General features: G+C 62.9%; 56 protein-coding genes and 1 riboswitch (1 of these 57 running past the window's edge). Of the genes, 32 read left to right on the top strand and 24 right to left on the bottom strand.

The window, feature by feature from the left end; genetic code table 11:
- Nucleotides 1-914, bottom strand: partial view of a helicase-associated domain-containing protein gene (locus AC1DVN_RS00280; protein ID WP_020908802.1) — the 5' end (the start) only. The gene continues 1,411 nt to the left of window position 1, outside the view; 914 of the gene's 2,325 nt are visible here — the first part of the coding sequence; it begins with the start codon at nt 912-914; the stop codon falls past the left edge of the window.
- Between the two features lie 60 nt (nt 915-974).
- On the opposite strand from AC1DVN_RS00280, the gene AC1DVN_RS00275 reads away from it, so the two are divergent.
- On the top strand, nt 975-1,163 hold the full coding sequence (locus AC1DVN_RS00275) for a hypothetical protein (RefSeq protein WP_019744939.1): 189 nt from the start codon (nt 975-977) through the stop codon (nt 1,161-1,163).
- A gap of 83 nt (nt 1,164-1,246) precedes the next feature.
- Here AC1DVN_RS00275 and AC1DVN_RS00270 read toward each other — a convergent pair whose 3' ends face one another.
- Complete coding sequence (locus AC1DVN_RS00270; RefSeq protein WP_019744938.1) at nt 1,247-1,810, bottom strand: transglycosylase family protein; 564 nt, start codon at nt 1,808-1,810, stop codon at nt 1,247-1,249.
- 8 nt (nt 1,811-1,818) lie between these two features.
- A riboswitch (cyclic di-AMP (ydaO/yuaA leader) is annotated at nt 1,819-2,028 on the bottom strand.
- 394 nt (nt 2,029-2,422) lie between these two features.
- On the opposite strand from AC1DVN_RS00270, the gene AC1DVN_RS00265 reads away from it, so the two are divergent.
- Nucleotides 2,423-3,820, top strand: coding sequence for a YncE family protein (locus tag AC1DVN_RS00265; protein WP_279217685.1), 1,398 nt, complete (start codon nt 2,423-2,425; stop codon nt 3,818-3,820).
- A gap of 121 nt (nt 3,821-3,941) precedes the next feature.
- Here AC1DVN_RS00265 and AC1DVN_RS00260 read toward each other — a convergent pair whose 3' ends face one another.
- Both AC1DVN_RS00260 and AC1DVN_RS00255 read right to left on the bottom strand, forming a co-directional pair.
- Nucleotides 3,942-4,331: a YccF domain-containing protein gene (locus AC1DVN_RS00260; protein ID WP_003939919.1), complete on the bottom strand. Its 390-nt coding sequence runs from the start codon at nt 4,329-4,331 to the stop codon at nt 3,942-3,944.
- A gap of 33 nt (nt 4,332-4,364) precedes the next feature.
- A complete protein-coding gene (locus tag AC1DVN_RS00255) occupies nt 4,365-4,592 on the bottom strand; it encodes a hypothetical protein (protein ID WP_003940194.1) in 228 nt (75 codons plus the stop codon).
- Nucleotides 4,593-4,807: 215 nt separating this feature from the next.
- Between AC1DVN_RS00255 and AC1DVN_RS00250 the strand changes: the two genes are divergently transcribed.
- The gene (locus AC1DVN_RS00250; protein WP_007733502.1) at nt 4,808-5,221 is read left to right on the top strand and encodes a cold-shock protein; all 414 of its coding nucleotides are present in this window, start codon (nt 4,808-4,810) and stop codon (nt 5,219-5,221) included.
- Between the two features lie 88 nt (nt 5,222-5,309).
- On the opposite strand, the gene AC1DVN_RS00245 is transcribed toward AC1DVN_RS00250, so the two are convergent.
- From AC1DVN_RS00245 to AC1DVN_RS00235, 3 genes are all read right to left on the bottom strand, one after another.
- Nucleotides 5,310-5,777 carry a DUF2771 domain-containing protein gene (locus tag AC1DVN_RS00245; RefSeq protein WP_225989529.1) on the bottom strand — a complete coding sequence of 156 codons (468 nt, stop codon included), beginning with the start codon at nt 5,775-5,777 and terminating at the stop codon, nt 5,310-5,312.
- A gap of 26 nt (nt 5,778-5,803) precedes the next feature.
- Nucleotides 5,804-7,498 carry an MFS transporter gene (locus tag AC1DVN_RS00240; protein WP_477993076.1) on the bottom strand — a complete coding sequence of 565 codons (1,695 nt, stop codon included), beginning with the start codon at nt 7,496-7,498 and terminating at the stop codon, nt 5,804-5,806.
- Between the two features lie 69 nt (nt 7,499-7,567).
- Complete coding sequence (locus tag AC1DVN_RS00235; protein ID WP_153211771.1) at nt 7,568-8,398, bottom strand: glutaminyl-peptide cyclotransferase; 831 nt, start codon at nt 8,396-8,398, stop codon at nt 7,568-7,570.
- 38 nt (nt 8,399-8,436) lie between these two features.
- On the opposite strand from AC1DVN_RS00235, the gene AC1DVN_RS00230 reads away from it, so the two are divergent.
- The 3 genes from AC1DVN_RS00230 to AC1DVN_RS00220 all read left to right on the top strand — a co-directional run bounded on the left by AC1DVN_RS00230 (nt 8,437) and on the right by AC1DVN_RS00220 (nt 12,557).
- Nucleotides 8,437-9,258: a DUF3027 domain-containing protein gene (locus tag AC1DVN_RS00230; protein ID WP_019744932.1), complete on the top strand. Its 822-nt coding sequence runs from the start codon at nt 8,437-8,439 to the stop codon at nt 9,256-9,258.
- A 68-nt stretch (nt 9,259-9,326) separates the two neighbouring features.
- Nucleotides 9,327-11,999 (top strand): sacsin N-terminal ATP-binding-like domain-containing protein, encoded by a 2,673-nt coding sequence (locus AC1DVN_RS00225; protein WP_477993074.1) that lies wholly within the window; start codon nt 9,327-9,329, stop codon nt 11,997-11,999.
- Nucleotides 12,000-12,005: 6 nt separating this feature from the next.
- On the top strand, nt 12,006-12,557 hold the full coding sequence (locus tag AC1DVN_RS00220) for a phosphatase PAP2 family protein (protein ID WP_020908797.1): 552 nt from the start codon (nt 12,006-12,008) through the stop codon (nt 12,555-12,557).
- On the opposite strand, the gene AC1DVN_RS00215 is transcribed toward AC1DVN_RS00220, so the two are convergent.
- Nucleotides 12,547-13,587 (bottom strand): iron-siderophore ABC transporter substrate-binding protein, encoded by a 1,041-nt coding sequence (locus AC1DVN_RS00215; protein WP_052740959.1) that lies wholly within the window; start codon nt 13,585-13,587, stop codon nt 12,547-12,549. The genes AC1DVN_RS00220 and AC1DVN_RS00215 overlap by 11 nt on opposite strands.
- Before the next feature lie 90 nt (nt 13,588-13,677).
- On the bottom strand, nt 13,678-13,935 hold the full coding sequence (locus tag AC1DVN_RS00210) for a DUF2530 domain-containing protein (RefSeq protein ID WP_019744928.1): 258 nt from the start codon (nt 13,933-13,935) through the stop codon (nt 13,678-13,680).
- A gap of 102 nt (nt 13,936-14,037) precedes the next feature.
- Between AC1DVN_RS00210 and AC1DVN_RS00205 the strand changes: the two genes are divergently transcribed.
- The 3 genes from AC1DVN_RS00205 (at nt 14,038) to AC1DVN_RS00195 (ending at nt 17,425) form a co-directional block, all read left to right on the top strand.
- Nucleotides 14,038-15,492, top strand: a complete 1,455-nt coding sequence (locus AC1DVN_RS00205; protein ID WP_020970489.1) for an NCS2 family permease — start codon at nt 14,038-14,040, stop codon at nt 15,490-15,492.
- 65 nt (nt 15,493-15,557) lie between these two features.
- Nucleotides 15,558-15,989, top strand: a complete 432-nt coding sequence (locus AC1DVN_RS00200; protein WP_019744926.1) for a MarR family winged helix-turn-helix transcriptional regulator — start codon at nt 15,558-15,560, stop codon at nt 15,987-15,989.
- A 128-nt stretch (nt 15,990-16,117) separates the two neighbouring features.
- The gene (locus AC1DVN_RS00195; RefSeq protein ID WP_007733487.1) at nt 16,118-17,425 is read left to right on the top strand and encodes an MFS transporter; all 1,308 of its coding nucleotides are present in this window, start codon (nt 16,118-16,120) and stop codon (nt 17,423-17,425) included.
- Here AC1DVN_RS00195 and AC1DVN_RS00190 read toward each other — a convergent pair.
- The gene (locus AC1DVN_RS00190; protein ID WP_019744924.1) at nt 17,409-17,957 is read right to left on the bottom strand and encodes a hypothetical protein; all 549 of its coding nucleotides are present in this window, start codon (nt 17,955-17,957) and stop codon (nt 17,409-17,411) included. The genes AC1DVN_RS00195 and AC1DVN_RS00190 overlap by 17 nt on opposite strands.
- A 70-nt stretch (nt 17,958-18,027) precedes the next feature.
- Between AC1DVN_RS00190 and AC1DVN_RS00185 the strand changes: the two genes are divergently transcribed.
- Genes AC1DVN_RS00185 through AC1DVN_RS00175 form a run of 3 tightly spaced genes read left to right on the top strand, consistent with a single transcriptional unit; the run spans nt 18,028 to nt 19,730 of the window.
- A complete protein-coding gene (locus tag AC1DVN_RS00185; RefSeq protein WP_029256019.1) occupies nt 18,028-18,618 on the top strand; it encodes a TetR/AcrR family transcriptional regulator in 591 nt (196 codons plus the stop codon).
- A gap of 48 nt (nt 18,619-18,666) precedes the next feature.
- Nucleotides 18,667-19,473, top strand: coding sequence for a TrmH family RNA methyltransferase (locus tag AC1DVN_RS00180; RefSeq protein ID WP_046379064.1), 807 nt, complete (start codon nt 18,667-18,669; stop codon nt 19,471-19,473).
- Nucleotides 19,470-19,730: a DUF2537 domain-containing protein gene (locus AC1DVN_RS00175; RefSeq protein ID WP_019744921.1), complete on the top strand. Its 261-nt coding sequence runs from the start codon at nt 19,470-19,472 to the stop codon at nt 19,728-19,730. Before AC1DVN_RS00180 ends, AC1DVN_RS00175 begins: the two co-directional genes overlap by 4 nt.
- A gap of 20 nt (nt 19,731-19,750) precedes the next feature.
- On the opposite strand, the gene AC1DVN_RS00170 is transcribed toward AC1DVN_RS00175, so the two are convergent.
- From AC1DVN_RS00170 to AC1DVN_RS00155, 4 genes are all read right to left on the bottom strand, one after another.
- Nucleotides 19,751-20,536 (bottom strand): DUF6928 family protein, encoded by a 786-nt coding sequence (locus tag AC1DVN_RS00170; protein WP_046379063.1) that lies wholly within the window; start codon nt 20,534-20,536, stop codon nt 19,751-19,753.
- 52 nt (nt 20,537-20,588) lie between these two features.
- Nucleotides 20,589-21,530 carry a septation protein SepH gene (gene sepH / locus AC1DVN_RS00165; protein WP_019744919.1) on the bottom strand — a complete coding sequence of 314 codons (942 nt, stop codon included), beginning with the start codon at nt 21,528-21,530 and terminating at the stop codon, nt 20,589-20,591.
- A 138-nt stretch (nt 21,531-21,668) separates the two neighbouring features.
- Complete coding sequence (serC, locus tag AC1DVN_RS00160; protein WP_029536908.1) at nt 21,669-22,790, bottom strand: phosphoserine transaminase; 1,122 nt, start codon at nt 22,788-22,790, stop codon at nt 21,669-21,671.
- Between the two features lie 63 nt (nt 22,791-22,853).
- The gene (locus tag AC1DVN_RS00155) at nt 22,854-23,981 is read right to left on the bottom strand and encodes a citrate synthase 2 (RefSeq protein WP_003940025.1); all 1,128 of its coding nucleotides are present in this window, start codon (nt 23,979-23,981) and stop codon (nt 22,854-22,856) included.
- Nucleotides 23,982-24,226: 245 nt separating this feature from the next.
- Between AC1DVN_RS00155 and pdxH the strand changes: the two genes are divergently transcribed.
- The 5 genes from pdxH (at nt 24,227) to AC1DVN_RS00130 (ending at nt 29,312) form a co-directional block, all read left to right on the top strand.
- On the top strand, nt 24,227-24,940 hold the full coding sequence (gene pdxH, locus AC1DVN_RS00150) for a pyridoxamine 5'-phosphate oxidase (protein ID WP_042952686.1): 714 nt from the start codon (nt 24,227-24,229) through the stop codon (nt 24,938-24,940).
- Nucleotides 24,937-26,202 (top strand): MFS transporter, encoded by a 1,266-nt coding sequence (locus tag AC1DVN_RS00145; RefSeq protein WP_046379062.1) that lies wholly within the window; start codon nt 24,937-24,939, stop codon nt 26,200-26,202. The genes pdxH and AC1DVN_RS00145 overlap by 4 nt, the downstream gene beginning before the upstream one ends.
- 41 nt (nt 26,203-26,243) lie before the next feature.
- Entirely contained in the window at nt 26,244-27,191 is a 948-nt protein-coding gene (locus AC1DVN_RS00140) for an aldose 1-epimerase family protein (RefSeq protein WP_046379061.1), read from the top strand.
- 358 nt (nt 27,192-27,549) lie between these two features.
- Nucleotides 27,550-28,848 carry a citrate synthase gene (locus tag AC1DVN_RS00135; RefSeq protein WP_003940509.1) on the top strand — a complete coding sequence of 433 codons (1,299 nt, stop codon included), beginning with the start codon at nt 27,550-27,552 and terminating at the stop codon, nt 28,846-28,848.
- A 101-nt stretch (nt 28,849-28,949) separates the two neighbouring features.
- The gene (locus AC1DVN_RS00130) at nt 28,950-29,312 is read left to right on the top strand and encodes an FKBP-type peptidyl-prolyl cis-trans isomerase (RefSeq protein ID WP_019744913.1); all 363 of its coding nucleotides are present in this window, start codon (nt 28,950-28,952) and stop codon (nt 29,310-29,312) included.
- Between the two features lie 92 nt (nt 29,313-29,404).
- Here the strand turns inward: AC1DVN_RS00130 and AC1DVN_RS00125 are convergent, their stop codons facing one another.
- Together AC1DVN_RS00125 and AC1DVN_RS00120 are read right to left on the bottom strand one after the other, a co-directional pair.
- Complete coding sequence (locus tag AC1DVN_RS00125; protein ID WP_046379060.1) at nt 29,405-30,166, bottom strand: ABC transporter permease; 762 nt, start codon at nt 30,164-30,166, stop codon at nt 29,405-29,407.
- Nucleotides 30,163-31,116 carry an ATP-binding cassette domain-containing protein gene (locus AC1DVN_RS00120; RefSeq protein WP_046379059.1) on the bottom strand — a complete coding sequence of 318 codons (954 nt, stop codon included), beginning with the start codon at nt 31,114-31,116 and terminating at the stop codon, nt 30,163-30,165. The genes AC1DVN_RS00125 and AC1DVN_RS00120 overlap by 4 nt, the downstream gene beginning before the upstream one ends.
- Before the next feature lie 93 nt (nt 31,117-31,209).
- On the opposite strand from AC1DVN_RS00120, the gene AC1DVN_RS00115 reads away from it, so the two are divergent.
- Nucleotides 31,210-32,013, top strand: a complete 804-nt coding sequence (locus AC1DVN_RS00115) for a TetR/AcrR family transcriptional regulator (protein WP_021345270.1) — start codon at nt 31,210-31,212, stop codon at nt 32,011-32,013.
- Here AC1DVN_RS00115 and AC1DVN_RS00110 read toward each other — a convergent pair.
- Nucleotides 31,948-32,931 (bottom strand): sugar-binding transcriptional regulator, encoded by a 984-nt coding sequence (locus tag AC1DVN_RS00110; protein ID WP_007733475.1) that lies wholly within the window; start codon nt 32,929-32,931, stop codon nt 31,948-31,950. The genes AC1DVN_RS00115 and AC1DVN_RS00110 overlap by 66 nt on opposite strands.
- Nucleotides 32,932-33,170: 239 nt before the next feature.
- On the opposite strand from AC1DVN_RS00110, the gene AC1DVN_RS00105 reads away from it, so the two are divergent.
- The 3 genes from AC1DVN_RS00105 (at nt 33,171) to AC1DVN_RS00095 (ending at nt 37,339) form a co-directional block, all read left to right on the top strand.
- Nucleotides 33,171-34,001, top strand: coding sequence for an MIP/aquaporin family protein (locus AC1DVN_RS00105; RefSeq protein ID WP_021345269.1), 831 nt, complete (start codon nt 33,171-33,173; stop codon nt 33,999-34,001).
- Nucleotides 34,002-34,066: 65 nt separating this feature from the next.
- Nucleotides 34,067-35,575: a glycerol kinase GlpK gene (glpK, locus tag AC1DVN_RS00100; RefSeq protein ID WP_020970480.1), complete on the top strand. Its 1,509-nt coding sequence runs from the start codon at nt 34,067-34,069 to the stop codon at nt 35,573-35,575.
- A 48-nt stretch (nt 35,576-35,623) separates the two neighbouring features.
- Entirely contained in the window at nt 35,624-37,339 is a 1,716-nt protein-coding gene (locus AC1DVN_RS00095) for a glycerol-3-phosphate dehydrogenase/oxidase (RefSeq protein WP_046379057.1), read from the top strand.
- A 64-nt stretch (nt 37,340-37,403) separates the two neighbouring features.
- Here AC1DVN_RS00095 and AC1DVN_RS00090 read toward each other — a convergent pair whose 3' ends face one another.
- From AC1DVN_RS00090 to AC1DVN_RS00075, 4 genes are read right to left on the bottom strand one after another with little or no spacing between them, the layout of a single operon-like run.
- On the bottom strand, nt 37,404-38,681 hold the full coding sequence (locus AC1DVN_RS00090) for a sensor histidine kinase (RefSeq protein WP_020970479.1): 1,278 nt from the start codon (nt 38,679-38,681) through the stop codon (nt 37,404-37,406).
- Complete coding sequence (locus tag AC1DVN_RS00085; RefSeq protein ID WP_029256009.1) at nt 38,678-39,355, bottom strand: response regulator transcription factor; 678 nt, start codon at nt 39,353-39,355, stop codon at nt 38,678-38,680. The genes AC1DVN_RS00090 and AC1DVN_RS00085 overlap by 4 nt, the downstream gene beginning before the upstream one ends.
- Nucleotides 39,356-39,367: 12 nt before the next feature.
- Nucleotides 39,368-39,931: a hypothetical protein gene (locus AC1DVN_RS00080; protein WP_046379056.1), complete on the bottom strand. Its 564-nt coding sequence runs from the start codon at nt 39,929-39,931 to the stop codon at nt 39,368-39,370.
- Nucleotides 39,924-40,580: a hypothetical protein gene (locus AC1DVN_RS00075; protein WP_020970476.1), complete on the bottom strand. Its 657-nt coding sequence runs from the start codon at nt 40,578-40,580 to the stop codon at nt 39,924-39,926. The genes AC1DVN_RS00080 and AC1DVN_RS00075 overlap by 8 nt, the downstream gene beginning before the upstream one ends.
- 255 nt (nt 40,581-40,835) lie before the next feature.
- Between AC1DVN_RS00075 and AC1DVN_RS00070 the strand changes: the two genes are divergently transcribed.
- From AC1DVN_RS00070 to AC1DVN_RS00040, 7 genes are all read left to right on the top strand, one after another.
- On the top strand, nt 40,836-41,402 hold the full coding sequence (locus AC1DVN_RS00070; RefSeq protein ID WP_021332226.1) for a hypothetical protein: 567 nt from the start codon (nt 40,836-40,838) through the stop codon (nt 41,400-41,402).
- 63 nt (nt 41,403-41,465) lie between these two features.
- Nucleotides 41,466-41,927: a hypothetical protein gene (locus AC1DVN_RS00065; protein WP_021332227.1), complete on the top strand. Its 462-nt coding sequence runs from the start codon at nt 41,466-41,468 to the stop codon at nt 41,925-41,927.
- Nucleotides 41,928-42,163: 236 nt separating this feature from the next.
- Nucleotides 42,164-43,087: a thiamine pyrophosphate-dependent dehydrogenase E1 component subunit alpha gene (locus AC1DVN_RS00060; RefSeq protein ID WP_044479496.1), complete on the top strand. Its 924-nt coding sequence runs from the start codon at nt 42,164-42,166 to the stop codon at nt 43,085-43,087.
- 10 nt (nt 43,088-43,097) lie between these two features.
- The gene (locus tag AC1DVN_RS00055) at nt 43,098-44,147 is read left to right on the top strand and encodes an alpha-ketoacid dehydrogenase subunit beta (protein WP_020970473.1); all 1,050 of its coding nucleotides are present in this window, start codon (nt 43,098-43,100) and stop codon (nt 44,145-44,147) included.
- A gap of 2 nt (nt 44,148-44,149) precedes the next feature.
- A complete protein-coding gene (locus AC1DVN_RS00050; protein WP_477993066.1) occupies nt 44,150-45,667 on the top strand; it encodes a 2-oxo acid dehydrogenase subunit E2 in 1,518 nt (505 codons plus the stop codon).
- 6 nt (nt 45,668-45,673) lie between these two features.
- The gene (gene lpdA / locus AC1DVN_RS00045; protein ID WP_477993064.1) at nt 45,674-47,047 is read left to right on the top strand and encodes a dihydrolipoyl dehydrogenase; all 1,374 of its coding nucleotides are present in this window, start codon (nt 45,674-45,676) and stop codon (nt 47,045-47,047) included.
- 9 nt (nt 47,048-47,056) lie between these two features.
- Nucleotides 47,057-48,295 carry a helix-turn-helix domain-containing protein gene (locus AC1DVN_RS00040; RefSeq protein ID WP_477993063.1) on the top strand — a complete coding sequence of 413 codons (1,239 nt, stop codon included), beginning with the start codon at nt 47,057-47,059 and terminating at the stop codon, nt 48,293-48,295.
- Between the two features lie 10 nt (nt 48,296-48,305).
- Here AC1DVN_RS00040 and AC1DVN_RS00035 read toward each other — a convergent pair whose 3' ends face one another.
- Nucleotides 48,306-49,517, bottom strand: a complete 1,212-nt coding sequence (locus AC1DVN_RS00035) for a low temperature requirement protein A (protein ID WP_477993061.1) — start codon at nt 49,515-49,517, stop codon at nt 48,306-48,308.
- A 122-nt stretch (nt 49,518-49,639) separates the two neighbouring features.
- Here AC1DVN_RS00035 and AC1DVN_RS00030 point away from each other — a divergent pair, with 122 nt between their 5' ends.
- Nucleotides 49,640-49,783, top strand: coding sequence for a flavin reductase family protein (locus AC1DVN_RS00030; RefSeq protein WP_060938168.1), 144 nt, complete (start codon nt 49,640-49,642; stop codon nt 49,781-49,783).
- A 21-nt stretch (nt 49,784-49,804) separates the two neighbouring features.
- Complete coding sequence (locus AC1DVN_RS00025; protein WP_020970468.1) at nt 49,805-50,095, top strand: hypothetical protein; 291 nt, start codon at nt 49,805-49,807, stop codon at nt 50,093-50,095.
- Nucleotides 50,096-50,099: 4 nt separating this feature from the next.
- Here the strand turns inward: AC1DVN_RS00025 and AC1DVN_RS00020 are convergent, their stop codons facing one another.
- Complete coding sequence (locus AC1DVN_RS00020) at nt 50,100-52,517, bottom strand: lysylphosphatidylglycerol synthase transmembrane domain-containing protein (protein ID WP_019744892.1); 2,418 nt, start codon at nt 52,515-52,517, stop codon at nt 50,100-50,102.
- A 211-nt stretch (nt 52,518-52,728) separates the two neighbouring features.
- On the opposite strand from AC1DVN_RS00020, the gene ppk2 reads away from it, so the two are divergent.
- The gene (gene ppk2, locus AC1DVN_RS00015; protein WP_020970466.1) at nt 52,729-53,694 is read left to right on the top strand and encodes a polyphosphate kinase 2; all 966 of its coding nucleotides are present in this window, start codon (nt 52,729-52,731) and stop codon (nt 53,692-53,694) included.
- A gap of 13 nt (nt 53,695-53,707) precedes the next feature.
- Here the strand turns inward: ppk2 and mgrA are convergent, their stop codons facing one another.
- Nucleotides 53,708-54,739 carry an L-glyceraldehyde 3-phosphate reductase gene (mgrA, locus tag AC1DVN_RS00010; protein WP_070796082.1) on the bottom strand — a complete coding sequence of 344 codons (1,032 nt, stop codon included), beginning with the start codon at nt 54,737-54,739 and terminating at the stop codon, nt 53,708-53,710.
- 98 nt (nt 54,740-54,837) lie between these two features.
- On the opposite strand from mgrA, the gene AC1DVN_RS00005 reads away from it, so the two are divergent.
- Nucleotides 54,838-56,804: SulP family inorganic anion transporter (locus tag AC1DVN_RS00005; RefSeq protein WP_477993059.1), on the top strand; the 1,967-nt coding region annotated here is incomplete at its 3' end.

Here is a 56,804-nt window from a genome sequence, read left to right as displayed (position 1 = left end):
TCGTCGAGATCGGCCGTCTTGGCCACGCGTCGTAGTTCTCGAACACCGAGTCCACCTGCTCGCAGTGCTGGGGCCGGTGCTGCGCCCAGAACAGCGATCACGCTCTCGCATTGGCGTACCAACTCGAGCGCCTCGCCGGCCGCTGCGGCGTTCACGTCCGCGGGTTTGAGTTTGTCGCCCCCGATGACGGGTGCGGTCAGCGTCGTCGGATCGAAAACCGGCTCGCCGCGGATGACCTGACGAACCGTCGCCGGAAGCTCGACGGTCTGCTCGTCGAGCCACCGCAGCAGGCCGGCCGCCAGCAGTCGCTGAACCGGGCGCTCAGGCGGCGTTCCGGGGGCGGCGTCGCGGGTGCGACCGATCGGGCTGGAGTTGGCGAGAGTCTCGAGGAGATCCCGCTCGCGGGTGTCCAGAGCGTCGAGGGCTGCCGAGATCTCGGTCTCGGTCATCGCCTCGGCAGGTTCGAGGGCTCGCCCCACACGCCACGGAATCATCCCGATGACTGCCGGGACGACGCTGATGGGATCGACACCCCAGACGAGGGCGGACTCACGCATCTTCGACAGTGACTTGTCGACGGCCTTCTTGGTGACCTTGCCCTTGCCGGTCAGGGCGCGTTCGGCGATTGCACTGTTGAGCTCCGCCCGCGTCATCGGAGTTTCCTCGGCGCCGGCCAGTGCCAACAATTCGAGAAGACCGAAATCCAGGGTGTCGAGTTCGTCCGCCGCTCGGCTGACCGACGCGCGTTGCTGCGCCCGACCACTGAGAACCACCATCGTGCTCGGCGGCGGTACGGCCAGATCGGGGCGCAGACGCAGCAACTCCGTCAACTCGGCGTCACTGCGCGCCGAGAGCCAATCGGTCAGACTTTCGGCTGCGGAACTGCCCGCCGGGGTGCCACGTGTTTCGGTCATCAGGTATCAGATTAGAGACCTGGTCTGTACGGCGTAACGGCGTCCTGTCAAAATGACTTCGTGGCCAACAATTCGAAGCAACACTATGTAGATCCAGGATGGCCGGAAACTGCAGACGGAGATCACGCAGTGACCGAATTGTCATCGACCCGCGCAGGTGGACTTTCACCCTTCGGCGAGGACACCACCTTTCCGGTTCCGGTGGAGTCACTTCCTTACGTACACCCGCACACCGTCATCAACCGATAACAACTCGACACGAAGAAGGCCCGCMCCGATTCGGTGCGGGCCTTCTTGATGTTCGAGCGTCCGAGCGGACAGTCTTACCGGTGTTACTTGAGGAACGTCTTCGCGGTGTCGGCGACTGCGAGGATCTGCGGGTCGACCGGGATGCCGTTGGCCTTGGCGAACGCGATTGCCTGATCGATGGCGTCAGCGACCGGGTGTGCAACGGTCTGAGCGACCTGCTGTGCCGGAGCCGGAGCTGCCTGAGGAGCCGTGGTGGCCGGAGCGGAACGCTCGGTGGCGCCGCTGCTCAGTCCGAGGCTGGAGGAGCAGGACGGCCATGCGCCCCAACCCTGGTTTGCGAGAACACGCTCGGCAACAACGATCTGCTGCTCGCGGGTGGCCTGGTTTGCGGTGGCTGCGTACTGTCCGCCGCCGTGTGCGTTCCACGTGCTGGGGGAGAACTGCAGTCCGCCCTGGTAACCGTTGCCGGTGTTGATGGCCCAGTTTCCGCCGGCCTCACACTGGGCGAGACGATCCCAGTCGGAGTCGGGGGCAGCGCTTGCGGTTCCGGTGGCTGCAATTCCTGCTACGCCCATGATGGCGCCGGTGACGGCGACCTTGGCGACAGTGCGACCGGTGGTGGTGGGCTTGCGATGGCGTCCGCTCATGATGGTCGAAATCCTCTCCACACGCGCCTGCGAGGTCAGCTGTCGGGTTCGGGCTGAGAGGTCGCCCGGCCTCGCCTTTCCTGGCTGGAAAGGGTCTGGCTTCACCCCAAGATTCGGTCTTGCGATCGAACCGGTGTCCACTGGAGAACTTTTCTGTTCTCACAGAGGACTTTGGGTCCCCCGTCCTCGTCCCTGGAATGCTCTGTCGGAAGTCCGGTACCCGCGGGACAAGGCTTGGCGCGGCGGGCCGGAGGTGGCCGAGTTTCCCGGCCGAAAACGACGGTAACGGCTCGAGTCTCTCGTGTCACCATTTGATAACGCGGCGTGGCGAAGGACGTACAACGCGTCACACAAAGCGCAGGAGACTCTTCCCAGGTAGGTGGGGGTGCCTGAGTGAATGTCCGGTTGTGTCCGTTCCGTTATCCATCCGTAATGTGAGCAAGGTCACACGTTATGTGGAAATGGAATTCCGGCCGAGTGAGAGGTGTGCCGATCCAGGTCGAAGATGTGTCCTGTGTCTCAACATCGAGATTGAAACTTAGGTTAGGTTTGCCTGACTTGACCCGAATGGGCAGGGTTCGCAGAGTCTTCCAAAGAAGTAGGGCACCCCTCATGAAACTGCAATACCGTCGGCGTGCGGTCACCGCGTCACTCGCCGTCGCCGCTGCTGCTGTCGGCCTGGCCGTCACTGCTCCCGCTGCACACGCCTCACCCGAGGATCCGACACACGGTGTTGTCGGAAGCTATTCCGCAACCCAGCCCGGTGACATCGTCGTCGACTCGGCAACCCACCGCGGATACATCACGCAGTACGGCGGACCGACCAGCTCGTTGTCCGTCGTCGACACGAAGACCGGCAAGTCCGTCGGCACCATCGACGGTGTCGTCGGTTACCCGTCGGCACTTGCCGTGGACTCGGACCTCGGACGCGCATACGTGTCCTCCTCCTACGGCGGCGCGATCTCGATTGTCGACACGAAGACCGGCAAGGTCGAAAAGACGGTCACGCTGAGCGAGAAGAACCCCGACGGCTCGCGGCCGCAGATCAACGATGTCGTCGTCGACCCCACAACACACCGCGCGTACTTCTCGGACTACAAGTCCGGCAACATCCGAGTCGTCGACCCCAACGCCGCCGACGCCGTGTCGAGCATTCTGGTCGACAAGTCGGCAACGCCGACCAAGCTCGCCTTCGACAGTGTCCGCGGCGTCCTCTACATCGCGGACACCAACTTCTTCGACGAGAATTACGGCCGCACGCTGTGGCAGGCGGACGTACGCAAGGGCGGAGCACTCAAGTCGATCGTGCGTGCCGACAACCTCTACCCGGTCGACGTCGATGTCGACACGAACACCGGCAACATCTACATGACCGACACCCGGGCAACCAACCTGTGGGCGATCACCCCGGCCGGCGCGGTTCTGTCGAAGACCACGCTGTCTCCGACCGCGATTCCCAACGGCGTGGTCGTCGACGCTGCTGCAGGCATTGCATATGTCGCGGACGTCATGAACGGACACCTGTGGTCGGTCGATCTGACGACCCGCGCCACCACCGCTCTGACCGATACCAAGGTTCCGGCACTGGAGAAGGTCAAAAACCTCGCGCTCGACACCTCGACCGGCGCCATCGCGTCGACGACCAACGGGGGCAAGGTGACCGTCGTTGCTGCGTACCCGCTACCCGCGACCGTCGAACTGCCTGCCGCTCAGGTCGGTAAGGCGTATTCGCACAAGCTCACTGCCGCTGATACCCGGGCAGCCTTTGCGCTCACCAACGGCACTCTGCCCGGCGGACTGTCCCTCGCACAGGACGGCACCATCTCGGGAACCCCCACGGCCGTCGGCAGCGTCACCGTCGAGATCACTGCGAAGAGCGTGCTTTCGCGCGCTTCGAGTGTGACCATCGTGGTCTCCGAGGGTCCGGTCGGCCCCGTTGATCCGGGCAACCCGGGAACGGGTACCGGTTCGCTCGGTAACCTCCCCGGACTCGGTAGCCTCGGCCGCTGATCCGACCTGATACGAGAGAACCCGACCACAGCACCTGCAGTGGTCGGGTTCTTCTGTCTCCGGGCCCGCTTACGCGTAATTCACCCGGTCCACGGCTATGCGTAATTGACGCGGTCCACGGCTATGCGTAATTGACGCGGTCCACGTCGACGATCTCCTTGCCGAGCGGCATCAGCGAGATCGGAATCATCTTCAGGTTCGCGACCGCGAGCGGAATTCCGATGATCGTGATCGCCATCGCGACGGCGGTGACGATGTGTCCGATCGCCAACCAGATACCCGCGATGATCACCCAGATGACATTGCCGATCATCGAACCGACACCAGCGGTCGGCTTGTCGACGACGGTCTTACCGAACGGCCACAGTGCGTAGATGCCGATGCGGAATGCCGCGATTCCGAAGGGAATCGTGATGATGAGGATGCAGCAGATGATGCCTGCGGCGAAGTAACCCAACGCCAGCCAGAAGCCGCCGAACACCAGCCAGATCACGTTCAGGAGGATTCTCATGGTCAGTGACCTTTCGGTTGGAGGCGGGAGTGATCAGCGCACTCGTCGACCGGATCTGAGCGTGTAGACGATGGCCAGAAGGAAGCCGATCGGGCACGCGAGTGCCACCAGGTACAACGCTAGGCCGGGCGGGGTGTCGCTGAAGATGTGGACTGCGAAGATGGCCACGATCGCCAGGAATCCGACGATGAACAGTGCCATCGCCGTACGGAACAGACCGTTTCCGGTGCCGGAAGTGCGCGGGTTCGGTTGAGGGTCCACACCTACGAGGATAGTGCCTGTAAACCTGGGTGCCGACCCGGGTTCGTCACAGGTAGACTGTTAACAGACTGCGCGCCCCGCTGAAGCAAGTGTGGGGCGCGTTCTTTTGCATTCTTCCACCGGAAGCGATGCGAGCAAGGCCATGAGGCTCTTCCGAGAGCCTCCCGAGCACATTGGGGCAGATGCCCCAGTCGAGTGATGAGCAGGTGAACGCGGTGCCGACCGGCAAGGTGAAGTGGTACGACGTCGAAAAGGGTTTCGGCTTTCTGTCGCAGGAAGAGGGCGAGGACGTCTACGTCCGTGCTTCCGCTCTCCCCGAGGGCGTCGAAGGCTTGAAGGCCGGCCAGCGCGTCGAGTTCGGCATGGCTGCGGGCCGCCGCGGTCCGCAGGCGCTGAGCCTGAAGGTGCTGGAGCCGGCGCCGTCGTTGCGGGGTGCTACGGCGACGCGTCGTGAGCCCGTCGAGCGTAAGCACACCCCTGACCAGCTGCACGGCATGGTCGAGGACATGATCACGTTGCTCGAGGCGAAGGTCCAGCCGGATCTGCGCAACGGCAAGTACCCGGACCGCAAGACCGCTCAGCGGATCTCCGAGGTCGTCCGAGCCGTCGCTCGCGAGCTCGATACCTGATCGCTCGATTCGAGCTGCGGTACACGGCTTCGAAACAAAATGCCCTGCACACCAATCGGTGTGCAGGGCATTTTCGATGTTCCGGGGATCAGGCGGTTTTGATCGACCAGATCAGTAGTCCCTGTTCGCTTCCCTCACCGACGGCGAGGTGGATTTCGACGCCGACGAGTTGCTTGACGGGATCGCTCGAAGATTCGACCGTCACTGCCAGGGCCTCGCCGGGCTCGAAGACTCGGGGTTCGCCGGTCTGGTTGCCGTCGGCATCCTCGTAGACCGCCAGCAGGGCCCACTGCGCATCGGAGACGTCCGTCGACAACGACAGCTGCAGCGGGTAGCCCGCGGGAACGTCGAGGGCATAGATGTCGCCCACCTGGGCGCACTGGGACAGATCGATGGTGCAGAACCCGGCAGGGTTCGTCTCGATCGTCTTGCCGTGTGCGTATGCAGTGATGACCGGCAGCTTTTCGGGGTCGTCGTTGATGTTCTTGATGATCACGAAAAGAACGGAGACGTAAGCAACTAGTGCCACCACCATCAGGACACTGATCGCTGCCACGATCTTCTTTGTTCTCGAGCGCATCATCACTGCGGAGTACTTCCTTGTCCTCGGTTGGATTTACCGGTGTAAATCACTTCGGTCACTTCTTGTTCGGCCAGATCGGGTCGCTTCCCGCCTAGGCCGGGCAGGAGGCTGCTTCCTCGGTAGCTCAGGAAGGTCTGTAGAAGCCCGATCGTCAGGAACACCGATACAACAGTGAACCCGATCCAGTATTCGGTCGGAAGCAGAACCCCCAATGCGCCGCCGAGTACCCAGCTCAACTGCAGAACCGTCTCGGATCTGCCGAATCCGGACGCGATCGATTCCTCGGGCAGGTCGTGCTGGAGTGACGCGTCGAGTGAGACCTTGGCGAGTGCGCTGGCGGCGGAGGCTACGAGTGTGGCCAGCGCAGCGGTCATCAGGTTGTCCGTCAGCGCTGCGATCACCGCGATGATCCAGACCGACGCAGTGCACCGGAGCACGATCAGTGCGGGCCGGCCGAGCTTGAGGCGCGCACCCGTGGCATTTCCGGCGAAGTTTCCCAGACCGGCCGCTGCGCCGACCAGGCCGAGCATCATGGCTTGCTGGAGCGGCTCGTGATCGGTGCGTGATTTGGCGACGAACGCGATGTAGAGCGTCAGGAAGCCGGTGAGCACGCGAATGGTGCCGTTGCCCCAGAGTCCGATGATCACGGCGCGTCCGAGAGGCTGTCGGACCTTGGCCGGTTTCGCGTTCGGCTGTGGTGGGGCGCTGCCGGCGTGGTGCGCCTCGTCCGGGTGGTAGGTGATGGTCGCGGGAACCTCACCCTCGGTGACTTCGACCCACGACGGGATTCGCATGCTCAGATATGCGCCGAAGACGGTGACGGCGACGGCGAACCACAAGGCTCCGGTGGAACCGAAAGCGAGCGCGAGCGCACCCGCGACGGCGCCGGCGCCGATCGTTCCGCCGATCAACCCGAAGACCGTCAGACGCGAATTGACGCGCACCAGGTCTATTTCCGGTGGTAGGACGCGTGGTGTCACCGCACTCTTGAGTACCGAGAACGATTTACTGAGCACCATCATGCCGAGCGCGGCCGGATAGAGGATCCAACTGTCGAAGTTGAAGACCAGGATCACTGCGAGGAGTGTCCGGATTCCGAACGACGACGCGAGTGCGATGCGGCGGCCGCGCTGCAACCGGTCGAGCATCGGACCGATGAGCGGTGCGATGACCGCGAACGGTGCGATCGTGATCAGGAGATAGAGCGCGACCTTGGTCTTGTCCTCACCCGTCGCAGCCGAGAAGAACAGCGTGTTCGCAAGGGCGACGGAGATCGCGGCGTCGGTGGCGTTGTTCGTCATCACTGCGTAGGTGAGAGCGGTCAGACCGGACTTGTCCGCGCCGTCGGCCTTCGCTGCGCGCTGGAAGGTCGCGATGCCCTTGTTCGTCAGTTCGCGGCTGCGCATCGCTGCGACGCGGGTGACGGTGAGCTTGCGGGGCATCGGGGGAGCCTTGGGGGCGTCCGCACCCGGTGCCTTCGAACCGGACGCAGAATCCGAGTCTTCCCGTGATTCGGGGATCGGGTGCAGCGGCGGCAAAGGCGTGCGACGCGCAGCGGGGCGAGCCGAAGGCGGGTAGTTGTCCGGGCGGGCCGCGGGTGGGTAATTGTCGTAACCGGGGTGCACCTGTTGCCCCTCCGGCTCGTCGTGGATTCGCCGAGTTTCGGGGTCGTAGGGTTCGCGCGGTCCGGTCACCACTCAATTCTGTCCTAGTGTCGGCGCGGCTACCACGCACACCCCTGCGAGTCCTGTGTCATGTCGGACTCAGTTAACAAAACGGACTTCGAACATCTGCGGCCAATACTTGCCGGTGAGCAGGAATCGATCGGTACCGGGAATCTGCGCGATGCCGTTGAGAACGTCGACGGTGCTGGTCGATCCATCCGTGACGAGTTCTTCGCGTAGCGCCGATGCGTCGTACACGTTCGTGACGGTGCCGTCCGACGGGTCGATTCGGACGACGGTGTCGGTGGTCCAGACATTGGCGTAGACGGAGCCGTCTTCGGCGCATTCCAGTTCGTTCAATTTGCCGACGGACTCCGAAGATCTGGTGACGTCGACTGTCGAGATCGGCGCAAAGGTTTCGGGATCGCGAAAGGTCAACGTGGCCGAACCGTCGCTGGAGACCAGCCGATCCCCGAGCGAACAGATTCCCCATCCCTCGGTGTCGAGTGGGAACCGCCCACGTTCGGTCAAGGTGTCCTTGTCACGGGCGATGGCGACGCCGTCTTTCCAGGTGAGTTGCCACAGTGTGTCTCCGGCGACCGTGATGCCCTCACCGAACAACGGCGGGTCGAGATCTGCACGCGCAACTTCCGGTCCCGAAGCGGGGGACTGCTCGTCGGAGATCTCGCTCGAGCGCACCCAGGACTGCCCGACGCGTCCGGTGCTTTCGTACAACCGGTTTCCGTCGATCTCGAGGCCCTGCGTGAACGCGTCGGGATCGTGCGCGGACACTCGAACGATCTCGACGGAGCCGGTTTCGGACGTGAGGTTGTCGGGAGCACCGGGGGAATCGGAGCACCCCGCCAGGGCTGACGCGATCACGGCGACCACTGCAAAAGTGCGCACGGAATTGGCGTGTGACCTACTCATCTGCCCAGCATGGCAGCCCAGTGCGTTGCGGACTTGCGGTGGTGCGGCAAACTGGAGGAGTGAGTGTTGCTACTTCTCCAGAGCGTGCAGTGCCGCGCCCAGTACTGGCCGATGCGGTCGAGCTTGCCCGAACGGCAGTCGTCGACCTGCATGAAGGCGGTGTGGGGGCATACCTCGGCGTGACGTCGGAGGACGAATTTGCCGCCACCCATCGATTTGCAGCAGACATTCCCGGATACCGCGGTTGGCAGTGGGCGGTTGTCGTCGCTGCCGGACCGGAGGACACCCGCGCAACTGTCAGTGAGTTGGCGCTGCTGCCGGGTCCCGACGCGTTGGTTGCGCCGGAATGGCTGCCATGGGATCAGCGGATTCGTCCCGGCGATCTCTCCGTCGGTGACCTACTCGCCCCGCCGGCCGAGGATCCTCGGCTCGTTCCCGGCTACGTCGCCACCGGTGACCCGGAAGTCGACGAGGTAGCTCTCGAAATCGGGCTAGGCCGCAAACAGGTCATGAGCCTCGAGGGCCGACTCGATGCCGCGCAGCGTTGGTTCGACGGTGACTTCGGCCCGGAGTCGGAGATGGCCAAGGCTGCCCCGTCGACGTGTGGGCTGTGTGGATTCTTCCTTCCACTGGCAGGTTCGCTGCACGCAGCGTTCGGCGTGTGCGGCAACGAACTCTCCGCAGACGGCCGGGTGGTCAGCGTGTCCTACGGCTGTGGCGCGCATTCGGACACCAGCTTGCCGCTCGGTGCGGGCTCGCCGCAGTTCGACGCATTCGACGACGGAGCAGTCGAGCTGATTGCGGTGCCCGCTCGCCCGTCGAGCGTTGTTGCAGTTGAGGATTCGGTATCCACCGAGTAGAAGATCCGTTCGGCACGGACGCACTCCGCGAGGCGACGCTGCGCGCGTGGTCGGAATCTCCGACGCGATTGCGTGAAGACGCGGCTGCGGAATCCGACCTCGCGAAGGCCGGGTACCGCGACCGTCTGCTCACCGAACTGGCGCAGAACGCTGCCGATGCGGCTGCACGCGGGGGCCTCGAGGGCTCTTTGTGGGTGGACGTGGACGGTCGGACGCTGACCGTCGCGAACAGCGGCCGTCCGCTGGACGAATCCGGTGTTCACGCACTCACGGCGCTTCGTGCGTCGAACAAGGTCGACGCCGACGAAGGCGTGACGGGGCGGTTCGGAGTCGGATTCTCGGCAGTTCTCTCGGTCAGTGACGAGGTTGAACTGCGCTCGTCGGCGGGATCGATTCGATTCTCTGCCTCGCAAACTCTGCGCGAGATCGACTCTCGCGAACTCCCCGTGCCGGAAACCGGTGTCCCCGTACTTCGTTTGGTGTGGCCGTCTGGCGAATTGCCGAGCGACGGTGCTGATTCGGAAGTGGTGCTGACGCTTCGGCCGGACGTCGATGCCGCGGCGCTGCTTTCGCAGATGACACGTGAGGCAGTCGACCTGCTTCTCGAACTCCCGGCTCTCGGATCAATTCGTCTGGGTGAGAAGACTTTTCGGCGATCGGAACGAGTGCTGGATTCCGGTCTCGTCGAGGTGGTCATCGGAGATCGCACGTGGTGGCAGTACTCGGCGCCGAACGCACGGTGGTTGGTGCCGGTCCGCGACGGGGTCGTCGAGCCGGTCGCAGACGACGTGCTGCGGGCCCCGACCCGATCCGACGAGGAACTGTCGATCCCGGCGATCATCATTGCCGACATTGCAATGCAACCCGATCGGCGACGCCTCATGCCCGCTGCACCGATCGCTCCGCTTGCCGAGGGGTACGCGAAGTTCCTTGCTGCACTACCTCCTCGGCAGCGAACGGCACTCGTCCCGATTCCTGCCTTTGCCCGCAGCGAAACCGATTCGCTTCTGCGCGAAGCACTTCTGAAGGAGCTCCAGGAAAACGAGTGGCTTCCGGTGGTCGGTGAACCCGACCGCGCGCCGCAGCGAGCATCCGTGGTGCCCGGGCTCAGTGATGACCTTGCCGAGTTGCTCACCGACATCATCGGCGGCCTGGTTGTCCCCGAGCTCTCCGGCCCCAAGCACGAGCGAGCACTCGCGGCGGTGTCGACGCACCGCATCGGGCTCGCGCGCATCGCCGAACTGCTCAGCGGCTTGGAACGTGAACCGAAGTGGTGGAATCGACTCTATTCGGCTCTCGAGCCCTTGGTGATCGACACGCTTGCGGTGGAAGAGCTTGGAACACTGCCGGTTCCGCTCTCCGACGGACGAACGGTGACCGGACCGCGGACCGTCGTCGTCGGCGTCGAACTGGGCGAAGACGCACCGTCTGTGCAGTGGACGAGGTTGGTTCATCCTGTCGCGGCGCACCCGTTGCTGTCTCGATTGGGAGCACAGACCGCGAGTGCCACCGACCTGCTGTCCGATCCGGCACTGCGAGCCTTGATCGAAGATGCTGCGGATCAGGATGATTCGGTAGCGACGGAGTTGGCGCAAGTGGTGCTCGGATTGGCGGCCCACGTGGCGCCAGGGGCGCTGCCGTCGTGGATCGGTGAAGTGCTGCTTCCTGATTCGGAGGGCGAATTGCGGTCCGCCGACCAACTTCTGCTTCCGGGAGCTCCCCTTGCAAGCGTCCTGGTCGAGGATTCTCCCTTCGGCATCGTCGACGCTGATTTTGTTCAGCGGGTGGGGGAGCAGGCGCTACGGGTAGTCGGTGTCGGGTGGGGTTTCACGGTGGTCCGTGAGGAATTGCCGTCCGGCCCCGATCACGATCTCGACGCCGAAGACGCATGGTGGGACACCCTCGACGAGGACCCCGAATACATCGAAGCCGTGCGCGATCTCGATCTCGTGGACGAAGACCGCTGGCCGCAGGCGCTGTCGCTGCTGGTCGAGTCGCCGGCGACGCGGGCGCTGCTCACCGACCGTCGTGGATACACGGCGTGGTGGTTGCGTTCGAATGCCGAACTCGGCGGTGAGGTGCTTGGCTTGCTGCGCGCTCCGGGCGATCGCACCTTCGAGGGATTGCTCGATGCTGCCGAACACCCCGACGCCGGATTCTTCTCCGGATTACTGGCATCGGATACCGTCGACGATCCGGAACTGGCTCAGCTGCTGCTCGATCGGCTTGCCGACCCACTACGGATGCCGGCCTCCGCCGTCGTCGCGCGGACGCACCGACTGCTGGGTGAGGCAGCGCAGCGACGGGTTCTCGACCTGGAGGAACTGCACCTGCCGCCGTTCGTGCGAGGCCTTTCCGGCGATCTGGTCGATCCCGGCGACGCCCTTGTTCTCGACCGACCGTGGCTGGGAGCGGCACTGCCTGCACAACGAGTGGTGCTCGGCAATTTCGAGACAGCTGACGCACTGGCAGATCTGCTCGACGTCGCTACGGCGTCCACATCCGTTCACGGACGAGTGAGCAGCACCGGCGTTGTGACGACGTGGGCGAACGAACCACAGGCAGTTCTCGGCTTCGCAGCCCTCGGCCGTGAGGTTCCCGGCGGCGAGGTAGTGATCCATCACGAACTGTCGGTGGAACTGACAGGAGCGGTGGAGGCGACAGTGACCGTGCCGTGGTGGGTGGACTCGGACGGCGTTCATCACGTGATGCGCACGTGGACTCTGCCGCAAGGGATGTGAGGGCAGATGTCTTTTGATCAGTGGGTACTCGACAGTGCAGTGAGCCAGCGGACGGCGTGGCTCGTGGACGTGGTCGACGTCATCACCGACAGCGGCGGAACCCTCGCGTCGTGGCTGATCGCGACGCTGCTCACGATCGTGCTTCTGGTTCGGGGGCTCCGAACGGAAGCTCTGCTGATCGCCGGATCGATGTTGACCGGTCTGCTCGTGATGAGCGGATTGAAGCGCATCTTCACACGAACCCGTCCACCCCTGCCGGAGCGTTTGATCGAAATCGATTCGTATTCGTTCCCGTCGGGCCACGCGATGATGAGCGCGATACTCGCGACTTCGGTTGCCGCAGTGATTCTTCGGCTTGCTTTGCCGAGGCTCGCGAAGATGGCAATGCTCGCGAGCCTCGGCCTGTACACGATCGCTGTCGGATTCTCCCGCGTCTACCTGGCTGCCCATTGGATGACCGATGTGCTGGCAGGTTGGGCGTTCGGGATGGTGTGGGCCGGAGTGTGGATCTGGGGAACTGCGCAGATCAGGAAGCGCCGGGCGCTGGTTACTTCGTGAGTTCGGCGAGTAGTTGGCTTGTCGCCCACGGCAAGCTCAGTGCTGAACTCGCGGTCAGGGCCGCACCGACCTGCGGGGCCTGATCGTCGTTGACGTAGACGACGCGATTGTTCTTGACCACGTCGAGTTGCTGGAAGCCCGGATTGTTTCGGACCGCCTGGGCGGCATCGGGATTGCCGATGACAACGAGACGGTCCACGTCGAGGAGATCTAGTCGCTCGGTGGAGATGGGCGCGTAGAACTCACCGTTCATCAATGCCTCGACCGCGGGAGCAGGTTTGAATCCGAGACTGCCGAGGACCCGTCCGCGGGCGTCCTCGGAGGAGAAGGCGTAGAACTCCGGGGTCGTGTCGACGCTGATGATCACCGCGGTCTGGTCTGCAAATTCCGGGTGAGCGCTTCTGGCGTCGGCGAACTGCTTGTCGATATCGGCGACCAACTTCGCGCCGTCGGCCTCGCGACCCACTGCCTTCGCTGCGGTCTTCGTCGTGATCTGCCACGGAGTTGCGTAGTCGCCGTAGGCCGGATCCTTCGCGACGGTCGGGGCGATCGCGGAAAGTGTGCTGTACAGGTCTTTGTCGATGCTCGAGTAGAGCGCGAGGATCAAGTCGGGCTCGAGCGCAGCGATCTTTTCGACGCTGATCGTGGTTTCGGGATTGCTGCCGACGACGGTCGGTTCGGTTCCGCCCCAAGGGCCGGTGACCCACGGCCACGTGCGGTTGACGTCCGGCTCGCCCGGGTACTGATTGACCATTCCGACGGGCTTGATGCCCAAGGCCAGCAGAGCCTGCTCGTCGTTGTAACCGACAGTGACGATCCGTTGTGGTTCGGAATCGATCGTGGTGCTGCCGAAAGCGTGATCGATCGTGACGGGGAAGGCGCCGCCACCGGAACTCGACGAACTACTTGCTGCGTCGTCGTTCGAACCGCAGGAGACGAGTGCTGTGCCGACCAGGGCGACCAGAGCAACGGGTGTCAGTCTCGTCCAACGTCCTCGGCTTTTCCAACGATTTCGGTGGGAGATCTTCACGGTTACGTGGTTCCTTTCAGCATTGACAAGCTAAGACCGACACTAGAGTGCAGGGTAGGCTTACCATACTGGCAGGGTGAATCGACCTGCTCAGTCGACCAGACCGGCGCCCTGTTGTGCGCCCTTGTCACCGCGCACAGCTGCGCGTCGTTGAATGGAGAACAGAGCGAGGCCGAGGAAGCCGACTCCGATACCCGCGTAACAGATCGGGAGTGCATCCGACCAACGATCGCCGCTCACCGCGACCACGATCGTGGCGACCACCCACAACGCGGTGCCGATGATCAGTGCCGGCGCGGGTGCGGACAATTTGCCGATCAGGCTGGTTGTGTTGCGAGTCTCCGTCACAAAATTAACGCTACCCGTACCCCGGTGGCCTACTCTCCCTAGTGCGACCGGCTTCATGTGCGCCGGCACACGGCGACCTACAGCGATGGGGAAAGAACAAACATGGCGGCACCCGGCAAGATCCTCGACACCTATTTCAAGATCAGCGAACGAGGGTCGACGATCTCGACCGAGGTTCGCGGCGGTGTCGTCACCTTCGTGGCGATGGCCTACATCGTGGTCCTCAACCCCCTGATCCTCGGCAGTTTCTCGGCTGACGACGCTGCAGCGAAGACCGACGTTCTCGGCAACATCCTTCCGGTCAACCAGGTGGCTGCGGTCACCGCTCTGGTTGCCGGCCTGATGAGCATCGTCTTCGGTCTCGTTGCCAACTATCCGTTTGCCATCGCCGCGGGTCTCGGCATCAACAGCCTGCTCGCCGTCACCATCGCACCTCAGGTCACCTGGCCCGAGGCGATGGGACTGGTGGTCATCGACGGTGTGATCATCGTTCTGTTGGCACTCACCGGTTTCCGAACTGCGGTGTTCAATGCGATTCCCTCGGCATTGAAGTCCGCGATCGCGGCCGGTATCGGCATGTTCATCGCCTTCATCGGGCTGGTCGACGCCGGATTCGTCCGCCGCATCCCCGACGCCGCCGGTACGACGGTTCCCGTCGGACTCGGAATCAACGGCTCGATCGCTTCGTGGCCGACCGTGGTGTTCATCTTCGGTGTCCTGCTCATGGGTGTTCTGGTTGTGCGCAAGGTTCGTGGTGGACTGCTGATCGGCATCGTCGTCACGACGATCCTCGCCGCGATCATCGAGGCAGTTGCCGATGTCGGACCCTCGCTCGGAACCAACCCCAAGGGCTGGAACCTCAGCATCCCCGCGATCCCGGAGATGCTCGGTGGTATGCCTGATCTGAGCCTGGTCGGCGACGTCAGCATCTTCGGCGCGTTCACCCGCATCGGTGTTCTGGCCGCCAGCCTGCTTGTCTTCACCCTCGTGCTCGCGAATTTCTTCGACGCCATGGGCACGATGACGGGTCTCGGTAAGGAAGCCGGCCTGACCGACAAGGACGGAAACCTCCCCAACGTCGGTCGCGCGCTTGTCGTCGAAGGCGCGGGCGCGATCGTGGGCGGTGGCGCTTCGGCGTCGTCGAACACCGTGTTCGTGGAATCCGCGTCGGGTATCGCGGAAGGCGCCCGCACGGGCCTGGCAAATGTCGTGACCGGACTGCTCTTCCTCGTCGCGATGTTCCTGACGCCGCTCTACTCCGTCGTGCCGATCGAGGCAGCTGCGCCTGCCCTCGTCGTCGTCGGTGCGCTGATGATCGGACAGGTCCGAGACATCGATTTCACCAAGTTCTCGGTGGCTCTCCCGGCGTTCCTGACCATGATCGTCATGCCGTTCACCTACTCGATCGCCAACGGCATCGGTGTCGGCTTCATTTCATGGGTGGTCCTGCACGCTGCCAGCGGTGGTATCAAGAAGATCCACCCGTTGCTCTGGATCGTGGCGGCACTTTTTGTGGCCTACTTCACTGTCGGACCCATTACCGACGCCCTTACGTGAAATCAGGGTTGACCGGTATTCGATTACGTGAGCTACCGGCCAGCTCTTGACGTATTGTCTGACGCGTGACCACCGAAACTCGTGCGCTGGCCAGCGATCTTTCCCTGGCTGTAGTGCGTCTCACCAGGCATCTGCGCGGCCGCAGAGTCGACGCTCAGGTATCGCTGACGCAACTGTCCGCTTTGGCGAGCTTGGATCAGTACGGCCCGATGACCCCTGGCGTACTCGCAGCACGTGAGAAAGTTCAGCCGCCGTCGATGACGCGCGTTGTTGCTTCTCTCGCCGAGCTCGGTCTGGTCGAGCGCTCGCCGCATCCCACGGACGGTCGTCAGATCATCGTCAATCTCTCCGACGCCGGGCAGGCGTTGCTCGCGGACGAGACCCATGCGCGTGAGGCGTGGATGAACGAGCAGCTGGCCGGGCTGGGTGGCGAAGAACTCGCGACGCTGCGCGGTGCCGTCGGGATCATCACGGAGATGGTCAACAAGACGGAGTAGTTCCGCGAGTTAGAAGTCGTGTAGCTCAGCTACTGAGACGTCGCGTAGCTCCGCTACGTAGAGGTCGTTGCCCAAACGAATTACTCGAGGGGCAAGATGGTGGAGTGCCCCGAGACCCCGATTCCGGCATGTTTGCCGCGCTCCACAACCGCAACTACCGCCTTTGGGCTTCCGGACAGATTGTTTCTCTGGTCGGCACGTGGATGCAACGTATCGCCCAGGACTGGCTGGTACTGACGCTCTCGGACGGCAACGCGTTGGCGGTGGGCATCGTCATGGCCTTGCAGTTCGGTCCGACGCTGTTTCTGTCGGTGTGGGGTGGGGTGCTGGCCGATCGGTACGACAAGCGTCGGATCCTGATCTTCACGCAGTGGGCGAGTGCGGTATGCGCACTGGTGTTGGGTCTGTTGGACGTCGGTGGGCTCGTCGCGTTGTGGCACGTCTTCCTGATCGCCTTTGCCCTCGGCTGTGTCTCGGCGCTCGACGCACCGGTGCGTCAGTCGTTCACTATCGAAATGGTGGGCAAGGAGCACCTGTCCAACGCCATCGCGCTCAACTCGATGACGTTCAACACGGCCCGCATCGTCGGTCCGGCCATCTCGGGTGTTTTGATCAACCTGATCGGAACTGGATGGGTGTTCCTGCTCAACGTCGCGACGTTCGGTGGGGTCCTCATCGCGCTGTACCTGATGAACAAGAAGGAGCTGATCCCGTCCGAACCGGCGCCGCGTACCAAGGGGCAGGTGCGCGACGGGTTCCGATATGTGTGGGGTCGCAAGGACCTTCGGGTGATCATGGTGTCCGTCTTCATGGTCTCGACGTTCGGCCTGAACTTCGCGATCAGCCTGGCGGTGATGGCGCGCAACACGTTCGGCCTCGAGGCCGACGGTTACGGACTGCTGTCCACGACGCTTGCTGTGGGAACCCTTGCAGGCGCTGCGTATGCCGCAAGGCGCAAGGAAGCGCCGCGGTTGCGGACGTTCCTCGGTGCCGCCGTGGCTTTCGGCGTGTTCGAGGTCGCGGTGGGATTGATGCCTACCTACGCGTTGGTGGCGCTGATGTTGATCCCCACGGGCGCACTGACGTTGACGTTCACGACGTCCGCGATGAACATCCTGCAGATGTCGGTCCCCTCCGAGATGCGCGGGCGGGTGATGGGCATCTACATGCTCAGCTTCCTCGGTGGCACACCGCTGGGAAGCCCGCTGCTTGGTTGGCTCGCCGACTCCGTGGATCCCCGTGCGCCCCTGATCGTGGGCGGAGTGATCTCGCTCGTCTCAGGCACAGTGGCCGGGGTGTACCTGCTACGTAGCGAAGGGCTGAAACTTCGTCTTGCGAGGCCGGAAGACGGTGGAAGGTTGCCGGTGTTCGTCCTGCGTCCGGTGATCGTGTGCGACGCGACCGAACAGGCAGTCGAGGCTAGCCGCGCGCCGTGACCTTCTCGCGCTTGGGAAACACCGTGTAGCTCAGGGCGATTGCTCCCCAGATTCCCAGCACCACTGTCAGCTTGCTGATCCATCCGTCGAGGGCACCCGTACGTGCGGGGTCGTCGACGAGGAAGATGGCCGCGCCGAGAAGTCCGCACGCGATGGCCCAGGCGATCGCGGCTTTGCCGAACTCGCGCCATTCGCGCAGTGCTCGCGCACTCCCGTACTTGGGTGGCGCGACGGGAGCCGGGCCGCCGGCGAATCGGTAGGCGAACCTGGCGTCGGCCCAGGAGATGAGACTGTGCCCGAACGCAACGGAGAAGCCGATGTAGGCCGCAGCAAGCCCGTGGGTGAAGTTCGCCTCGCCGCCGCCCCGAAGATCGAGGGCTGTGGCGACGAGCAGGACGACGTCGACCAGGGGTGCGCAGATGAGCAGTGCGGCACCCAGCGTCTTGCGGCGCAGCAGATAGCGGGCGGCGAGACCGGCGGCGATGAACACCCAGAACATGATTTCGCACGCGATGATCAGATGGACGATCATGACATCAGCTCATTTCTAGTACGACTGTGTTAGTGATCGAAAACTAGCACAACTGTGTTAGCTTTGTGAAGTGGTGAAACGAAGCAGCCCCGATGAGCGACGGGAAGAGATCGCCGAGGCTGTCTGGCGTGTGATCCGTCGCGATGGTGTGGCGAGCGCGAGCGTCCGGGCCGTCGCGGACGAGGCGAAGATGTCGACGGGGTCGCTAAGGCACTTCTTCGCGACGCAGTCCGAACTCTTGCTGTTCGCGATGACGCTCGTGACCGTCCGAGTGGAGAAGAGAATCGCCGGCATCGACTTCGATCCCGACATCCGCCGCGCGATCCGCCAGTTCACCGATCAGTTCGTTCCCCTCGACGAAGATCGGCGTGAAGAAATGCAGGTCTGGGAGGCGTTTGCTGCTGCCGCCCAGACCGATTCGACGTTGACGGCAGTGCGTGACGAGACGGACCGGACGCTGTTCGAGCACTATCGAACATTTGTCGAGGCCGTACATGATGCAGGATTCCTGCAGCCGGACGCTTCGGTCGACATCGAGGCGATGAGGTTGCATGCGCTCGCCGACGGGCTCGCGTCGCACGGCGTCGACAATCCCGAGCGAACCAATCCGCAGGTGATCAGCCAGGTGCTCGACGCGCATTTCGCTACGCTGCTGCGCTAGGTCGGGAGTAGTGACGGGGGCCCGCGGTGCGTACGGCACGATAGACCCGTGGTTCACGTCATCGACATCTCAGATCCCGCCGACCCCCGGTTGGATGACTTTCGCGATCTCAACTCCTCGGATCGGCGCCCCGACCTGCCGGAGGGCAAGGGACTGGTCATCGCCGAAGGAGTGTTCGTCACTCAGCGACTGCTGACGTCGCGGTTCCAGCCGATCAGTCTTCTCGGCGTCGAACGACGGCTCCTGGAGCTCGCTGACGATCTCGACGGTGTGGACGTGCCGTTCTACCGTACGAGCGTCGAAGTGATGGCCGAGGTCGTCGGATTCCACCTGAACCGTGGCGTCCTCGCTGCAGCAGCGCGCCCGGCACCACTCGCGGTCTCGGACGTGCTGAAGGACGCAAAGACCGTCGTGGTCCTCGAAGGCGTCAACGATCACGAGAACCTCGGCTCGATGTTCCGCAACGCTGCAGGGCTCGGCGTCGACGCCGTTCTGTTCGGGAAGGGTTGTGCTGACCCGCTGTACCGGCGGTCGGTCCGTGTGTCGATGGGGCACGTGCTGCGAGTGCCCTTCGCGCATGTGGCAAAGTGGCCACATGACTTGGATGAGCTGCGTGGCAACGGTTTTCAGCTCATATCCTTGACTCCGAATCCGGAAGCGGTCACTTTGGCCGATGCGATGACCGGGGAGAAGGTGGCGCTACTGCTGGGCGCCGAGGGGCCAGGTCTGACCGAACATGCGATGCGGGCCACCGACATTCGTGCCAAGATACCGATGGCACCTGGTACCGATTCGCTCAACGTCGCGACCGCAGCGGCGATGGCCTTCTACGAACGTGTCAGGACCGGCCGGTGACTCTGGACCGCACGCCCTGGTTCACCGGAATCGCGGTGTCGGTATTCGCCGCGATGCTCTCGACCAGCGCCGTCGCGGCGTTCTGCGTCGCGCTCGGCAACGTGAACGTGCTCCTGGCGGTTGTCGTCAATATCATTGCGGTAGGCGGACTTGCGCCGACCGTCTGGCGCTGGCGAGCCGTCCCCGTGTGGCGATGGGTGGTCTACGGCGCGGTAGTCGGCGTTCCGCTCGGGTGGATCGCAGCGATAGCCGCGTGACTGTGTGATGCTTGTTCGCGCTACTTGAACCCGAAGTACCGGGCGAGGCGACCGCGCGGCTTGGCCACGGGTGCGTCGTGGATCGGCGGCATGTTTTCGGGCATGGGTATCTCTGTCGGCGCCTGCTCGGGTACCGGTACGGGAGCTGGGGGCGCAGGTTTGGGTGCCTCGCCGGGGCGGTGAATCTTGAAGCCCCACAGGAGAATCTGCGTTGTGTCGAGTTCGTGTTCTCGCGGCGCGCCGGTGTATCGGAATCCCAGCCACTCGAGGTTGGCGGACTCCGCGAACTGCTGCGGGTGGAACGGAAGTGACTGCGGATCGGGCAGGATCCCGGGCGGGTAACGCAGGGGATGGTTGCCGGCCCAGAATTCCAGTTCCCACGTCTGCGGGATCCCCAGATTTTCGACGATGTCGATCGGGATGGCACTGAACGAGCGTCGTAGCTCGCCGTTCTCCCACAGTGCAAACGAACCCTGCGCGGTTTCGGGGACGGAGCTGATCAACAGCGTCGAGCCACCCTCGGCCGAAAGGTGCCAGGACTCAGGCAGTTTCGAGGGGACAAATGTGCTGAGTTCGGAACTGCAGACGACGCTCACTCGGCCGTACGCGCCGACGAAGACGTAGCCGGGGCTCACCGTCGCGGCCATCGACAGCGGCTGAGGACCGAGAGACTCGAACTCCTTGTCCGGGTACAGCGACATGGCGATTTTCAGCGCCTCGGTCTGATCCGGCTGTGGGTACTTGCTCAATTCGGTGCGAGCGTCTGCGCCGCCCAGAAACCAGATCGTCGATACCCGTGCAGCCACCGGCAGCCCTCTCTCCTCAGCCTCGCTCGAAAGAAGAATACTTTCCTTCGGGTCAGCGACCGCTGCTGCGGACCCCGAGGAGTACGTCGTCCCACGAGGGAAGAGCAGGCCGTCCGCGCTTGTCCTTGGTCTGCGTCTGCTGCGGAGCGGTTTTCGGGGTCACGTCCGGTGCAGGCTCGGGAACCTCTTCGTCGACGACTGTTTCCGGCTCGACAGCAATCGGCTCGGGCGCCACGATTCGTTCCGCCACCACCGTTCGCTCGGAAGCTGCTGTCCGCTCGGAAACTGCTGTTCGCTCGGAAACTGCTGCGGGCTCCGGCTCGATCTCCGCCACCGGTTCGACGTCGAATCGGGACAGTTCAAGCTGCTGCGGCTCGTTCGAAACCACCGGTACCAGGCCGCGGAGCGGGCGACCGAAGTCGGGATCGATCAAGTCGAATGCCGCGTCGTCGAGTGCGACGATCGTTCCGCCGTGCGCGTCGGGCTGGTAGCGCCAGTGTGCGGCGTTGGTGGTGCGGCCGGCCTGCCACTGCAACTGCGCGACCCACTGATTGTCCTCGTCGCGCCAGGCATCCCAGGTGGCCTCGTCGATGCTGTGGCCGCGGGCGCGGAATGCGTGGGTCACGATTTCGGAGAGGGTGGGAACCGTCGGGCCGTTGTCGCGTACCGGGTGTCCGCCCTGCGCCATTTCCGCGGCGCGGGAACGCTCGAGCAGAACGGGGTACGCAAAGCGCTCGACCTTGCTGATGGGGATCTTCGCTTCTTCGGCGACCTGCTCTACGGAAGCACCGGAACGAATGCGCGCCTGAATTTCGCGGGGACGGAGTTGGCTTTCCATTTCGATCTCAATCTGGCCGAGTCGAGCCACGTCTCCGCGGGAAGCTGCACGAAGTTTGTCATCGGCGGGAAGCCGGAATTTCTGGCCGGTTTCAGCATCTGCGCACACCACATGCGATCCATCGGGTTCAAGTCCGATCACTCGAAGCTCTCGCACATTGACCTCCTTATCGCGCCGGCTCGCGACTTTGCGCCGCGCTCAACTGTAATTCATTCGTGACCATGGACTCGGCAGGACACGCAGGGCGAGATGACCACATCATGTCGGGGGCCGAGCGGTGAAGCAGTATGAAAATCAGCCGAGCTGAGAAACGACCCAGTCGATGCTCTTGGTGAGAGCGGTGACGTCATCGGGGTCGATGGCCGGGAACATGCCGACGCGCAGCTGGTTGCGGCCGAGCTTGCGGTACGGCTCGGTATCGACGATTCCGTTGGCGCGCAGGATCTTTGCCACCTCGGCAGCGTCGACGTCGTCCTTGAAGTCGATGGTGCCGACAACCTGCGAGCGGTGTGCCGGATCAGCGACGAACGGCGTTGCGAACTCGCTGGCCTCGGCCCAGTTGTACAGGCGCGAGGACGAATCCGCGGTGCGTGCGGTGGTCCAGTCGAGGCCGCCGTTGCTGTTCATCCACTCGATCTGGTTGGCGAAGAGCAGGAGGGTGGCCAGGGCCGGGGTGTTGTACGTCTGATCCTTGGAGCTGTTGTCCACGGCGATGGGCAGTGAGAGGAAGTCAGGAGTCCAGCGTCCCGAATCCTTGATCTCCGCGACGCGCTCGAGGGCGGCCGGGCTCATCAGCGCGATCCACAGTCCGCCGTCTGCGGCGAAGCACTTCTGCGGAGCGAAGTAGTAGACGTCGGAATCGGCGACGTTGACCGGAAGTCCACCGGCGCCCGAGGTGGCGTCGATGGCGATCAGTGCGTTCTCCGAACCCGCGGGGCGCGAGACGGGGATCGACACACCGGTGGAGGTCTCGTTGTGCGCCCAGCCGATGAGATCGACGGACGGGTCGGAGACCGGCACCGGTGCGCTGCCCGGATCGGCGGAAACGACGATCGGGTCACCGATGAACGGGTTGGCCTTGGCGACCGAAGCGAACTTGGAGCTGAATTCGCCGTTGGTCAGGTGCAGCGACTTCTCGCGGATGAGGCCGAATGCGGCCGCATCCCAGAACGCAGTGGTTCCGCCGTTGCCGAGGACGACCTCGTAGCCCTCGGGCAGTGAGAACAGATCGGCGAGGCCGGAACGAATGCTGGCCACAACGTTCTTGACCGGCTTCTGGCGATGGCTGGTGCCGAACACCGAAGCGCCCACCTCGACCAGGGACTGCAGCTGCTCGGGGCGAACCTTGGAAGGACCGCAGCCGAAGCGTCCGTCGGCGGGCTTGAGGTCGGCGGGGATGATCGGTGTGGAGGTCATCGCTTCTTTCTGTTCCTTCACTTGTGTTCTGTACTACCGTGATTGGCGAATTCGAGCGGGGTACTACGCGTGGCTGATCTGGTCCCAGCCCTCGACCGACTCCGGAGTACGGGGCGCCGGGCCGGTGTAGATGGCGGCCGGGCGTACCAGTTTACCGAGACGCTTCTGCTCGAGGATGTGTGCACACCAGCCGGCGGTGCGGCCACAGGTGAACATGGCAGGCATCATGTGCGCGGGAACCTCGGCGAAGTCGAGGATGACGGCGGCCCAGAACTCGACGTTGGTCTCGATCGCGCGATCGGGACGACGCTCACGCAGTTCTGCCAGTGCAGCCTGCTCGAGAGCTGCGGCAGCTTCGTAGCGGGGAGCGTTGAGGCGCTTCGCGGTAGCGCGGAGCACGCGTGCACGGGGATCTTCGGCGCGGTAGACGCGGTGTCCGAAGCCCATGAGCTTTTCCTTGCGGTCGAGGATTCCCTTGACCAGTGCGCGGGCGTCGCCGGTCTTCTCGGTCTCTTCGATCATCGGAAGAACGCGGGCCGGTGCGCCGCCGTGCAGCGGGCCGGACATCGCGCCGATGGCGCCGGAAAGCGAGGCAGCGACGTCGGCGCCGGTGGAGGCGATGACGCGGGCCGTGAAGGTGGAGGCGTTCATGCCGTGCTCGGCTGCCGAGACCCAGTACGCGTCGATTGCCTCGACGTGTGCCGGATCGGGCTCACCCTTCCAGCGAACCATGAAGCGCTCGGTGACCGTCTTGGCCTCGTCGATGCGGCTCTGGGGGACTGCAGGCTGGTAGATGCCGCGAGCGGACTGCGCGACGTACGACAGTGCCATGACGGATGCGCGGGCGAGCTGGTCGCGGGCGGTCTCGTCATCGATGTCGAGGAGCGGCTGGTATCCCCAGATGGGAGCCAGCATCGCCAGTCCGGCCTGGACGTCGACACGGACGTCGCCGGTGTGAATGGGGAGGGGGAAGGGCTCGGCCGGCGGGAGGCCGGGGCCGAAGCGGCCGTCGACGAGAAGGGCCCATACGTTGCCGAAGGTGACCCTCTGGCCGACCAGGTCTTCGATGTCGACTCCGCGGTAGCGCAGTGCGCCGCCGTCCTTGTCGGGTTCTGCGATATCGCTGGTGAAGGCGACGACGCCTTCGAGTCCGCTCACAAAATCGTCCGGTATTGCTGCGCTCGCTGCCATTCTCGTGGACTCTCCTCGTTCGAGTGCGCCAGGTCTACAGTCGCACTGCCTCAGCTTCAGTGACTGCGCCTCGGTGCTCGCAGGGATGAGCACGCACCGTGTTTTGTACTGCGCAATCGTCTCGTCCCGATTCGGTTGCTGTCGCTGGTGCGGCTCGCGGTCCGGGTCGGGTCTAGCCACGGCAAACTTTAGCGCGTGCCGCGTAGCCGTTGGCCAGTGAGTACCCGGGAGTAGCGTTCTCGGCTGTGTCGAATGAACGTCAGGACCCGCAGGCGGTGGACAACGAACTCGCGGCCATGCGTGTGGGCTATCCGCAAGCAGGCAGCGAATCGGAGTCCGTCGAGGACCGCATGAGTGCGGAATTGGATACCTCGGTCGTCGAGACCGGTTGGCTGCCCCTCATGCGTCAATGGCTCGTGGACGCCGTCGAAGCTGACGCGCCGGAGCCCAACGCCATGACTCTGTCGACGGTGGACGACGGTGGCCGTCCGGCGTCGCGGACCGTGCTTTGCAAAGGGCTCAGCGAAGACGGTGTCCTCTTCTTCACCAACTACGGATCCGACAAGGCTCGTCACCTCGACGCGCACCCGTACGCGTCGGCCAACTTCACGTGGCTGACCCTTGCCAGGCAGGTGATCGTCCGCGGCACCACCGAGCGCGTGAGTGCTCAACTGACGCAGGATTATTGGCGAACCAGGCCTCGTGGATCGCAGCTCGGCGCGTGGGCGTCGTCGCAGTCTCGTCCGATCGACTCGCGTGCCGATCTCGACGAGCAACTGCGTGAGGTCGCCGCGCGATTCGGCGTGGACGGTGAGATTCCGGTGCCACCGAACTGGGGCGGGATTCTGATTCGGCCCGAGTCCGTCGAGTTCTGGCAAGGACGCGCCAACCGCATGCACAATCGAGTTCGCACGAGCCTGGTCGACGGACAGTGGTCCGCCGTCCGTCTCCAGCCGTGAGCCGGTTACTCGCGGACACGACTCCGCTCGAGAATCGCGACTATCGACGGCTGTGGACGGCCGGCATCGTCACCGTCATCGGCGCTCAGCTCAGTGTGGTCGCCGTACCGCAACAGGTGTACGAGATCACCCGAAGCTCGGCCTACGTCGGTCTGACGGGAATCTTCGGTCTGGTCCCGCTGGTCGTTTTCGGTCTGTGGGGCGGCGCACTGGCCGACGTCATGGATCGACGACGGCTGTTGATGATCACCTCGGTCGGACTCGGTGTCACGTCGGTGCTGTTCTGGATCCAGGCTGCTCTGAACGTGAACAACGTGTGGTTGGTGCTCGGATTGTTCTCGGTTCAACAGGCGTTCTTCGCGGTGAACCAACCGACGCGAGCGGCGATCATCCCTCGGTTGATCCCGGGCAGGCAGTTACCTGCCGCGAACTCGCTGAACATGACTGTCGTGCAGTTCGGTGCGATAGCCGGCCCGCTACTGGCGGGTGTCCTCATACCGTCGGCCGGTCTGCAACTGCTGTACCTGCTCGACTCGATCTTTCTGATCGCCACGTTGTGGGCAGTGTGGAAGCTCCCGGCGATTCCGCCGACCGGCACGTCTCGGCGGGCCGGGCTCAGCGAGGTTCTGGGCGGTTTCACGTATCTCGCGACGCAGAAGGTTCTGCTCGCGTCGTTCGTGGTGGACATCATCGCGATGGTGTTCGGGATGTCGCGAGCACTGTTCCCGGAGATCGCACACGAATCCTTCGGTGACCCCGCCAGCGGCGGTTTTGCGCTCGGACTGCTGTTCGCGGCGATGTCGGTGGGAGCCGTTCTGGGCGGAGTGTTCTCGGGTTGGTTGCCACGGGTTCAGTACCAGGGGCGGGCCGTGCTGGTCTGCATCGCACTGTGGGGGCTGTCCATGGTCGGCTTCGGAGTAGCGGTGTACTTCGCGAGTCCCGGTTCCAGTGTGATTCTGCTCTGGGTGGCGGTTGCGTTCCTGGCATTCGGCGGCGCCGTCGACATGGTCTCGGCCGCATTCCGCAGCACGATGCTTCAGCAAGTGGCAACCGACGACATGCGCGGACGACTGCAGGGCGTGTTCATCGTGGTCGTGGCTGGTGGTCCGCGTATCGGTGACGTCCTGCACGGCGGTGCGGCCTTCCTGTTCGGGACCGGTGTCGCGGCAGCGGGCGGCGGCTTCCTGGTGATTGTCGGTGTTGTCCTTTCTGCCCTCGCATTTCCGGCGTTCGTTCGCTACAAGGTGGGACGCGCCGTCTGACGTCCTGGTTAACCGGTCGCTCGTGGTGGAAACTGGTACGTATGACTGCGCCGCACAGCACGGGTAGGGGAGGGTTCGAGATCCGTGGTGGCGGCTATCGAGCCGAGATCGCCGCGGCCGGTGCCGGGTTGCGGCTTCTCGACCACGAAGGACCGAACGGTCAGCGCGCGCTGACCGAGACCTGGGCACTCGGATCGAAGCCGCCGCTGTCGGCCGGATTGGTTCTCGCGCCGTGGCCCAACCGAATTCGCGACGGGCACTTCATGTTCGACGGGATCGAGCATCAACTCGAGATCACCGAACCTGCGCTGGGGAACGCGAGCCACGGGTTCGTCCGTCGTCGCAATTGGAGCCTCGTGGACCACACCTACGAGCGCGTCGAACTGTCGGTGGACGTCGGACTGCACAAGGGTTGGCCGTATCCGTTGCAGCTGACGATCGCCTATGAGGTCGGTGCCGACGGGTTGACCGTCACGCATACGGCCACGAACAAGGGTGCGACCTCGTCTCCGTTCGGGCTCGGAATGCACACCTTCATTCGCGCCGGCGACTTTCCGCTCGACGAATGTGCACTGCATCTGGCCGCAGGCACGCGGTTGCCGATCGATCCGGCGAGGATGCTGCCGAACGCGTATTCGCAGGCAGTCGCCGGTACGGATTACGACTTCCGGACACCGAGACCGCTCGACGGGGTTCAGTTGGACACGCCGTACAGCGCATTGGACGTCGTCGACGGCAGTGGTCGGACGCAACATGAGCTGCTGGCTCCGGATGGAACGGGCACTGCCCTGTGGACCAACCGCGAGTTCCCGTGGATTCAGGCCTTCATCGCAGATCCCGCCAACGACAAGGGGTATCCCGATCGCGGCCGCGCATTGGCTTTGGAACCGATGACCTGCCCGCCTGACGCCTTCAATTCGGGCATCGACCTCCTGGTGCTTCACCCGGGTCAGACGTGGACGGGTAGCTGGGGCATCAAGGCTCTGTGATCCGGCTCTCATACCGTGGGATCGTGTAACGCCGAGTAGGCATCAGGCGATAACGATCGGTTTTCGGTACCTCGTGTCAGTGCTCCGGACGGTCCGACATTGGTCCCATTCTCGGATAGCTGCCGAGATTTGCAGATCAGTGTGGGTAAATGCGCGATTCCGTAGACTGGAGTACCGGTCATGCGAGTGGGAAAACCCAGCCTGGAACGTGTTTCAGTTTCGGTGGGTATGTCGGGTTCGTGAGTACCCGAAAAATAGCCGTGGAGCGACCCTCCTTCGGCACGATCTCTCCCGTGCGACTAGTTTCTAGTTGATCGCATGTAGTTACTCGTTGGTTCGAGCTTGAGAGGGATCCTTCGTGCCCGCTGACAATGACACAAAGCCCACGCTTACTTACCCCGGTGGTGAGTACACGATGTCCATTGCCAGGGCAACAGAGGGCAATGACGGCATCGAGCTGGGAAAGCTGCTGGCCACAACGGGGTACACCACCCTTGACCCCGGTTTTGTGAACACTGCATCCACCAGTTCTGCAATCACATACATCGACGGTGAGAAGGGAATCCTGCGTTACCGCGGATATCCCATCGAGCAGTTGGCAGGTAAGTCGACGTTCATCGAGGTCAGCTACCTGCTGATCTACGGCGAACTGCCGACCGACGCCCAGCTCGAGTCCTTCACGGACCGCATTCGTCGACACACCCTGCTCCACGAGGACCTCAAGCGGTTCTTCGACGGATTCCCGCGCAACGCTCACCCGATGCCGGTTCTCTCGTCCGCAGTGAACGCACTGTCGGCGTACTACCAGGATTCGCTCGATCCCGAGGATCCGGAGCAGGTGGAACTGTCCACCATCCGTCTTCTTGCGAAGCTGCCGACCATCGCTGCGTACGCGTACAAGAAGTCCGTCGGACAGCCGTTCCTGTACCCGGACAACTCGTTGAACCTGGTCGAGAACTTCATGCGTATGACGTTCGGCTTCCCGGCCGAGCCGTACCAGGGTGATCCCGAGGTCGCCAAGGCACTCGACATGCTGCTGATCCTGCACGCGGACCACGAGCAGAACTGCTCCACGTCGACCGTGCGCATGGTCGGCTCGTCGGACGCCAACCTGTTCACCTCCGTCTCTGCCGGCATCAACGCACTGTGGGGCCCGCTGCACGGTGGCGCGAACCAGGCAGTGCTCGAGATGCTCGACGAGATCAAGGCCAGCGGCAGCACCGCAGCCGAGTTCGTCCGCAAGGTCAAGAACAAGGAAGACGGCGTGAAGCTCATGGGCTTCGGGCACCGCGTCTACCGCAACTACGATCCGCGCGCTGCGCTGGTCCGCGAAACCGCGCACACCATCCTCGCCAAGCTCGGCGGCGACGACGAACTGCTCAACATCGCAATGCAACTCGAAGAGGCCGCCCTCACGGACGACTACTTCATCGAGCGCAAGCTCTACCCGAACGTCGACTTCTACACCGGCCTCATCTACCGCGCGATGGGTTTCCCGCCGCGCATGTTCACGGTGCTGTTCGCCATGGGCCGTCTGCCCGGTTGGATTGCGCACTGGCGTGAAATGCACGAGGATCCGGCTACGAAGATCGGCCGCCCGCGCCAGATCTACACCGGCTACACCGAGCGTGACTACAGAGACATCACGTCCCGCTGACGCGTGACCTAGCGACATCACGTCCCGCTGACGCGTGACCTAGCGATATCACCACCCGCTAGTCTTCTGTACCCAACATTTCGCCTCAACGAGGAGGACCCATGAGTAGCAAGCCCGTAATCGAGTTCCAGGAAGGCCCCGCGCCGACCGATCTGGTCATCAAGGATCTGGTTGTCGGAGAAGGCGCCGAAGCCGTTCCCGGTGGCACCGTCGACGTTCACTACGTCGGTGTCGAGTTCGAGTCCGGTGAAGAGTTCGACTCTTCCTGGAGCCGTGGCGAGTCCATTCAGTTCCCGCTTCGTGGCCTGATCAAGGGTTGGCAGGACGGCATCCCGGGCATGAAGGTCGGCGGACGTCGCCAGCTCACCATTCCGCCGGAGCTGGCATACGGCCCCGCCGGTGCAGGGCACCAGCTTTCCGGCAAGACCTTGGTCTTCGTGATCGACCTGCTGGAAGCCAAGTAATTCACTGTGCGCCTTTATTAACCCCCCGCGGTTAATAAAGGCGCACAGCACAAGCAGCCCCGCACCGTCAGGTGTGGGGCTTTCTGGTGTGGTCAGCTCGCGGTCTTTCGTCGGTAGAGCCAGTTCGACCACACGAATCCCGCGGCGGCGATGCCCAGGCACCACGCGAGGGCGATGGCCGCGCTGTTCCCGATCGGCGTGCCCATCAGGAGTCCGCGCACCGTCTCGATGATCGGGGTTACCGGTTGGTGCCGGGCAAATCCCTGCAGCCAGGACGGCATGGTCTCAGCCGGTACGAAAGCAGTGCTGACGTCGGGCAGGAACATGATGGCGAAGGTGAATCCGCTTGCAGCCTCCGGGTTCTTGGCCAAGAGCCCCAAAGCTGTCGAGAGGTACGACATGGCAAAGACGAAGGCGACGATCACAGCGGCGACGCCGAGCCAGCGCAACGGATCGCTTGTCGGGCGAAATCCCATGATCAGCGCAACGACGACCACGATCGCCGTAGTCAGGACGTTGCGGACGACGCTGGCCATTACATGACCGGTCAGGACCGACGACGGAGAGATCGCCAGGGTCCGGAAACGGTCGATGACCCCGTCCTTCATGTCGCTCGAGACGCTGACCGCGGTGGTCGAGGCACCGAATCCGGCGCACAGAAGGATGATTCCTGGCACGACGTAGTCGATGTACTCGCTACCGGTGTTGATGGCGCCGCCGAAGACGTAGACGAACAGCAGCATGAGCATGACCGGAAGGGCTATCGCGGTGATCATCGAATCCGGACTGCGCAGAACGTGTTTGAGATTCCGGCGGAGCATCACCGCGGAATCGATTGCAATGGTGGAGGTCATCGAACGCTCGCAATCTCGGGTTGGCCTGATCCGGTGAGCGCGAAGAACACGTCGTCCAGATCCGGAGTGTGAACGGAGAACTTCTCGACGGTGATCGACGGATCGTCGATCGAGTCGAGGATGGCTTTGATCGACGGAACCGCCCCGTCGGAAGGGATGTGCAGGGTCAAGGTCTCGGTATTCGAATGCGCCTGCGGCAGTGATGCCGCGGCGAGTTCGAGTTGGGCCAGGTTCTCGAATTGCAGAGCGACGTGGCCGCCGGGAACAAGGCGTTTGAGTTCGTCCGGTGTTCCCTCGGCGACGAGGCGACCGCCGCTCAGCACGCCGACTGTATCGGCCAATTCGTCTGCCTCGTCGAGGTATTGGGTGGTGAGGAAGATGGTGACGCCTGACGCTGTGAGTCCTCGAACGATCGACCACATTTCGTGGCGGCTCCGCGGGTCCAGGCCGGTGGTGGGTTCGTCGAGAAAGACGACGTCCGGTCGGGCGACGAGGCTCATTGCGATGTCGAGTCGTCTGAGCATGCCGCCCGAGTAGTCGCCGGCGCGTTTGTCGCCGAAGTCCGTCAAATCGAACTGGTCGAGCAATTCCTCGGCACGGCGACGGGAGTTCTTCCGGCCCAGGTGATTCAGTTCGCCCAGTAGGGTCAGGTTCTCGAATCCGGTCAGCAAGGTGTCGACGGCCGCGTACTGCCCCGTCACGCTGATGCGCCGCCGAATGTTCCGTGGATCTCCGGGCAGTGAATGCCCCGCGACCGTGACCTCGCCTCCGTCGAAGGGGATGAGGGTGGTGAGAATTCTTACGGCCGTGGTCTTTCCGGCGCCGTTCGCGCCGAGGAGTGCGTACACCGATCCGGCCGGGACCGACAGGTCGAGTCCACCCAGTACCTGTTGATCGCCGTAGCGCTTACGGAGTCCGCGGACCGAGATTGCGGGGATCGTTCCTGACATCGAGACCTCCAAGTAAGAACTGTGTATATCATAAACTCGTGTTTATAGCGTACACAGTTCTAGGATGATGGCAAGAGTGAAGAGTGGGAGCTTATGGATCGCGGAGCGCTACCGAGAGCAGTTGAACTGGCCTGGGGACTGGACCAGCCGGGAACGCGGGGTCCCAAGAAGGGGCTCAGTCTCGAGCAAATTCTCGACACCGCGATCGAGTTGGCCGACGCGGAAGGTGTCACGGCTCTGTCGATGGGCCGCGTGGCCAAAGCGCTCGGGTTCACGACCATGTCGCTCTACCGCTACGTGGCAAGCAAAGACGAACTGATCGAGCTGATTTCGGATCGGGTGATCGGGCCACCGCCGGTGATTCCCGACGGCGTTACCTGGCGCGTCAAGCTCGAGGCGTGGGCGAATCAGGAGTACGCCACGATGCTGAGTCGACCGTGGTGGCTCAAGCTGCCCATCACGGCTCCACCGACCGGGCCCAACAACATGGCGTGGCTCGACGCGGGTCTGAGCGCCCTCGACGGTGTCGCCCTGAGTGCCGCGTCGAAGTTCCAGGTGGTGACCAACGTGTCGTTGTTCGTCATCGGCCGCGCCCGATTCTCGGCCGACCTGGCTACTCGTTCAGCGCAGTCGGCAGATGACGACGTCGCATACGGTGCTCTCATTGCTCGTGTCATCAATCGGGAGGAATTCCCCCACCTGAGTGCCGCAATCGAGGAGGGCGGCTTCGAGGACGGCAGCCCGGAGGGTGAGGCCGCCGGCGACGATGCCTTCGATTTCAGTTTCTCGCTTGGTTTACTGCTCGACGGAATCGAGAAGCTGGTGCAGCGGTCAGGACACCAGCGCGGTGGCACTGACGTCGTCGATGATCAGGTCGGTGATCAGCCCGCCCCGTAGTGCACCCTCCAGTGCGGGCAGTTTTGCTGTTCCGGCGACGATGCACACGCGCCTGGCGACCTTCTCGAAAAGGTCCAGTCGTGGGCCGCTCGCGCGCTCGTTGAGTTCGATTCCGCGGTAGCTTCCGTCTGACCGGAAGAACACGGTTGCGATGTCGCCGACTACTCCGTCGCGTCGAAGTGCTTCTGCTTCATCGGGTTCGAGGTATCCGGCGGTGTAGACGTGACTCGGGACGTTGCCGCCCGGTACGCCGATGCTGAAGACTGCCAGGTCCATTCGCTTTTGCATGTCCAGTACGCGTTTGATACTTCGTTCGCGCCACAACTGCTCCCGGGTCTCCGGGTAGTCGAAGAATGCGGGGACCGGAAATCCTTGGGGGAGAGCGCCGTAGGCATCGGCGATGGTTCTGATGATGTCGCTGGCGTACGAGATTCCGGTGGTGCGAGTGTTCGCTGCGCCGTTGAGTTGCACGACGTACGAGTTGTACGTGCGTTTGGGGGCAAGGTGCTTGCTGACTTCACTGAGAGTGGTTCCCCAGGCGATCCCCATCACCATGTCGCTGTCGAAGAACGACGCGAGCAGGCGTCCGGCAAAGGTTGCGACCTTCTCGAGTCGCTCGAGATCGCCCACCAGTTCCGGCACCGTCACCACGTGGGCACGCACTCCGTATCGTTCCGAGAACTCGCGTTCGATGCGAGGAGCCTGGCCGTGCGGGGTGCTGATCTTGATCTCGACGAGGCCTGAGGTGCGCGCGTAGGTGATCAATCGGGAGACGGTGGATCGGGACACCCCCATGTCGCGGCCGATGGCAGCCATGGTCTGGTCCTGGAAGTAATAGAGGCGTGCGGCCTGAACGGCGTCGGCGATGCGAGGGTCCGCCGGATCGGAGGTAGCGGAGTCGGAAGTGGGAGTTTCCATGGGTTCGTCCTGTCTGCACGTACGTGCAAGAGCACTGAACCGAATCTTATCCGAGTCGGACCAGGTTGAGCCGCTCGATCACGCAAAGTCCCAGAAGTGTGTCGGTTACCCGCGTTACGGTGCGCAAATGACGCATTTGCACATATGTGCACGAGCTATGTGTGAATGTGCAATGGGCTTTACGCTACGGGTGCAGCAATCCAAACTATGACATGCATCACAACGAAGTGAGGGTGGGGATGGAGAAAGCCAAGCGATTGGGGCTTCCAGGCGAGTTGGCAGCCGAGTTCGCCGGAACGATGATCTTGATCTTGTTCGGCGTCGGAGTTGTGGCGCAGGTTGTGTCCGGCGGGAGCGGTGGGGGTCTCGGCGGACACGACAGTATTGCGTGGGCCTGGGGACTCGGCGTCATGTTCGGCATCTATGTCGCAGGCCGGGTGACGGGTGCTCATCTGAACCCCGCAGTGACCTTCGCCTTCGCGATCTTCCGGGGATTCTCCTGGCGCAAGGTGCTGCCGTACACCCTGGCGCAGACCGCTGGAGCCTTTGTCGCCGCGTTGATAGTCCGGTGGAATTACAACGACATGCTCAATGCGATCGATCCCGGACACACAACCGCCACCCAGACGATCTTCTCGACGATGCCCGGAAACGGAACGCTTCCGGTCAGTCTCGGCTCGGCTCTGATCGATCAGATCATCGGCACCGCCATCCTGTTGTTCCTCATCGTTGCAGTCACCGATTCTCGTGGAACTCCGCCGCTCGCGAATCTCGCGCCGTTTGTCGTCGGATTGATCGTGGTGGGAATCGGATTCGCCTGGGCGACCAACGCGGGGTACGCCATCAACCCGGCGCGCGACTTCGGGCCACGACTGGCGTCCTTCATCACCGGCTACGGCAGCGCCTGGCGAGATCAGTACGGGAGCTTGTATTTCTGGGTGCCCATCGTGGGACCCCTGATCGGCGCTCCGATCGGAGTGTTTCTCTACGACAAGCTGGTTGGAAGATTCCTGCCTGACGACGAGTCGGCGGAGGAAGCGACCGAAGAGCCGGCGTCGATACCGGCGTGACCGCGAAACATTATCTCTGACAGTCAATCTCTCGTACTTTCTTTCGATACCAAAGGGGTAGCACGATGACGCAGTTCGTAGCCGCGATAGACCAGGGAACCACCTCCACACGTTGCATGATCTTCGATCACAGTGGGCACGTAGTCGCTGTCGAACAGCACGAGCACACACAGATCTTTCCGCAGGCAGGCTGGGTCGAACACGATCCGATCGAAATTTGGGACAACGTCCGCAACGTCACCGCGGGCGCTTTGGCAAACGCAGACCTGACCGCGGCCGATATCGCGTCCGTCGGCATCACCAATCAGCGTGAGACAGCGGTGGTGTGGGAACGCGCCACCGGAAAACCCGTCTACAACGCAATTGTCTGGCAGGACACACGCACCGATCGAATCTGTACTGCACTCGCCGGCGAGGACGGGCCGAAGAAGTACACCGAAGTCACCGGATTGCCGTTGGCCACGTACTTCTCGGGTCCCAAGGTCAAGTGGATTCTCGACAACGTCGAGGGTGCGCGTGAGAAGGCCGACGCAGGAGAGTTGTGCTTCGGCACGATGGACACCTGGGTGCTGTGGAACATGACCGGCGGCGTCGACGGCGGAGTCCACGCAACCGACCCCACCAATGCGTCGCGCACCCTGTTGATGGATCTCGACACTCTCGCTTGGGATTCGGCGATCTGCGCCGACATGGGCATCCCCGAATCGATGCTCCCCGAGATTCGCAGCTCGTCCGAAACCTTCGGATTCGTACGCGAACGCGGAACGTTGTCCGGCGTCCCGATCGCCGGAATCCTCGGCGATCAGCAAGCAGCGACTTTCGGTCAGGCCTGCCTCTCACCCGGAGAAGCGAAGAACACCTACGGAACCGGCAACTTCGTGCTCCTCAACACCGGCACCGAAAAGGTGATGAGCAAGAACGGTTTGTTGACTACGGTCTGTTACAAGATCGGTGAGCAGCCAACGGTTTACGCGCTGGAAGGATCGATCGCCGTGACCGGTTCGCTGGTCCAGTGGCTTCGGGACAACCTCGGCATGATCGACAACGCGGCCGACATCGAGGTCAACGCGCGCTCTGTGGACGACAACGGTGGCGCGTACTTCGTGCCTGCGTTCTCGGGTCTGTTCGCACCGCACTGGCGCGCGGATGCCCGCGGTGCCATCGTCGGTCTGACCCGGTTCGTGAACAAGGGGCACCTTGCCCGGGCGGTACTCGAAGCGACTGCGTACCAGAGCCGTGAGGTGATCGAGGCGATGAACCTCGACTCGGGTGTCGACTTGAAGGTACTCAAGGTCGACGGCGGAATGGTCGCGAACGAACTCCTCATGCAATTCCAGGCCGATCTGCTCGACGTCGAGGTGATCCGCCCTGTCGTTGCGGAGACCACGGCATTGGGCGCTGCGTACGCCGCTGGTCTCGCGGTCGGGTACTGGGAGAGCGAGGACGACATTCGCAGCAACTGGGCGAAGGACAAGAGCTGGACGCCGTCGATGGATTCGGCCGAGCGTGAGCGGCTGTACGCAGGCTGGCAGAAAGCCGTCACTCGGACACTCGACTGGGTCGACGCAGACTGATAGCGGCGCCCGAATTTCTACCTATTTTCAAGTGAAGGAACCCTTTTCATGAGCACAGCACAAGCATTGAGTCCGTCCTCGCGGGCGGAGTCGCTGAAGAAGTTGGAAGAAACCGAACTCGACGTCCTGGTCATCGGCGGTGGCGTGGTCGGCGCGGGTAGCGCGCTCGATGCCGCAACTCGTGGTCTGAAGGTGGGCTTGGTGGAGGCTCGCGACTTCGCGTCCGGAACCTCGAGCAGGTCCAGCAAGTTGTTCCACGGCGGACTGCGTTACCTGGAGCAGTTCAATTTTGCGCTCGTGTTCGAGGCACTCCGTGAGCGTTCGCTGGTTCTGAACTCGCTGTGCCCGCATCTCGCGAAGCCGGTGCCGTTCATCTACCCGCTCGAGAAGTTGATCGACCGGCCGTACGTCGGTCTGGGCATCGGCGTCTACGACGTGATGGGCGCAGGCCGCGGGGTTCCCTCACACCACAAGCATGTGGGAAAGAAGAAGACTCTCGAGTCGTTCCCTTCCGGAAAGCGCTCTGCTATCAGGGGTTCGGTCAAGTTCTACGAGGGCCAGGTAGATGACGCGCGCCACACGATGATGCTGGCGCGCACAGCAGCCGAATACGGCGCACTGTGCGTCAACAGCACCCGCGTAATCGGTTTTCTCCGTGAGGAGGACCGCGTTGTCGGAGTGAAGGCAGTGGATCTGGAAACGGGTCGCGCGTTCGAGATCCGTGCTCGTCAGGTCATCAACGCCGCCGGGGTCTGGACCGACGAGATCCAGGAAATGGTCGGTGGGCGAGGGCAATTCCAGGTTCGCGCTTCGAAAGGTGTGCACCTGGTCGTCCCGCGAAACCGCATCAACTCCTCTACCGGAATCATCACGCGGACCGAGAAGAGTCTGCTGTTCGTGATCCCGTGGGGAAGCCACTGGATCATCGGTACGACGGACACCGACTGGAACCTCGACCTCGCGCATCCGGCAGCGAGCCGAAGCGATATCGACTACATCCTCGGACATGTCAACAAGCTGCTCCAGGACGAGTTGACGCACGAGGACGTTGTTGGTGTGTACGCGGGACTGCGTCCGTTGTTGTTCGGCGAATCGGACTCGACCAGCACTCTCTCGCGTGAGCACGCGGTGTCGAGTCCGGTTCGAGGGTTGACGGTGGTCGCCGGTGGCAAGTACACGACCTACCGCGTGATGGCCAAGGACGCAGTCGATTCCGCGGTACACGGACTCGAACAGAAGGTGCCGAAGTCCTGCACCGAGCGTATCCAGCTGGTGGGTGCCGACGGCTATTTTGCCGCACACAACAATCGGCATCTCACCGCTGAGCGCACCGGGCTCCACGTTTCGACCATCGAGCACCTACTCGGGCGGTACGGAACTTTGGCTGACGAGTTGTTCGAACTCATCGAGGCGAGGCCTGAACTGGGGCAGCCGTTGGACTCCGCCCCTGAGTACCTCAAGGCGGAGATTCACTACGCCGCGAGTCACGAGGGTGCGCAGCATCTCGACGACATCCTCACCCGTCGTACCCGCATCTCCATCGAGGTGACCGACCGCGGCGACGCGGCAGCCGCGGAAGTAGCCGAACTGGTTGCACCGGTGCTGGGTTGGACTCCCGAGCACATTGCCGAGGAGATCGAACACTACCGGTTGCGTGTTGTAGCCGAGCGGGAATCGCAGGAGCAGCCCGATGACCTGACCGCTGATGCGGCGCGCCTTGGTGCACCGGACGTTCGCACCGGAGTCACTGTCGGACAGGTTTGAACCTGAGACACCACTGATCGGCCGGGACACTGCGTCCCGGCCGATCGGCCGAACTGGCTCGGTGTCAAGCGAACTCGTCTGGCGGGCATTCGGGGAGGTCGATCGTCACCACAGCGCCGCCGTTCGGATGGTTCGAGAAGTTGATACGAGCGCCGATGACCGCCGCTTGCCCGACTACGATCGTCAAGCCGAGGCCCAGGCCCGAGTTCGGGCCCCGTTCGACGCAATCGGTCTGAAATCTCTTCGGCCCCTGACGAAGCCACTCTTCAGTGAACCCGCTGCCCCGATCCCGCACCGTGATGCGAGAGTGGTCGACGTCGACATTGATCGGCGGCTTTCCGTGATTTCGAGCATTCAAGATCAGGTTGGCGATGATCCGCTCGAGCCGACGTGCGTCGGTGTACGACACAGGCGTCCCGTGAACTCTCACTTCGCACTCCACCCCGGTGGTGGAAATCGCGTGGTGAACCACCGGTGCCAGTTCCACCGATTGGATGTCAGCGTGCTCGGACGTGGTGTCGAGGCGGGCCACTTCGATGACGTCCTCGGCAAGCCTCCTGAGTTTATGGACGCCGTCGCGCACCAATTCGGTAGGCCTACCTGGCGGCAGAAGCTCTGCGGCGCCGACCAGTCCGGAGATGGGTGTTCTGAGGTCATGCGCGATGTTGGCTGTCACGCGCTTCTCGGCGTCCAATTGTCCCCGCAGCGCATCCGACATTGCGTCGACCGCATCCGCCAGCTCGGTGATCTCGTCGTCGAAAAGCGACCAGGTGACCGATCGGACGCGGATGTTCGCTCCGGTGGACACTTTGCGAGCCGCACGGGCGGCCGAGCGCAATCGATACGACATCGCGAGTCCAAGCAGCACACCCAGGACGGCACCCGCTGCGATCACTGCGATGGTGGCATTGCGAAGTGTCCGATCGACGCTGGCGATCGATTCCCGCTGCGCGGTGTACGGGACGCGAATCGCCACCACCTGAGTGTTGACGTCGGCAGCAGCCCAGACAAATGGCTGGTCCCCGCTGTTGACAAGGTAGGTGGCACGTTTGCCGCCCGCCACGGCCTGACGCAACTCTTCCGGAACGTCGAGACCATCTGTGGTGGCGCGGAACAGCGCACGCATGCTGCCCGTTTCGTCCTGCAGCACCAGTTGGAGATTGCGATCAGCTGCCGCCCGCGCTGCATCCTCTTGGTTGTGTGAAAAGGTTTGATGCATCACGGTACTGAGCGTGATCGAGGCGACGGCAATCACGAACGTGATGGCCGCCGCGATCTTCCACTGAAACGACAACCGCCTCCCGGTGGACGGGAGCTTGGCGGCGAGATCCCGCGATCTCATCGATGGTTGTCCATCGTGTAGCCGAACCCCCGGACGGTTCGGATCTGTTCGGAGCCGATCTTCGTGCGCAATCGCTGAACGTGAACGTCGACGATGCGCGTATCGCCGCCCCAGTCGTAATCCCAGACGTCCGAGAGCAGTTCGGAGCGAGACCAGACTTTGCGCGGCACACTCACCATGACCAGGAGCAGCTTCATTTCAGTGGGGGTGAGTGCCACTTCGGCGCCCGAACGCGTGACGGTCACCAACTCGCGATCGATCTCCAGATCGCCGAGAGTCACGATGTCTTTCTCCGTACCGGAATGGGATTCGACCCGCCGGAGCACACTTCGGATACGGGCCACCAGGACACCGCTGTCGAAGGGCTTGGTGACGTAGTCGTCGGCACCGGCTTCCAATCCGAGAACGATGTCGACCGGGTCGTCGCGCGCGGACAGCATGATGACCGGGACCGACAGTTCCTCACGAATGCGTCGGCACAGGCTGATTCCGTTCAGGTCGGGAAGCATCACGTCGAGGACGGCGATATCCGGCTTGGCGTCGACCGCCAAATCCATTCCGGTCAACCCACCCGATGCGGTGATCACCCGAAACCCGTTGCGTTCGAGATTCAATTGCGTTGCTTCGCGGATGACAGCGTCGTCTTCGACCAGCAAAATCAACGGATCGGTCATCGGCCTTCGCTTTCATGGGAACGGAACACTCTCAAACCCTTCACCGGTCCACTTGTATGCAGTCGACGATTGACAGAACTCCGGAATGCCGGGGTCTTTGCACAGGTCGACCATGACCGACAATCCTCCGGTTGAGCCGACGACGTAGCGTCCTGGGTCTTGCACTCCGAAGACTTTGTGAGCGCCGGATTCGTCGATCTGGTAGACGAATCCGGCGACCATGAAGCTGACCGGTGGGGCCGGTCGTCCCCAGATGCCGACAGACTCGCAGGTGAAGACATTGACGACGGCATCTTGCCAAACGGCGTCCGTCACGTGGGAGTACCGGATTTCGAAGGGGAAGTTCGCATCACCGCACAGTCGGAGACTGTCCTTGACCGCATCGGACACTTCCGGGTCTGCTCTGAGGAGGGCAACAGGATCGATGCTCAAGCCCTGTGAGAGATCCGAGGGGTCGAGTGATGCTGCGATATTCGGAGTGGGTTCTGGTTCAGGCTCGGTGGAACAGGAGGCGAGAGCAAACGCGACCGGCAGGCAAACACCGGCGAGCATCGCGCGGCGACGGCGATCAATCACGGATGAACTCCGTTCCATCCCAGTGGAACTCGGTCCGAAGCGGTGGACGGGGGCAACATTCGAACTCCGGTGGCCGCGGATCCGTCTCCAGGACAGACAAACTCGCGGCGCGTTGACCGCTGACGATGAACTTTCCGCGCTCTTCGACGGAGAACAGGCGCTCACCCAGTTCGGGATTGTCTTCACTCGAACCGGCCTTGCCGCTGCGGTAGACGTAGCCGGCGAGGTTGACCGAAATCGATACTCCGGTCCCGGGTTGGTGGGCCGGTTGGCACGGATACACATTCATGACGACCAGTTCGGTCTCCGGCACGATACGAGGTGCGCCTGGATCGAGAAGGATGGATCCGACAGAGATCGGATACCAGTCCGGGCACGATCGGAGTTCTGTCTTCACGCCCTCCGACACCCCGGGGTCGTCGAGAAGCGCACGGCCCAGCCTCGAATTCTCGGCAACCCGTCTGGCCAGGTCGGCGGGCTGTGTGACGGACAATCCGGTGGAAGCGACATCGCCTTCGATCACAACACCCTGGGTGGACCCGCATCCGGTGATCACGGACGCTCCGACGGCCGCTGTCGCGAGTGCCGTACCGAACAGCCTGCGAGTGCGGCCTGTTCGGCCCTCGCAGATCTCATTCCGATACAACACTTTCCCCTCCCCGGCCGGTGCGAACTGTCTCATCGGCATGCGCACTTTCATACGATCACACGTGATCTCGATATCGGCGTTTCACCACTCACCGTTACGTAATCGTATGAATGTCGGGAACGTCGGGAGTTGGTACGCGACCGCCGGAATTCTGTTACGAAACCGATGGAATCAGGCTTTTAGAGTGATTCTCGTCGATGTTCGCCATTTGAGGTGAACGGACCCGAATTTCTGTATCGAGGAGCGTGAGAGCACATGCCTGATGTTCTGCTGACCAACAAGTCCCGGCGCCTGCGAGTGTTGCTTGCCGTACTGACGATCGGAAGCGCGTGTGCGATGACCGCGTGTTCGAGTGAAGACACCACTGCACCTGAAAGCGGTTCGACGGCTACGTCAGTGGTCGCGGCGTCCGCGACCACACCCCCGCTGACCACGGTGGCACCTACGTCGGAGACAGTCGAAAATTCGAGTTCGGCCGGCAGTGCGAACGAATCCACCCCGGGAGTCCCGGCGGGTGGAGCAGCACCGGCCTGGACGCCGGTCTCGGCCAGCGCAGTTGCCCCTGCGGCCCCTGGTCCGGCTACCGGGTCGACCAAGTGCACCGATCAGATCAACTATGCGGGCGATCCTCGTTCGAATGCAGAGATCAACAGCATCGGAGAGCAGATGGGTTCATGCCCGGCCCCGCTCCCATCCGGTGCCGTCGAACCCCCCGAGAAGTGCACTGACCAGATCAACTACGGCGCTGACCCTCGTTCCAACGCCGAGATCAACATCATCGGGGAACAAACCGGGATCTGCCCCGAGCCGATACGCCCCTAGCGAGCTCGAAACCTGAGCAGTAGTCGGGAATTCGACCAAGGGTGGAACCAGGGGGAGATCGGAATGACTAGCAGGGCAGGTGGACGTTCGATCGACGGTGTTGCCGACGATGCGTCCCGAGGGGATCGTGACGCGATTGCGGAACTCCTTCAACGCATCGTGCCTTTGGTGACGCGGCGCTGTCGTGCCGAATTGCGACCGGTCGACGCTGACCGTATTGCCGTCGGAATCTGCCGTTCCGTCCTGGCCGATATCCAGCGACGACGACGCGCCGGAGAAGCGTTCCTCGCGCATCTGTACGACGCGATCAGTCGCGAAATCGATTCGCTACCCGCATCCAGTCGACTCACTCTGCCGTTCGGTGATCTGTCGGCCGTCGAACGCAATGTCTTGGTAGCTCGCATCGTTGTCGGTTTCGACGTGCGCGAGACGGCGCTGTCACTGAGAACAACAACGAACGCCGTCGAACTCGTCCAACACCGCGCGCTGTCCAAGATCAGACGCGGCAGCCTCAGCGGCGCCTGAGTCAACGCTCGAAAGTCAACAGCTGCAACCCTTCGCAACTCCCGGCAACCTCACGCAACTCTTTCTCTTCGCCCGTGACCTACACGACACTGCATGGCGACGAGTGATCGAGAACGAGGAGTGTGACGGTGGTTCAACGGACGGCGCAGAAGCCGGCAACGTCAGGATCGAAAAAGACCGGGGCCAAGCCTCATTCAGGGCTGGACCGGGATGCATTGCTGAAGGCGTACGAGAAGATGTCGCGCATCCGCGCGTTCGAGGATCGATTGCACGAAGAGAATGCAACCGGTGACATCCCCGGCTTCATTCACCTCTACTCGGGCCAGGAAGCCATCGCAGTGGGAGTGTGCGAGAACCTGAGCGACGCCGACTACATCGGATCCACTCACCGCGGTCACGGGCACTGCATCGCCAAGGGCTGCGATCTGAACGGCATGATGGCCGAGATCTTCGGCAAGGACGACGGCCTGTGTCGCGGTAAGGGTGGGTCGATGCACATCGCCGACCTGTCCGTGGGAATGCTGGGTGCCAATGCGATTGTCGGCGGAGCCCCGTCGTTGGCGATCGGCGCTGCACTGAGTGGCAAGACACTTCGAAACGGCGTCATCGCAGCGTCGTTCACGGGAGACGGTGGATCCAACCAGGGAACCGTCTTCGAGGCGATGAACATGGCTGTGGTGCTGGATCTTCCGATCGTCTTCGTGATCGAGAACAACGGATTCGGTGAAGCAACAGGAACCGACTACGCGGTGGGCGCACCCGACATCGCCGCCCGCGCTGCATCCTTCGGAATGCCTGCCGTCAAGGTGGACGGCACCGACTTCTTCGCGGTCTACGACGCAATGGCGGAAGCATCCGAGCGAGCCAGGACCGGCGGTGGCCCCACCACGATCGAGGCGGCCGCATTCCGTTGGCACGGCCACTTCGAGGGTGACGCGCAGCTGTATCGCACGGCGGAACAGGTTGCGCAACTGCGGGAAACCAAGGATCCGCTCAAGAATTTCCGTAGCAGTGTGGATGCGAAGAAGGTCAGCACCGCTGATCTGGACGCGGTGGACGAGCAGTCGCGAGTGCTGGTGGACGAGGCGGTGGCGAAGGCGCGCGCCGCAGCGTACCCACCAGTCGAAAATCTGCTGACCGATGTCTACGTGTCGTACTGAGGAGCCCGAGATGACAAGCGTGGAAGCCACGAACGTGTCGAAGAAGACCTACCGCGAGGCCGTCAAAGAGGCCATCGCTCAAGAAATGCAACGAGATCCGAGCGTCGTCCTGATCGGTGAGGACGTACGCGGTGGGCATGCCGGTACCAATCCCGATCTGGAGACGAAGAAGATCGAGGCATTCGGCGGTGTCCTGGGTGTCACCAAGGGATTGTGGACGGAGTTCGGATCGGAGCGTGTAATCGATACCCCGATCACCGAATCCGCGATCATCGGAATGGCTGCCGGAGCCGCACTGACCGGACTGAGGCCGGTCGCCGAGTTGATGTTCATGGACTTCTTCGGAGTCTCCTACGACGCGCTCTACAACCAGGCTGCCAAGTTCCGCTACATGTTCGGTGGCAAAGCCAGAACTCCGCTGGTGGTGCGAGGCATGATCGGCGCCGGCTTCTCCGCCGCTGCGCAGCACTCTCAGTCTCCGTACAACGTGTTTGCCGCGGTGCCTGGCCTGAAAGTGGTCGCGCCGTCCAACGCCTACGACGCCAAAGGCCTTCTCATCCAGGCTATCCGGGACGACGATCCTGTTGTGTTCTGCGAGCACAAGGTGCTCTACGACCTCAAGGGCGAGGTGCCGGACGAGCCGTACGCGATTCCGTTCGGCGTCGCCAACTACACCAGGCAGGGCGACGACGTCACGATCATCGCTTTGTCCGCAATGGTGAACCGCGCCAACGACGTAGCGGACAAGCTGGCAGCCGAGGGTATTTCGGTCGAGGTCGTCGATCCTCGTACCGTCTCACCATTGGACGAGGACGGCATCCTCGAATCCGTCGCATCGACCGGACGCGTCGTGATCGTCGACGAATCCGCCGCCCGCTGCGGTTTCGGGCACGACGTGGCCGCGCTGATCGCCACCAAGGGATTCAACTACCTGAAAGCGCCGATCGAACTGATCACGCCGCCACATACTCCGGTTCCGTTCTCACCGACCCTCGAAACTGCCTGGCTGCCTGACGTTGCGCGCATCGAAGAGTCGGTTCGCAAGCTGGTGAGAGCCTGATCATGGCTGACATCAAAGCTATCGACATCCCCAAATGGGGGCTCTCCATGGAGGAGGGGTTGGTCAACGCGTGGCTCATCGAGGAAGGTGACTCGTTCACCAAGGGCCAGTTGATCTGTGAGATCGAGACCAGCAAGATCACCAACGAGCTGGAGGCGCCGTTCGACGGTGTTCTCCGCAAGATCGTCGGCATACCGGGGCAGACTCTGCCCGTCGGTGCCGTGATCGGTGTGTCCGCCGATGCGTCCACGACGGATGCGGAGATCGAGCAGTTCCTCGCCGCTCGCGGCGCAACCGCGCCGGCGGAAGAGCCGGCACCCTCACCAGTTGCCGAACCGGAGGCTCCCGCGACACCTACGGCTACACCCGCTGCGAAGGTGGTTGTTGCAGCGAAACCTGCACCAACCGGTTCCACCGTCGTACCGAGTGTTCTGCAGGGCACGACGCAGAGCGACGTGTTTGCGAGTCCTCGAGCACTCCGACGTGCCGAAGCGCTCGGAATCGATCTCGCCGCCGTAGTGGGTACCGGCCCACTCGGGCGGATCAGTGTCCGAGACATCGACGACGCGATTCGTGACGGCGGTGGCACTGTTGCGCCAGCAGTGCCGGCCACGAGATCCGGCCTCCCGCTGCGATCAACCGCCGACGACAGTGCCGTGCCTGCCACCCCAGTCGCACGCAGAACTGCCCGATCGCTGGGCGTAAACCTGCACGATTGTCGTCCGACGGGTTCGCGGGGGCGCGTCTGCGTCGCCGACGTGCACGACGCCGCTCGTTCCGCGCAGCTCCTGCCTGAGGTGGCGGCTCAGACGGGAATTATTGCCGTCGAACCCGAGTACGACACAATTCCGTTCACGCCCATGCGATCGGCAATCGCGGGCAGGTTGCAGGCGTCCAAGCAGCAGGCTCCCCATTTCCGGCTCACGGCGGATCTCGAGCTCGATGCGCTCCTAGCTCTGCGCAAGGAGATCAATTCGACTGTCCCGGCGGTCAAGCTGTCGGTCAACGACTTCATCGTGAAGGCCTGCGCGGCTGCGCTGATGAAGGTGCCGGACGTGAACGTCCAATTCGATGCAGCGAACGAATCGGTTCTTCGATTCGCGTCGGCGGATGTCTCGGTGGCAGTTGCACTTCCGACCGGACTGATCACGCCCATCGTGCGTGGCGCGAACACCAAGTCGTTGGCGGACATCTCCGGTGAGGTGCTCTCGTTGGCCACCAAGGCGAAGACCGGCAAACTCCGTCCCGAAGAATTCCAAGGCGGAACGTTCACGGTGTCCAACCTCGGCATGTTCGGGATCAAGGCATTCGACGCGATCATCAACCCGCCCCAGGGAGCGATCCTGGCCGTAGGTGCGGGGGAGAAGCGGGCCGTGGTGGTCGGCGACAGTGTTTCCGTCCGGACCGTGATGACCGTGACCCTCTCGTGCGATCACCGGGTGATCGACGGAGCCTTGGGTGCGACCTTCCTTCGGGAGCTCCAGCGCTTTGTCGCTTCTCCCGCGCTGATGTTGGTGTAAGGGGCTGTGGTGGAAAGCAATACGTCGAAGAAGTACGACGTTCTTGTCATCGGTGGTGGCCCCGGTGGTTACGTGGCGGCGATCCGGGCCGCCCAGTTGGGGTTGAACGTTGCGCTGGTAGAACGTGATCGCCTCGGCGGCATCTGCCTCAACTGGGGTTGTATCCCCACCAAAGCGATGCTTCACGGCGCGGACGTCGCGCATACCTTGAGCGAACTCGACAAATACGGATTCAGTTCGGCGTCTGTCCAGTTCGACATCTCGAAGTTGGTGTCGTTCAGCCGAGGGGTTTCGGAGAAATTGTCCGGCGGTGTTGCCTATCTGATGAAGAAGAATGGCGTAGACGTCATCTCAGGCACCGCGAAGTTGGTGGACAAGGGCGTCGTGTCCGTGGAAGGTCATACCTATCGAGCCGACCACGTGATCATTGCAACCGGCGCCCGGCCGCGTTCGATTCCCGGGGTTGCCCCCGACGGTGATCGGGTGTGGACATATTTCGACGCACTCGTCCCGAAGGAACTACCGAAGTCGCTGCTCGTGATCGGGTCCGGCGCGATCGGAGTCGAATTCGCCAGCCTGTACCGCGATCTCGGCACCGAGGTGACCATTGTCGAGATGGCACCACACATCATGCCGGTGGAGGACGAAGAGATTTCGGCGTTCGTTCGCAGGCAGTTCGAGAAGCGTGGCATCACGATTCACACCGGAGCCTCGGTGTCGGCGGTGACCGTCGGCGCCGACACCGTCGAAGTGAACGTGCAGACGAGCGACGGTGTCCAGGCGGTGACCGTGGACCGGGTATTGGTGGCTGCCGGGATCACCGGCAACGTCGAGGATCTGGGGTTGGAGGCTCTGGGCATCGAGATCGAGCGCGGTGCGATCGTCACCGACCAGTGGTGCCGTACCAGTGCCTTCGGGATCTACGCGATCGGTGACGTCGCGGGCGCTCCATGTTTGGCGCACAAGGCAAGTCACGAAGCTGTCCTGTGCGTCGAAAAGCTGGCAGGCGTGCCCGATGTTCATCCGCTCGATCGCGACTACGTTCCGGGATGCACGTATGCCCGCCCGCAGGTGGCGAGTCTGGGTCTGACGGAGAAGCAGTGCGCCGGTACTGGTCGCACGCTGCGGGTCGGACACTTCGACCTGCAGGCGAACGGCAAGGCATTGGCGATCGGCGAGGCCGAAGGCTTCGTCAAGACGATCTTCGACGCCGATACCGGGGAACTGCTCGGCGCGCACATGGTCGGTCCGGATGTGACCGAGCAGATCCAGGGTTTCGGTATCGCCCGATCCCTCGACGTGAACGATGTCCTACGTTCACGCACGCGGACAACTCTGCAACCGGGTGCAACGCTCGCTTTCGATGACCCCATCACATAGGACTGGAGTGTGATCGGCGCAACGAATCGACTCGAACCGGCCCTGGGTAGTGGTGAAGACCCGGCGCAGTACGCACGTGTTCTCGAATCCGTGTACGAAGCAACGATGTCCGGGCGCAAACCGCCCGCGCGCCCGCGCTCCGTGATCGCCGATTCGTGGTCGCGTCTGCGCGCCCTCGGTCTCGATCCGGAGCGGTGTTCGATCACGAAGACCACTCGTGCCTCGGAGATCGAAGAGAGTCGGGGTGCGGCCGGAATGACGGAGATCTTCGACGAGGCGGTACGCGGTCTGGCACCGCTCGTCGGCCCGGACGACGCGAGTTTGATAGTGGTGGCGGACCGACAGGGTCGCATCCTCTGGCGCCACGGGCCCGGTCGAATGCTGGATCGGGCCGAACGCCTCGGGATGATCGAGGGTGCGTCGTGGACCGAGGAAGCTGTCGGTACCAACGGGATCGGTACTTCGTTGGCATCAGGTTCGGCAGTGCAGGTGTTCTCGGCCGAGCACTACTCGCGCTCGCAGCATCCGTGGACTTGCTCCGGGGCGACGGTTCGGGATCCGCGTAGTCGCCGGGCGCTCGCCGTCGTCAACGTCGCCGGCGCCGCAGGCACTGTCCACCCGTCGACTCTCGCTTTGGTGGACAGTGTGGCCAGACTGGCGGAATCCGCACTGCGGGAGAAGCATCGAATCGGATTGGATCGGCTGCGGATGATCTCGGCGTCGACGCTGGCTCGCGCGAGTCAGCCGACAATGGTTGTGGACCGTAGTGGCTGGGTTGCTGCGGTGGACTCGATGGCGCCGATCTACCGAATTGCACTACCGAAAGCGATGAGCAGCGGCGAGCATTGGCTCCCGTCACTCGGATTGTGTATGTGCGAGCCACTTCCGGGCGGCTGGCTCATCCGCCCTCAGGTGAACCCGGCGTCTGGAAATGTTTGTGCCGAAGTCGAATTGGACCTGCGAGATTCGAATGCGATGGAACTGCGGTACTCCTCGGACTTGGGAGGTTGGAGTATCGACCTCAGCCCGCGCCATTCGCAGATCCTCCTGGCTCTGACACAGGCGCCCGAGGGTCTCACGGCCTCGCAGCTCGCCTCAGAGTTGTTCGGCGATCCGCGTAAGACGGTGACCGTCCGGGCCGAGATGTCGAGGTTGCGTAAGCGATTGGCTGGAATCGTGCTGGCTCAGCCCTATCGCTTCGACCCGGCGGTGAGGGTAAAGACCGTCCCTGCTGTGCGCCTTTATTAACCGCGGGGGGTTAATAATGGCGCACAGCAGAGCGGCGCGAACGCCGCACCTGCGCATACTCGTAGCCGTTCTGCCAGGTCACGGTGGCCACCAGCACCCAGATGATCCACGTGGCGCTCATGTGCGTGCCGACAATGCCCATGACGATGGGGATGGCGGTGCAGGGGAGCGCCCAGCCGAGCAGCCACCGTCGGTCCGATCGCGCAAACAGCCCCGCCACGGTGCTGATTCCGAAATAGACTGCGATGCTTCCGCACAACAACCACCGCAGGTTCGCGGGTGTGTGTTCCGCGCCGTGTTCGGTTGCCGCTCCGAGTCCTGCGACCAGAACCGCGATAGCTCCGGTGGTGAAACAGTGCAGTGCCATGTCGATGCGAGCGGGAAACTTCTCGGGCTGCAGGTGCGGAACACCGGCGTGGCCGTAGAGAAGCGAGAGTGCCCACATGCCCGAGAGCAGGACAAACGATCCGACTGCGAGGCTGACGACCGTGGAGTCCCAGGTGAGCTTCGAGGCCGCAGAGATCACGAGGATCACACCCTCACCCAGCACGATGATGACGTACAGGCCCAGCCGCTCGGCAAGATGAGCCCGATCGGAGTGCAGGGCTTCGAGTTCGGGCATCCGGTCGTCCTTGAACCCGCGAACCTTGATGATGCGGTCGAGCTTTTCCTGCGCGTCTTCCATGATCGCGCTGCCGGAGACGACGAACATGATCAGCAGATCGATGGTCACACCGGCAGTCCAGAGCCAGAACCGAGTTTCACCCTCGAACCAGAACGAGACGATCCACGGGATCACACCGAGAGACATCTGGGCGATCGGCCAGTCCACGACGATCTGGCCGTTGTGCCACACCCGACTCGCGAGCAGACGTACGGCCACGTAGGCGACAGCGAAGGCCAGCGCATGGTTGTCGTGGATGCCGGCCACGGCCGCCATCATGACTGCCAGTCCGAACATGGCGATCAGCATGCTCGGGATTCGGACGCGGTCGCCGGCAACGTTGCCGTACATCGTGAACGTCGCCCATGCGGTCCAGAACGCGAGATAGAGCAAGGCGTAGAGCGCGACATCCGACCACGACGGCGAACCGTGGAGCAGGTGAGCCAGCTGACCGATACCGGCTACCACGACCAGGTCGAAGAACAATTCGATCCATGACGCGTGTCGCTCGAGCACCGCCTTCTGCTTCGAGTCTGGTTCATTTCCGAGTTCCGACATAAAGCTCAGTATCGGTTATCGGCATCAACAGTGCTGGTAGGCAGCGAAGTTGTCCGTTTTTTTGAAGTAGTGCTTATGCTGTCCGCGCTCACGCGCATGCCGTCAGGGAGGGGCAGGCTCCCATCTGGATCGCGTGCACCGTGGACGCCGTCGTGGACGGTGGTGATCACAAGATCGTGACAGGATCGGTGGACGACGCCTGGCACTGCGAGGCGAATCCACTGACCTATCACCGGCGTGTATTCGGTACGCACTCACCGTCGTGAGTGATCCAGGAAAGGAAAGCCATGTATGTACTGGTGGACAACGGCCGCGTCAGCGTCCGCGATGTGGACAACCTGAAGGCCTTTCACGTCGAGGTGACCGGCGACATCGCCGATTCCGAACTGGACGAGCTCTTGCGCCTTCGGAATTACGGATACGTCAGCGGTGGAAGTGCATTCATCTCGGTAGCCCGTGTTCGCGAGAGCGCCACTGACGTCGACGGAGTGGCGGCGATGGTCGACTACGCCCAGGGCAAGGGCTGGGTCGACGACGACGGTGAAGCGTTGCAGGCGCACATCGTTCGCCGGCAGTGAACGCTCAGACCATGTCGTTCTTCTGCAGCCATCGCAGGGTCGGCCAGCCGCAGAACACCGGGAGCCAGCAGGTCAGGACTCGGTAGAGCAGAACCGACGGCACAGCGATGCTTGCCGGCAATCCGAACGCGGACAGGCCACCGATGAGGGCGGCCTCGACGGCTCCGACGCCACCCGGTGTCGGAGCTGCCGAGGCGAGGGTTCCACCGATCATCGTCACGATGGTGACGGTGATGAACGTCGTTCCGCCGCCGAATGCCTCGACGCTTGCCCACAGAGCCAGGGCGGCACCGAGAGTTGTTGCAGCGCTGCCGCCCACGATGATGAGGAATCGGGTCGGGTTTCGTGCAAGTTGGCTCAGTTCACCCAACACCTCGGTGATCTGAGGACGCAGATCGTCGCGCAGCCACCCACGAAGTTTCGGAATGAACATGAATGCACCGAGAACTCCGAGCGCGACGCCACCCGCCAGATACAGAACAGTGGATCCCGGGATGAAGTGCGAGAGGTTCGTATCGCGTCCGGCGACGATCGAGAAGAAGATCAGCAAGCCGACGTGGGTGACCACCTGAACCGTCTGTTGAAGCGCGACTGCGGCCGTTGCACGGACGGTACCGAGCCCGCCCTTCTGCAGGAACCGCACACTCAGGGCGAGCCCGCCGACTCCGGCCGGAGTAGTCGTCGCGGCAAAGGTGTTGGCCACCTGCATGATCAGGAGGTTGCGGTAACTGACCATCGACGACGCACAGGCCCACAGGGCTGCTGCCGCGCCGACGTACGTCAGTGCGGAGACGCCGAGGCCGAGCAGTGCCCACCACCAGTTGGCTGTCTTCAACTCCGTGATGAATGCGGGTACCTGGCTGATGAACGGATAGGCGACGTAGACCAAGCCGATGAGCAGAACGAGCTGGATCAGTTGATTGCGACTGAATCGGGTGACCTGTGCGGGAGCGACCTTTTCGATCCCGTTCTTCGCGCCAACCTCGTCTCGGATCTCGGTCATCAATTTTGCGGAATCCTCGGCGGTCCGCCGAATTCGGTTGGGCAACGCCGAGGTGGTCAATCGGCCGGAGGCAGCGAGAATCGTGTCTGCGCCTTGCGCACGAATCGCGGCGTCCACCGCTGCGTCGACGCCGAACAGTGATGCGGTGGCAAAAAGAAGTTGGGCGTTGTCGGACTGCATCTGAACTTCGGTGGCGCCGAATTCGGAGTACGCGTAGCCGCCGAAGAGGATCGTTCCGCCCTCGACGCGAATCTCGGAAGCGCGCAGGTCACCGTGCGCCATCTGATGTACGTGAATGGTGTGCAGTGTTTGCCACAACGCGTCGATCAGTTTGGAGGATTCTTCCTCGTCCGCCTGGTTTTCGACGGCGACGGCAAGTGGGATACCGCGGGGGCTCGGGCGGGCGTACATCTCCCATCCGCGATCGAGCACCGAGATGGCGACGGCTTTGGAACTGGCCAGACCGATGTCGGCGAACGCGATACCCATCAGCGCGCGATGTTCGACGGCGCGCCGAAGCGATCCGTAAGGGGGAGGAGTTTCACGGTTCCGGAACGAGATCCAGCGGAACGTCTGTCGAATTGCTCCGCTGCTTCGCTGGTTCTGTCCGTACAACTCGACAATGAGTTCGTCGAACGGTTCGTCGTCCGGAGCCTTGTCGATGTCGGCGGACATGACCAGCGGGCCGATTCCCGAGGGACTCACGACGCGGAAAGCGGTGACGCGGTAACCACGCCGCGCGAGCACGCGTACTGCAGAGTCCAACGGCACTTCGAGGGCAGGTGTGCCGACGGCAAGAACGATCACCGCGCCGATCAGATAGCCGACGGCGAGACCCAGCATCGATCGGGCGGGAACGATCGAGCTGACGATCAGGTGAATGGGCGCAAACAGCAGAAGCAGCGTCCACCAGGCTCGTCGCCACTTTTTCGGTAGCCACGGACCCGAGACGGTGAGCACCGCCGCGAGCATCGCAATCCACCGCGGATCGTCGAGAAATTGGGACAGGAACGTGGCGTCGAGTCGGTCGGGGACGTCGAGGTGCCACTTGGGTGCGGCGAGTCCTGTGCCGGTGAACGACAGCGCGAGTCCGGCGCACAGGCCGGCAGCGGCGTATCCGGCCAGCAACTTCCATCGGCGCCCCACGATGAGCCCGATCAGAATGGCAAACGGTAGCGCCAGGATTGCGATGCCGTAGAGGAGGTACACAGTGTCGGACAGGCTCGGCGACAGCACTCCGACGATGTTGGACACCGACGTTTCGAGGGCGTCCCACTGACTTCGGGTGATCAGAGAACCCGCGATGACGCCGCCGAGCAGCACGGCAGCGATCGCGACCCGCATGATGTCGCTCGTACGGCGGTGCAGTGGTGGCAGGAGGCTTCCCGTTACCGGGATCTCCCGTCCGTCTACTCGCATCTCGCCAGAACTCTCTTCTCTCGGGGGTTACCGACCGTCTCAGTTACCTCGATCAAGGTACCGCGTGGGGGTTCGGCGCCTGGGAAGCCGGACCTGTCGTTACCTCCTCGATGCCAAGCAACATTCGCTTCGGCCCCGCGGCGGAGGGCTTCGGCGCGTAAAATTCACTTTCCGGACGTTCGTTCATTTCGACGACAGGGAGTGCGTATTCATGAGCCCCGACTCCAGCGGTGTGGACGGTCGGGTTCCTGACCTGCCGACCCCGTCGACCAGAATTTCCGTCACCGAGGACTATGCGGCCGAGATCGACGAGCTCTCGAGTCTCAAGCACAAGCTCGGCGGACTCGAGCCCTCAGAGTTCGCGGATGCCTGGAAGCAGGGCTATCCGTACGAGAAGAAAATGTCGCGCCGCGAGTACGAGCGGAAGAAGCGGCGTCTGCAGATCGAGTTGCTCAAGCTGCAGCTGTGGGTCAAGGAAACCGGGCAGAAAGTGCTCATTATCTTCGAAGGTCGCGATGCTGCCGGTAAGGGCGGGTCGATCAAGAGGTTCACCGAGCATCTCAATCCTCGTGGTGCCCGGGTCGTCGCGCTCGAGAAGCCCACAGACATCGAGCGAACGCAGTGGTACTTCCAGCGGTATGTCGCACACCTACCCAGCGGCGGCGAGATCGTGATGATGGACCGGTCCTGGTACAACCGCGCCGGTGTCGAACGAGTGATGGGTTACTGCACGCCGACTCAGTACCTCGAGTTCATGAGAGAGACCCCGGACTTCGAGCGGATGCTCGTCAACTCCGGGATCCATCTGCACAAGCTGTGGTTCTCGGTCAGCCGGGAAGAGCAGTTGGCGCGATTCGCAGCCCGTCGAACAGACCCGGTGCGTCAGTGGAAGCTCTCACCGACTGATCTGGCTTCGCTCGACAAGTGGGACGACTACACGCAGGCCAAGGAAGCGATGTTCTTCTACACCGATACCGGGGATGCGCCCTGGACGGTGATCAAGAGCAACGACAAGAAGCGCGCCCGCCTCGAAGCGATGCGTCACGTGCTCGCCAGCTTCGACTATCCCAACAAGGATCACCGGGCAGTCGGTACTCCGGATCCCTTGATCGTCGGGCCTGCTTCGGCCGTATTCGAAGAGGGCGAGCACGTGAACGTGGAGTTGCCTCAGCTCTAGCGCAGATGATCGCTCAGATCGAACTGGCCTCTGCCCACAGATTGATGCCGCTGTCCTTTGCGTGCTGATCTATGGAGGCCAGTTCGGCTGCGCTGAATTCGAGATTGTCGAGCGCGCCGACGTTGGCTTCGAGTTGGGCGACGCTGGATGCACCGATCAATACCGAGGTGACCCGCGAATCGCGGAGTGCCCAGCTCAGTGCCAGCTGAGCCAGCGACTGGCCGCGGTCTGCCGCGATGTCGTTGAGCGCGCGGATGTGGGTGAGAGCGTCGTCGGTCAACCACGACGGATCGAGTGACTTACCTTGGGCGGCGCGAGAATTCTCGGGGACGCCGTTCAGATACCGGTCGGTGAGCATGCCTTGCGCGAGCGGCGAGAACGCGATGACGCCCACTCCGAGATCGTCGACAGCCGAAAGCAGGTCCTGTTCGATCCACCGATTCAGCATCGAATAGCTCGGCTGGTGGATCAACAAGGGGACCCCCGCAGCGGCGAGCAGTGCGGCGATTTCACGGGTGCGCTCCGGCGAATACGAACTGATACCCGCGTACAGCGCCTTGCCCTGCTGGACGGCACTGATCAGCGCGCCTGCGGTCTCGTCGATCGGAGTCTCGGCGTCGGGGCGATGGCTGTAGAAGATGTCGACGTAATCGACTCCGAGTCGGCCGAGCGACTGGTCGAGGGATGACAGCAAGTACTTGCGGGAACCGCCGAACCCGTAAGGACCGGGCCACATGTCCCACCCGGCCTTCGACGAGATGACCAATTCCTCGCGGTACGAAGAGAAATCCTCACGCAGGATCCTGCCGAAGTTCGTCTCGGCGCTTCCGTACGGCGGCCCGTAGTTGTTGGCCAGATCGAAGTGCGTGATTCCTAGATCGAATGCCCGCCGCAGGACTGCGCGCTGGTTCTCGATCGGTACGTCGTCGCCGAAGTTGTGCCAGAGCCCGAGCGAGATCGCCGGGAGTTTGAGACCGCTCCGACCGGTTCGGCGGTAGGGCATGGCTTCGTAGCGGTCCTGCGCGGCGACGTACTGATCGGACATGGTGCCTGCCTTCACATCGTTGTGGTTGAGCATTTACTCCCGACCATTATCGCCGACGGCATCCCAGCAGCCGGATCCGGGGTCCGGCGAGGAGATCTATGTCGACGCAGTCCGTAGTGCACGCACAATCATCCGCAGACGAAGCCGTCGTGGGGGATTCGTCTCCGCCGGGTGGTGGAAGCCGGCGTTATCTCGAGCAACTGATCAGATACGACGTGCCGGCGTCGCTGGTCGTCTTCCTGGTGGCGCTTCCCTTGTCCTTGGGAATTGCTATCGCCTCCGGGGCACCGATCATGGCAGGTCTGATCGCCGCCATCGTCGGCGGAGTAGTGGCCGGAGCGGTGGGAGGTTCACCGCTGCAAGTCAGTGGTCCCGCAGCCGGTCTGACCGTGGTGGTCGCCGAACTGATCGGCAAGTTCGGGTGGAAAGTCACCTGCCTKATCACCGTCGGCGCCGGAATTTTGCAGATCGTGTTCGGGCTCAGCCGAATTGCCCGTGCGGCACTGGCTATTGCGCCGGTGGTGGTGCATGCGATGCTCGCCGGTATCGGCATCACCATTGCGCTACAACAGGTTCACGTGTTGTTGGGCGGAAGCTCGGCCAGTTCGGCGCTGGACAATCTACGGCAGTTGCCCGCACAGATCGGTGCCCTGCACGTCGAGGACTTGATGATCGGACTCGTTGTCATCGCCACTCTTCTCGGGTGGCGCTATCTCCCCGCGGGCGTCCGGAAGGTGCCTGCGGCATTGGTCGGCATCGTATTGGCAACTCTCGCTTCGCTCCTGCTGCCGATCGACGTCGAACGTATTGCTCTCGACGGATCTTTGTTGGACTCGATCGGACTTCCCGCTCTGCCGGACGGCCAGTGGCTCGGCGTCGCAACCGGCATCCTGACCATCGCCCTGATCGCCAGCGTCGAGAGTCTGCTCTCGGCCGTGGCTGTGGACAAGATGCACTCGGGCCCGCGCTCGAACTTCGATCGCGAGATGCTCGGCCAAGGTACTGCGAACATGGTGTCCGGGGCGATCGGCGGCCTGCCCGTCACGGGTGTGATCGTACGCAGCGCCACCAATGTCGAAGCCGGGGCGAARTCCCGTGCGTCGTCGATCATGCACGGCCTGTGGATYCTGCTGTTCTCGGCYGCGCTCGCCGGGTTGGTGCAGCAGATTCCGAAGTCTGCGCTTGCCGGACTGTTGATCGTCATCGGCATTCAACTGGTCAAGCTGGCGCACATTCGGTTGGCGCGACGSACCGGTGATCTGTGGGTGTACGGCATCACRGTGGTCGGCGTCGTGTTCTTGAACCTGCTCGAGGGCGTGCTGATCGGATTGGCGTTGGCGATCGCCCTCCTGGTGTGGCGKGTCATCCGCGCATCGGTCACGGCAGAAGAGTTGGGTGACAAGGATTCCGGGAAGTGGCGGGTGCTGGTCGAAGGGTCGTGCACCTTCCTGGTGCTGCCCAAGCTCACCTCGGTACTCGCCGGCATCCCGCCGCGGTCCGACGTCACCGTCGAGTTGTCCGTCGACTTCCTCGACCATGCCGTCTTCGACGTCATCGAAGAGTGGGCGAGGCAGTACGAGTTGGCAGGTGGTTCGGTGATCATCGACGAAGTYGGCTCGGTGAGTATGGAGAGCGCGACCACCGGTCCGCCGAAGCGCGGCGCCGCAGTCACCGACCTGCGCGGATTGCTCGCTCCGTGGGGTAGTTGGCAACCACAGGCTTCGGGAAGGAATCTGAGCAGCCCGCCAGCCTTGCGACCCATTCTCGACGGGGTGTCCAACTATCATCGCCATCGCGCCGAAGCGATACGGCCGCACATGGATCAGTTGCGCGACGGMCAGAATCCCGACTCYCTTTTCCTYACCTGCGCAGATTCGCGAGTGGTGCCGAACATCATCACGAGCAGTGGCCCAGGTGACCTGTTCACTGTGCGCAACGTCGGAAACTTGGTTCCTGCCGGCGGCCGCGATACGTCGGTGGAAGCGGCACTGGCCTTCGGGATCGACGAGTTGGGTGTCAGTTCGGTGATCGTGTGCGGACACAGTTCGGTGATCGTGTGCGGACA

It is taken from the genome of Rhodococcus sp. P4_E4 (genome assembly GCF_056401575.1).
This window is presented reverse-complemented; position numbering and strand designations above follow the sequence as displayed.

Coding starts and splice junctions, on each gene's coding strand:
- AC1DVN_RS00270 (WP_019744938.1), bottom strand. CDS start 1,810: ATGAGCGGACGCCATCGCAAGCCCACCACCACCGGTCGCACTGTCGCC.
- AC1DVN_RS00265 (WP_279217685.1), top strand. CDS start 2,423: ATGAAACTGCAATACCGTCGGCGTGCGGTCACCGCGTCACTCGCCGTC.
- AC1DVN_RS00260 (WP_003939919.1), bottom strand. CDS start 4,331: ATGAGAATCCTCCTGAACGTGATCTGGCTGGTGTTCGGCGGCTTCTGG.
- AC1DVN_RS00235 (WP_153211771.1), bottom strand. CDS start 8,398: ATGAGTAGGTCACACGCCAATTCCGTGCGCACTTTTGCAGTGGTCGCC.
- AC1DVN_RS00220 (WP_020908797.1), top strand. CDS start 12,006: ATGTCTTTTGATCAGTGGGTACTCGACAGTGCAGTGAGCCAGCGGACG.
- AC1DVN_RS00205 (WP_020970489.1), top strand. CDS start 14,038: ATGGCGGCACCCGGCAAGATCCTCGACACCTATTTCAAGATCAGCGAA.
- AC1DVN_RS00195 (WP_007733487.1), top strand. CDS start 16,118: ATGTTTGCCGCGCTCCACAACCGCAACTACCGCCTTTGGGCTTCCGGA.
- AC1DVN_RS00190 (WP_019744924.1), bottom strand. CDS start 17,957: ATGATCGTCCATCTGATCATCGCGTGCGAAATCATGTTCTGGGTGTTC.
- serC (WP_029536908.1), bottom strand. CDS start 22,790: ATGACCTCCACACCGATCATCCCCGCCGACCTCAAGCCCGCCGACGGA.
- AC1DVN_RS00155 (WP_003940025.1), bottom strand. CDS start 23,981: ATGGCAGCGAGCGCAGCAATACCGGACGATTTTGTGAGCGGACTCGAA.
- AC1DVN_RS00140 (WP_046379061.1), top strand. CDS start 26,244: ATGACTGCGCCGCACAGCACGGGTAGGGGAGGGTTCGAGATCCGTGGT.
- AC1DVN_RS00130 (WP_019744913.1), top strand. CDS start 28,950: ATGAGTAGCAAGCCCGTAATCGAGTTCCAGGAAGGCCCCGCGCCGACC.
- AC1DVN_RS00125 (WP_046379060.1), bottom strand. CDS start 30,166: ATGACCTCCACCATTGCAATCGATTCCGCGGTGATGCTCCGCCGGAAT.
- AC1DVN_RS00120 (WP_046379059.1), bottom strand. CDS start 31,116: ATGTCAGGAACGATCCCCGCAATCTCGGTCCGCGGACTCCGTAAGCGC.
- AC1DVN_RS00115 (WP_021345270.1), top strand. CDS start 31,210: ATGGATCGCGGAGCGCTACCGAGAGCAGTTGAACTGGCCTGGGGACTG.
- AC1DVN_RS00110 (WP_007733475.1), bottom strand. CDS start 32,931: ATGGAAACTCCCACTTCCGACTCCGCTACCTCCGATCCGGCGGACCCT.
- AC1DVN_RS00105 (WP_021345269.1), top strand. CDS start 33,171: ATGGAGAAAGCCAAGCGATTGGGGCTTCCAGGCGAGTTGGCAGCCGAG.
- glpK (WP_020970480.1), top strand. CDS start 34,067: ATGACGCAGTTCGTAGCCGCGATAGACCAGGGAACCACCTCCACACGT.
- AC1DVN_RS00095 (WP_046379057.1), top strand. CDS start 35,624: ATGAGCACAGCACAAGCATTGAGTCCGTCCTCGCGGGCGGAGTCGCTG.
- AC1DVN_RS00090 (WP_020970479.1), bottom strand. CDS start 38,681: ATGAGATCGCGGGATCTCGCCGCCAAGCTCCCGTCCACCGGGAGGCGG.
- AC1DVN_RS00085 (WP_029256009.1), bottom strand. CDS start 39,355: ATGACCGATCCGTTGATTTTGCTGGTCGAAGACGACGCTGTCATCCGC.
- AC1DVN_RS00070 (WP_021332226.1), top strand. CDS start 40,836: ATGCCTGATGTTCTGCTGACCAACAAGTCCCGGCGCCTGCGAGTGTTG.
- AC1DVN_RS00065 (WP_021332227.1), top strand. CDS start 41,466: ATGACTAGCAGGGCAGGTGGACGTTCGATCGACGGTGTTGCCGACGAT.
- AC1DVN_RS00060 (WP_044479496.1), top strand. CDS start 42,164: ATGTCGCGCATCCGCGCGTTCGAGGATCGATTGCACGAAGAGAATGCA.
- AC1DVN_RS00055 (WP_020970473.1), top strand. CDS start 43,098: ATGACAAGCGTGGAAGCCACGAACGTGTCGAAGAAGACCTACCGCGAG.
- AC1DVN_RS00050 (WP_477993066.1), top strand. CDS start 44,150: ATGGCTGACATCAAAGCTATCGACATCCCCAAATGGGGGCTCTCCATG.
- AC1DVN_RS00035 (WP_477993061.1), bottom strand. CDS start 49,517: ATGTCGGAACTCGGAAATGAACCAGACTCGAAGCAGAAGGCGGTGCTC.
- AC1DVN_RS00025 (WP_020970468.1), top strand. CDS start 49,805: ATGTATGTACTGGTGGACAACGGCCGCGTCAGCGTCCGCGATGTGGAC.
- AC1DVN_RS00020 (WP_019744892.1), bottom strand. CDS start 52,517: ATGCGAGTAGACGGACGGGAGATCCCGGTAACGGGAAGCCTCCTGCCA.
- ppk2 (WP_020970466.1), top strand. CDS start 52,729: ATGAGCCCCGACTCCAGCGGTGTGGACGGTCGGGTTCCTGACCTGCCG.
- mgrA (WP_070796082.1), bottom strand. CDS start 54,739: ATGTCCGATCAGTACGTCGCCGCGCAGGACCGCTACGAAGCCATGCCC.